Below are 55,840 nucleotides of genomic sequence, written 5' to 3'. Positions count from 1 at the left end.
GCGATGGTGTGTCAGTTGACACCAAACTAACTGAACCACCATCGCGAGCAAGCTCGCTCCTACAGAAAGCGGAAAGCGGAGAGCAGAAAGTCGGTTGGTTACAACGGCATCGTGTAGTGCAGCGAGTAACTTTCTACACCGTCGTTGCTACTGGCCATACCGGCGTTCGAATAATGCGTCGCACGAATACCGATTTCATGTCCGCCCGCAAAACGCGCACCAAAACCGAAACGGTCTTCGAACTGGAACGACTGGCCGATGTTGTTGTTTTCAAGTTCGGTATTGGAGAAAAACGCCACGCCAATCCCTGCCTCAACGTAAGGCTTGATGTTCTGACCGGCAAACTCATAAACAAACACCGGCGAGAACGAGAGGCTGTTGTTGCTGGAGGTCTTGTCACCTTCCCAGTAGGTGTAGGCACCACTCCAGTAACCGGTCAATCGACCGACGTCGCTCTGCAACCAGCTTTTGTCCCAATCGAATTGCATGCCCAACCGGTAGGTCATGGTCGAATCGCTGGTCTGACCGACCGCGAACTCCACGCCTGCTGCCTGTGCGGAAAAACTATGCCCCATCAATGCGGCCGCAATCGCGGCCAAGCAGAATAGTCGCTTCATTAGAAACATCCTTTTCCGAACAATTTTCGTGTGGTTTTTGTGTTGCTCAGCAAAACTAAAATTATAGAAGTCGACGCTTAATCAGAAGTTCACCCCAATTACCCGTGTTCCCCAAAAATTAATTTACTTGTTGAAGCTTCGCACAATGCCAGCCGTATTCCACAGGATCGGCAAGATATTTCTGAAATGTTCCGGATCGGCACTCGTCCAGAACTGCGCAGCGCGAACAGGTCCTTCGGCCAGCAATTCACGCTCGGCCAACAGCCGCTGAAGTTGCCGCGCTACAGCGGCACCGGTGTCAATCAAGCTGATGTCATCGGGGATCATCTGCTTTAGCAACGGCTTTAGGAAGGGATAATGGGTGCAGCCCAGAATTATCGTGTCGCACCCGGCGCCGAGCAGCGGTTCGACATACCGGGCCAGCAACTGGCGCAGGGCCGGGCTGTGCAAATCGCCGTTTTCAATCAACTCCACCAGGCCAGGGCACGGTTGAGTGATGACCTGAACATCGGTCGCGAATCGGTCGAGTAAGGCGGCGAACTTGGCGCTCTGCAACGTGCCGGTGGTGGCGAGCACGCCCACCACACCGCTCCGGGTCGCGGCAGCGGCCGGCTTGACCGCTGGCTCCATGCCGACGATGGGCCATGTTGGGTAGTCGCGCCGCAAGTCGGCAACGCCTGCGACCGTCGCCGTGTTGCAAGCCAGCACCAAGGCCTTGGCGCCCTGCTGCTGAAAAAATTCGGCCATCACGCTGCAGCGATGACGAATAAAGTCCGGGGCTTTCTCGCCGTAGGGAATGTTCCCGCAATCGGCGACGTACAGCAGCGACTCATTAGGCAGTAACCGCTGGATCTCGGCCAGCACCGAAAGTCCACCGACGCCGGAGTCAAACACGCCAACCGGCGCTTCACGCATGGGCCGTACCACAGACGCTGCAACCCGGATCACGCTTGACGCGCAACTCACGGAAGCGAGTGCCCAAGGCATCAATCAATAATAAGCGCCCTACCAGCGGCTCGCCGAACCCCGCCAACAGTTTCATCGCTTCCAGCGCCTGAAGACTGCCAACCAGCCCAACCAAAGGCCCGACGACGCCAGCTTCGCTGCAGGTCAGTTCGGCTTCGCTGCCGTGCCCGTATAAACAGTGGTAGCACGGGCTCTCCGGGCGACGCGGATCGAAGACCGACAATTGCCCTTCCAGGCGAATGGCCGCGCCGCTGACCAGCGGTTTTCGGGCCGCGACACACGCCGCGTTCACCGCTTCACGGGTGGAGAAATTGTCCGAGCAGTCCAGCACCAGATCCACCGCCGACACCGCAGCGGCCAGGGAATCTTCGTCCAGTGCCGCGCGATGGGCGATCAGTTGAATGTCCGGGTTGATCGCGCTCAAGCGACGGATCGCCGAGTCGACCTTGCTCACGCCGACGCTGTCGGTGTCGTGGATGATCTGGCGTTGCAGGTTGGTCAGGTCAACGGTATCGAAGTCCGCCAGGTGCAGTTCACCAACACCGGCAGCGGCCAGATAGAGCGCAACCGGAGAACCGAGGCCGCCGAGACCGACGATCAGCACACGGCTTTCCTTGAGTCGCAACTGACCGTCGATGTCGACGTGCTGCAACAAAATCTGCCGGCTGTAGCGCAACAATTCCTGATCATTCAGCACGGCAGGCGCCCCAGGCTGATACGTTCGTGACCGCCCAGATCGGTGCGGCTGTGGACTTCTTCAAACCCTTGGGTCAGGAGCAAATCGCGCACCGCTTCGGCCTGATCGTAACCGTGCTCCAGCATCAACCAGCCACCGGATTCAAGATGAGCCGGTGCCTGGGCCACGATCAATCGTAGGTCGTCGAGCCCGTCGATGCCGGCCACCAGCGCACTGGCTGGTTCGAAGCGGACGTCGCCTTCCACCAGATGCGGGTCGGCGGAAGCGATGTAGGGCGGGTTGCTGATGATCAACTGAAAGCGCTGACCGTCCAGGGCGCTGAACCAATGGCTGCTCAGTACCGTGGCGTTTTTCAGGTGCAGGCGCTGGCGATTGCGTTCGGCCAGGGCCACGGCTTCGAGCACGCGATCCACGGCAGTGACGCTCCAGGCCGGACGTTCGCTGGCCAACGCCAAGGCGATGGCGCCGCTGCCGGTGCCCAGGTCGAGGACCTTGGCGGGGGTGGCCGGCAACAATTCCAGCGCCGCTTCCACCAGCAGTTCGGTATCCGGGCGCGGGATCAAGGTGTGGGGCGCGACTTCCAGATCAAGTTTCCAGAAACCTTGCTGGCCCAGAATGTAGGCCACCGGCTCACCGCCGCGACGACGTTGCAGGTAGTCGGCAAATGTCAGCGCGGCGTCGCTCGGCACGATGCGCTCTGGCCAGGTGTGCAGAAAACTGCGGGACTTGCCCAACGCCGCCGCCAGCAGCAGTTCGGCGTCCAGACGCGCCGTCGGCGAGTCGGGCAAATCAGCGGCGCGCAACAAACTGGCAATGATCGTCATTTACTCACCTATCGCTGCCAATTGGTCGGCCTGGTACTCGGCCAGCAACGGCTCGATCACCGCATCGACACCGCCCGCGAGAATTTCGTCGAGGGAATACAGCGTCAAGTTGACCCGGTGGTCGGTGACTCGGCCCTGGGCAAAGTTGTAGGTACGGATCCGCTCGGAACGGTCACCGGAGCCCACCAGCAATTTACGCTCGCTGGCGATGGCATTGGCGGCGGCGCTGGTTTGCTGGTCGTTGAGCTTGGCCGACAGCCAGGACATCGCCCGGGCGCGGTTTTTGTGCTGGGAGCGTTCTTCCTGGCACTCGACCACGATACCGGACGGCAAGTGCGTAATGCGGATCGCCGAGTCGGTCTTGTTGACGTGCTGACCACCGGCACCGGAGGAGCGATAGGTATCGATCCGCAGGTCCGCCGGGTTGATCTCGATCGCTTCCTGCTCGTCCGGCTCGGGCAATACCGCCACGGTACAGGCCGAGGTGTGGATGCGCCCCTGGGATTCGGTGGCCGGAACCCGTTGCACGCGGTGCGCGCCGGATTCGAACTTCAGCTTGCCGTAGACGTTGTCGCCTTCGACCCGGGCGATGACTTCTTTATAGCCACCGTGCTCACCCTCGTTTTCCGAGAGAATTTCAACGCGCCAGCCACGACGCTCGGCGTAACGCGAGTACATGCGGAACAGGTCGCCGGAGAAAATCGCCGCCTCATCACCGCCGGTGCCGGCACGGATTTCGAGGAACACGTTGCGACCGTCGTTCGGGTCCTTGGGCAACAGCATGCGTTGCAGGCGGGCTTCGATTTCGATCAGTTGCTCTTTGGCTTCGCGGACTTCTTCCACGGCCATTTCGCGCATGTCCGGGTCGCTGTCCTTGAGCAGTGCCTGGGCGCCTTCGAGGTCGCTTTGCACTTTGAGCAACTGTTTATAGGCTTCGACAATCGGCTCGACTTCCGCGTATTCCTTAGAGTAGGCGCGGAATTTGTTCTGATCGGAAATGACTTCGCCGTCGCCAAGCAACGCGGTCAATTCCTCGAAACGGTCCTGGAGGATGTCCAGCTTATTGAGCAGTGACGCTTTCATTGCGGTTTTTTATCCGAAAAGCTATCCGATGAGCCCTCACCGAGGGCAAAGAGTTCCTGGGCCATGGCCAGTGCGTCGAGGCGACCTTCGGCTGAGAGCTTTTTCAACTGCACGCTCGGTGCGTGCAGGAGTTTGTTGGTCAAGCCCCGCGCCAGTTGCACCAGCACGTCTTCGGCGCTGCTGCCGTTGGCCAGCATACGCTGGGCCTTCTGCAATTCTTCGTCACGCATGCGCTCGCTTTGTTGGCGATAGGCCTTGAGCACATCCACCGCCGCCAGCTCCCGCAGGCGCACCATGAAATCTTCGGCGCCCACCGAGACCATTTCCTCTGCCGCTTGCGCCGCGCCTTGGCGGCTCTTGAGGTTTTCGGCGACCACTTCGTGGAGATCGTCGACGCTGTAGAGGTAAACGTCGTCCAACTCGCCGACTTCTGGCTCGATATCGCGCGGTACGGCGATGTCCACCATGAAAATCGGCTTGTGCTTGCGCAGCTTCAGGGCACTTTCGACGGCGCCTTTGCCGAGGATCGGCAGCTGGCTGGCGGTGGAGCTGATCACGATGTCGCTGCGCACCAGCTCTGCCGGGATGTCCGAGAGCAGCACCGCATGGGCGCCAAACTGCTCGGCCAGAATACTGGCGCGCTCCAGCGTGCGGTTGGCGACCACAATGCGTTTCACACCTAGTTCATGCAAATGGCGGGCGACCAGGGTGATGGTCTCGCCGGCGCCGATCAGCAAGGCCTGGCTGCGTTGCAAATCGCTGAAAATCTGCTTGGCCAGGCTGACCGCGGCAAATGCCACGGACACCGGGTTCTCGCCGATGGCGGTGTCGGTGCGCACTTGCTTGGCCGCATTGAACGTGGCCTGAAACAGGCGCCCGAGCAGCGGACCAATGGTGCCGGCCTCCCGGGCCACGGCGTAGCACGATTTCATCTGGCCGAGGATCTGCGGTTCGCCCAACACCAGCGAATCGAGCCCGGAGGCGACCCGCATCATGTGACGAACTGCCGCATCATCTTCGTGCACATAACTGCTCGCGCGCAGCTCATCGAGGCTCAAATGGTGATAATCGGCCAGCCAGCGCAGCACGATGTCAGCCGAAAGGTGATCCTGTTCTATATAAAGCTCGCTGCGATTGCAGGTCGAGAGGATCGCAGCTTCGCGGCTGTCGGTGAGTCGGCAGAGCTGCTGCAGGGCTTCCACCAGTTGCTCCGGGGTAAAAGCCACGCGCTCGCGGACGTCTACTGAAGCAGTCTTGTGGTTGATACCGAGTGCAAGGAAGGCCATTCAAAGTCGCTGATGGTGACGTGAAGCCGGCAATTGTCCTACTTCGACAGATTCAGAACAACTACTCGATATCTATTGATCCGGTAGGCAGCGCCCACGCTTGCAAGCGGTTCTCGTTTAGATGGGCGTACGCAACTCCTGTAGGAGCTGGCTTGCCTGCGATGAACTGACAGGCGCCGCGTTTTTTCGGTAAAAACGCGTCATCGTTCACGACCATCGCCAGCAAGCTGGCTCCTACAGAGGGCGGTGCATTCGGGAAAATGGTCGGCCGGTTATGTTTGGCCGAAGGCTTGTGTCATGATGATCCGACCGCAGGTTAGTCGTCCTCTTCCTATATGAATAGATCTTCCGCGTTGCTCCTTGCTTTTGTCTTCCTCAGCGGCTGCCAGGTCTTGGCACCCGTCTCGTCGGACGGTACGCCGCCGGCTGAAGACAGCACTCCGGCTCCTGAAAAGCCCAAGGTTTACAGCTCATTCAGTGAAGAAACCGTCTTCAGCCTGTTGAGCGCTGAACTGGCTGGCCAGCGCAATCGTTTCGACATTGCGCTGGACAACTATGTCACCCAGGCCATCAACACCCAGGACCCGGGCGTCTCCGAGCGCGCATTCCGTATCGCCGAATACCTGGGCGCCGACCAGGCCGCCCTGGACACCGCGCTGATCTGGGCGAAAAACGCTCCGGACGACCTTGAGGCGCAACGGGCCGCTGCCGTGCAACTGGCTCGCGCCGGGCGCTATGACGACTCCATGGTCTATATGGAGAAAGTCCTGCAAGGCAAGGGCGACACGCATTTCGACTTCCTCGCCCTGTCCGCGGCCGACACCGATCAGGACACGCGCAACGGCTTGATGAAAAGTTTTGATCGTTTGTTGCAGCGCCACCCGAACAACAGCCAGCTGATTTTCGGCAAGGCTCTGTTGATGCAACAGGACGGCGATGCGAAAGGCGCGCTGGCTCTGCTGGAAAGCAATCCGCCGGAAGACGGCGAAATCGCCCCGATCCTGCTGCGTGCGCGCCTGCTGCAAACGCTTAACCGTGGCGACGAAGCGCTGCCGCTGCTGCAAAAAAGCATCAAGAAATACCCGGACGACAAACGCCTGCGCCTGACTTATGCCCGCATGCTGGTTGAACAGGACCGCATGGACGACGCCAAGGCCGAGTTTTCAAGCCTGGTTCAGCAGTACCCGGACGACGACGAACTGCGTTATTCACTGGCTCTGGTCTGCCTGGAAGCCAAGGCCTGGAACGAGGCCAAGGGCTACCTGGAAGACTTGATTGCCCGGGAAAGCCACGTTGACTCGGCGCACCTCAACCTGGGCCGTATCGCTGAAGAGCGCAACGACCCGCAAGGCGCGCTGATCGAGTATGCCCAGGTCGGTCCGGGCAATGATTACCTGCCGGCACAATTGCGCCAGGCCGATATCCTGATGAACAACGGCAGGACCGTCGAAGCCCAAAGCCGCCTGGCGACGCAGCGCGACGAACAACCGGACTACGCGATTCAGCTGTACCTGATCGAAGCCGAAACGCTGTCCGCCAACAAGCAGCCCGACAAGGCCTGGAACGTCTTGCAGAAAGCGTTGCAGCAATACCCCGACGACCTGAATCTGCTTTACACCCGCGCCATGCAAGCGGAAAAACGCAATGACCTGGCGCAAATGGAAAAAGACCTGCGCCTGATCATCAAGCGCGATCCCGACAATGCCATGGCACTGAACGCCCTTGGGTACACTTTGTCGGACCGTACCACCCGTTACGCCGAAGCGAAGGCCTTGATCGAACAGGCGCATCAGCTCAATCCAGAAGACCCGGCCGTACTCGACAGCCTCGGCTGGGTGAACTACCGCCTGGGCAATCTCGATGAAGCCGAACGCCTGCTGCGCAAGGCCCTGGATCGCTTCCCCGACCAGGAAGTCGCCGCTCACCTGGGCGAAGTCCTGTGGGCCAACGGCAAACAACGCGAAGCCAGACAGATCTGGGGCAAATTCCTCAAGGAACAACCTGACAGCCCTACCCTGCGCGGCACCATCAAGCGCCTGACCGGATCAGAGACTCTTTAAGATTATGTTTTTGCGCCACATCATCGTTTTCAGTTTTATCGCCCTGCTCGCCGGTTGCGCGGGCTTCGGCGCCCGTGAATCGGTCGAGGGTCACGGTAACCCTGCCCAATGGCGCGAGCACAAACAGCAGCTGACGGGCCTTGATGGCTGGCAGATCAACGGCAAGATCGGCATTCGCGCTCCGAAAGACTCGGGGAGCGGCACCTTGTACTGGCTGCAGCGACAGGATTACTACGACATTCGCCTCTCCGGCCCCTTGGGTCGCGGCGCGGCACGCTTGACCGGTCGCCCGGGCAAAGTCTCGCTGGAGGTTGCCAACCAGGGTCGCTATGAAGCGCCCAATCCGGAAGTGCTGCTCGAAGAACAGCTCGGCTGGAAACTGCCGGTCTCCAACCTGGCCTGGTGGGTTCGCGGACTTCCGGCACCGGACAGCAAAAGCCGCCTGACCCTGGACGCCGACAGCCGCCTGGCCAACCTGGATCAGGATGGCTGGCAGGTTGAATACCTGAGTTATGCCGAGCAGAACGGCTATTGGCTGCCCGAGCGGATCAAACTGCATGGCACCGACCTTGATGTCACGCTGGTGATCAAGGAATGGCAACCTCGCAAGTTGGGGCAGTGAACATGACCGCTCCACGCTTGACGCTTCCCTCTCCAGCCAAACTCAATCTGATGCTGCACATCCTCGGTCGCCGTGAAGACGGTTATCACGAGTTGCAGACGATTTTTCAGTTTGTCGATTACGGCGATGAAATCACCTTTGCCGTGCGCGACGACGGCGTGATTCAACTGCACACCGAATTCGAAGGCGTTCCCCACGACAGCAACCTGATCGTCAAGGCTGCGAAAAAACTTCAGGAGCAATCCGGTTGTTCGCTGGGCATCGACATCTGGATCGATAAAATCCTGCCCATGGGCGGCGGTATCGGTGGCGGCAGCTCCAATGCGGCCACGACGTTGCTCGGCCTGAATCATCTCTGGCAACTGGGCTGGGATGAGGACCGGCTGGCTGTGCTGGGCCTGACGCTGGGCGCCGACGTCCCGGTTTTCGTGCGCGGCCACGCGGCTTTCGCCGAGGGCGTGGGGGAAAAACTCACCCCTGTAGACCCCGAAGAACCGTGGTATCTCGTGCTGGTGCCGCAAGTATCTGTAAGTACAGCAGAAATTTTTTCAGATCCGTTGTTGACACGTAACTCTTCTCCCATTAAAGTGCGCCCCGTTCCCAAGGGAAACAGTCGAAATGACTGCTTGCCGGTAGTAGCAAGGCGTTATCCAGAGGTACGTAACGCATTGAATTTGTTAGGTAAATTTACCGAAGCAAAACTCACCGGCACTGGAAGTTGTGTGTTTGGGGGCTTCCCAAGCAAAGCTGAAGCTGATAAAGTCTCGGCCCTTCTTACAGAGACCCTTACAGGGTTTGTAGCAAAGGGAAGCAACGTTTCGATGTTGCATCGCAAGCTGCAAAGTCTGCTCTAAAAGAACCGATTACTGGGTAATCGTTGCAACAGATACAGGGGCGTCGCCAAGCGGTAAGGCAGCAGGTTTTGATCCTGCCATGCGTTGGTTCGAATCCAGCCGCCCCTGCCATTTTCTATACTCATCCAGGTTACCCTCAGCCTCTAGGTACTGCGCGTGTCCAAGATGATGGTCTTTACGGGGAATGCTAACCCCGATCTGGCTCGGCGTGTCGTACGTCAGCTGCATATCCCTCTCGGTGACATCTCTGTCGGCAAGTTTTCCGACGGCGAAATTACAGCCGAGATCAATGAAAACGTCCGTGGTAAAGACGTCTTCATTATTCAGCCGACTTGCGCTCCGACCAACGATAACCTGATGGAACTGGTAGTGATGGCTGATGCCTTCCGCCGCTCCTCGGCTACTCGTATTACTGCTGTTATTCCTTACTTTGGTTATGCCCGTCAGGATCGCCGTCCGCGTTCCGCACGTGTGGCTATCAGCGCGAAAGTCGTTGCTGACATGCTTACCGTAGTCGGCATCGACCGTGTTCTCACGGTTGATCTGCATGCTGACCAAATCCAGGGTTTCTTCGATATTCCGGTAGATAACATCTACGGCTCCCCCGTTCTGGTGGATGACATCGAAGATCAGCGCTTCGAAAACCTGATGATCGTGTCCCCGGACATTGGCGGCGTCGTGCGTGCACGTGCTGTTGCCAAATCCCTGGGCGTGGATCTCGGGATCATCGACAAACGCCGTGAGAAAGCCAATCACTCTGAAGTGATGCATATCATCGGTGATGTCGAAGGGCGTACCTGTATTCTGGTCGATGACATGGTCGATACCGCCGGCACTCTGTGCCATGCGGCCAAGGCCCTGAAAGAGCATGGCGCTGCCAAGGTTTTCGCCTACTGCACACACCCTGTGCTGTCCGGTCGGGCGATCGAAAACATTGAAAATTCCATGCTGGACGAACTGGTGGTGACTAACACCATCCCGTTGTCCGCTGCTGCTCAAGCCTGCTCGCGTATCCGTCAACTGGATATCGCGCCGGTGGTTGCCGAGGCGGTCCGCCGCATCAGCAATGAAGAATCGATCAGCGCGATGTTCCGTTAAGGGCCCTGCCCTTCTCGACTGTCTCGTTGACGAAAAGCGCCCCGCCCCGGCATTCCTGCCGGGGCGGGGCTTTTTTGCCCATATCGCCTTTAGCGCTGGTCGCAAACGCTGGGGCGAATGTGGTTATTTTGGAGATACAACATGAACGATTTTACTCTGAATGCTGAAGTGCGTTCCGACCTGGGGAAAGGTGCGAGCCGCCGCCTGCGTCGTCTCGCAAGCCTGGTTCCAGCTGTAGTTTACGGTGGCGAAAAAGCCCCTGAATCCATCAGCATGCTGGCTAAAGAAGTTGCCAAACTGCTCGAAAACGAAGCGGCTTACAGCCACATCATCGAGCTGAACGTTGGCGGCACCAAGCAAAACGTAATCATCAAAGCTCTGCAACGTCACCCGGCCAAAGGCCACGTGATGCACGCTGACTTCGTACGCGTTGTAGCTGGCCAGAAACTGACCGCTATCGTGCCTGTACACTTTGTTGGTGAAGAAGCTCCGATCAAGAAAGGCGGCGAAGTTTCGCACGTTGTTTCGGAAATCGAAGTGACCTGCCTGCCAAAAGACCTGCCTGAATTCATCGAAGTCGATCTGGCTAACGCCGAAATCGGTTCGATCATTCACCTGTCTGACCTCAAAGCCCCTAAAGGCGTTGAGTTTGTTGCTCTGGCACACGGCGATGACAAGGCTGTTGCCAACGTCCACGCTCCACGTGTTGCTCCAGAAGCTACCGAAGAAGGCGCAGCAGAGTAATTTACTCTGTGATGCCGGAGTGACCCGGTAACATCGCGGACTGGAACGTAGCGAGAAAGCGGGCGAGAACGCGGAGTTTACATAATGGTAAATGAGCACTTGTCGTCCACTTTCGCCGCACACACCGATCGCGGCGATGTTAACCACCACTCCAAGGAAGGGCCCCTATCGTGACTGCCATCAAACTGATCGTTGGCCTGGGAAATCCAGGCGCTGAATACGAACAGACCCGGCATAACGCAGGGGCCCTTTTTGTTGAGCGCATCGCGAACGCGCAGGGTGTAAACCTTGTGGCCGATCGCAAATATTTCGGCCTGACCGGGCGCTTTTCGCATCAGGGTCAGGATGTTCGTCTGCTGATTCCCACCACGTACATGAACCGCAGCGGCCAGGCCGTCGCGGCACTTGCCGGCTTCTTTCGTATCAAGCCGGAAGAAATCCTCGTGGCGCATGACGAACTCGACCTGCCACCGGGCGTTGCCAAACTCAAACTGGGCGGCGGCCATGGCGGTCACAACGGGTTGCGCGACATCATTGCGCAACTGGGCAATCAGAATACCTTCTACCGCTTGCGGCTTGGCATTGGCCACCCGGGCGTTGCCAGTATGGTTTCAAATTTCGTCCTGGGTCGTGCGCCACGCGCCGAACAGGAAAAACTCGATGCCAGCATCGACTTTGCCCTCGGCGTGCTGCCGGATATCCTCGCCGGGGAATGGAACCGCGCGATGAAAAACCTGCACAGCCAGAAGGCCTGACTCTACTCCTCGGGGAAAACATCATGGGATTCAATTGCGGCATCGTCGGCCTGCCTAACGTCGGTAAGTCCACCCTGTTCAACGCCCTGACCAAATCCGGGATCGCGGCCGAGAACTTCCCCTTCTGCACCATCGAGCCGAACACCGGTATCGTGCCGATGCCGGATTCGCGCCTGGACGCCCTGGCGGCCATCGTCAATCCGAAGCGCATCCTGCCGACCACCATGGAATTCGTCGACATCGCAGGCCTGGTGGCCGGCGCCTCGAAAGGTGAAGGCCTGGGCAACAAGTTCCTCGCCAACATCCGCGAAACCGATGCCATCGCTCACGTGGTCCGCTGCTTCGAAGACGAGAACGTGATTCACGTCTCCAACAGCGTCGACCCGAAACGCGACATCGAGATCATCGACCTGGAACTGATCTTCGCCGACCTCGACAGCTGCGAGAAACAACTGCAGAAAGTCGCGCGCAACGCCAAGGGTGGAGATAAGGACGCCGTGGTCCAGAAGGGCCTGCTGGAGCAATTGATCGCTCACTTCACCCTCGGCAAGCCAGCGCGCAGCCTGATGAAGAACATGAGCACCGACGAAAAAGCAGTGATCAAGGGCTTCCACCTGCTGACCACCAAACCGGTCATGTACATCGCCAACGTGGCTGAAGACGGTTTCGAGAACAACCCGCACCTCGACGTTGTGAAAGCCATCGCCGAAGAAGAAGGCGCCATGGTCGTTCCGGTCTGCAACAAGATCGAAGCCGAAATCGCCGAACTGGAAGACGGTGAAGAGAAAGACATGTTCCTCGAAGCCCTGGGCCTTGAAGAACCTGGCCTGAACCGCGTAATCCGCGCTGGCTACGAAATGCTGCACCTGCAGACCTACTTCACTGCCGGTGTCGAAGAAGTCCGCGCCTGGACCGTCCGCGTCGGTGCCACCGCACCGCAAGCCGCTGGCGTGATCCACACCGACTTCGAAAAAGGCTTCATCCGCGCCGAAGTGATCGCCTACGACGACTTCATCCAGTACAAAGGCGAAGCCGGCACCAAAGAAGCCGGAAAATGGCGTCTGGAAGGCAAGGATTACATCGTCAAAGACGGCGACGTGATGCACTTCCGCTTCAACGTTTAATGGGCTCCGTGGATTTCCACGGAACGCCATAGACGCAAAAAACCCCCGGATCACTGGCTGATCCGGGGGTTTTTGCGTTTTGTGGTTAACGGCTTAAAAAGGGCGGCTGCCGGCCAGGCTGATACGCTTCATGCGCCGGGTCTGGTTGGACGGGAATGCGTTGCGCGCGTGCAAAGTGGCCTGGTTGTCCCAGTACACGATGTCGCCCACCTGCCACCGATGGGTATACGAGAAGCTCGGGTTCTGCAGGTGTTCGCGCAGGCGAGCGATCAGTGCTGCGCCGCGTACCGGGTCATACCCCGGGATTTCCACCTCGGTCCGCACGCTGAGGTAGAGCAGGCGTTCGCCCGTCTCTGGGTGAACACGTACCAGCGGGTGCTCCGTGCCCTGGATGGGTTCGATATCCGGTGTGCGGTAGCCGTGGAAAGGACCGTTGTAGCCACCGTTTTTAATCCGCACGAAGGGGTTGTAGTTGATCAGCTTCAAGTCGTCGATTTCGTTTTTGGTTTCGCTGTCCAGCGCACTGTAGGCAAGGGTCAGGTTGGTCCAGATCGTTTCGCCCCCCTCCTCTGGCACCTCCTGGGCATACAGCAGAGAGCCGGCGGACGGGGTTGGTGTCCACTGGTGGTCGGTGTGTGCTGGCAAGGCAATGTTGCTCAACTCGCCATCTTCGGTATTGGCCACTTTGACGATGTCCGGCGCTTTGCCGTCCTTCCCTGAAGACAATACGGCGAAGTCCGGATGTGGCTGAAATACCGAACCGAACCAGGAGGTAAAGCGCACAAACTGGGCATCTTCAAGGCTCTGGTTTTTGAACACCAGGATATGGTGATCGCGCAGGGCCTGTTTGAGCGCAAGGATCTGCTCAGCGCTCAAATCTTGACGGCCATCCAGCCCATGGACTTCCGCCCCCAGTGGCGCGGTCAGTGGAACTATACGAAAGCCTGCATCGGTTTCGGCCTGACGGAGTGCGCTGACGTTATTGCTCATGCGATTTTTCCTCAAGTTACGTATTGGAGTTCCGCCCGGGCCCTGCCTGGCGGTGGACTGGAGTTGCATCAGGAGCGCGACCGACCCGTTAGAAGTCGTAGCGCAGGGAAACGCCTGCCGTGCGCGGCTGCCCGACCGAAGCGGTGTACGCTCCGTTGATGTAGGCAAAGGCACTCAGGTAGTAATCGGTGTCGGTGGCGTTTTTGACCCACACCGAGGCGTCCAGCTGGCCTTGGCCGACGTCGGTACGCACGCCGGCCGCGAGGTTGACCAGGCCGTAGCCGTCGATCTTCGCCAGGTCAGAGTTGTCCAGCGTTCCCTCGGCGGCGGAGCGGTAGGAGTAACCCGCGTCGATGTAAGGCTTGATGCCGTTGTTGAGCTGCCAGGCGTACTCGCCGTACAGGTTGCCGATCCATTTCGAAGCGCCCACCACGTCTTCGCCGGTGAGGTCGCACGTAGCGCTTGGGGTGACCGTGCTGACCTCGCTTGGGCATGGCGCATTCTTGAAGCTCAGGTATTTCACATCGTTGTACGAGCCGTTGAAGTTGAGGGTCAGGCCGCGAGCCACCAGGGCCGTGGCTTCAAACTCCAGACCGCGAGAGCGCACGCTGCCGGCGTTGGCCAGTAGCGACACCGGCAAGGCGGAACCCGCTGGCGTGGCCAGCGTGGTGGCCTGATAGCCGTGGATGCCAGTCCAGAACACGTTGGCGTTCAACTGCAAACGGTTGTTCAGCAACGTACTCTTGAAGCCCAGCTCGGCATCGTTGGCGCGCTCCGGGCCCACCAACAGTGAATCGGCACCCAGGGTCGGCGCACTGGCCACCGCCAGGTTGACGCCACCGGATTTCTCGCCATGGGAGAGCGAGGCGTAGCCCAGGACCTGATCCGTAAACTTGTAGCTCAGGCTCAACAAGCCAGATGGCGCGGCGTTGTGCAGGCTGAGGTCACCGGTGTCATAGGCGCCCAGTTGAGCCCTGCGAGCCGCCAGTAACCCGCCCGAAAGCGCAGCACCACCCACCGGGTCGAAGCGTTCAACCTTGGCCTCTTTCTCCTCGTAAGTGCCGCGCACCCCGACCGTGAAATCGAGCTTGTCCGTCAGGTGCCAGGTCCCTTGGCTGAACAGCGCGAAGCTATCGGTTTCAACCTTGCCATTGGCCTTGCTGTACGTGTTGTTGAAAATGCCGGTGTTGGCACCGGTGAGAAACAGGTCCGCCTTCGGGCCGTAGTCGGTGAAGGTCCTGTTGCCCAGGTTCTGGTTGAAGAAATAAGCACCCAGCACATAGTCGAAGGCACCACCGGTAGGCGAAGCCAGGCGAATTTCCTGCGAGAACTGGCGGTCGTGCACTTCCACACCGGTGTTGTTCAGTGCCGAAACGTCCAGAGTTTCGTCGTTGGCCGGCGTGAAGTGCCAGTAGCGATACGCACTGATGGAGGTCAGCGTGAAGCCGCCATTGAGTTTCCAGTTGGCCTCTGCCGAAGTGCCGTTCTGGTGAACGCTGACGTTCTGCCGGCTATTGATGTTGACCTTCTTGTCGTCCGGATCGCGATGCGGCGAAGCGCCGACCAGCGCTGCACGTTGCCAGTAGCGGTCCGGCGCGCCGTACACCACCATGGTGCCCATGCTGGAGTTCTCTTCGTTGTAATCACCAATCAGGCGCAGGTTGAAGTCTTCATTCGGCTCGAACAACAACTGGCCACGCGCACCCTCGCGTTCGCCGCCATTTAGTTCATCGCCGTTGAAGGTATTTTTGATATAGCCATCGTCACGCGAACGGTAAGCCGAAAGGCGCCCGGCGAGCGTATCGGTCAAGCCACCGGAGACAGTGCCCTTCCCCTGGAAATAGCCGTCCTCACCGCCCGATACTTCCAGGCTGCGCTCGTTGGTAAAGGTCGGTTTGCGCGTACTGATGTTGAGCACGCCTGCCGTGGTGTTCTTGCCGAACAAGGTGCCTTGCGGACCGCGCAACAACTCCAACTGTTCGATGTCGAGCAAGTCGAATACGGCCATCCCCGGACGCCCCAGGTAGACGTTATCCAGATAGACCCCGGCGCTGCCCTCCAGGCCATCACTGGCCGGATTGTTGCCGATACCTCGCACGGCGATACTCGATTGCCGCGGATGGATAAACGCGACGTTGACGCTCGGCAACACCTGCTGCAGGTCCTGCACTTTGTAGATTTTTTGCTGTTCCAGAGTGGCACCGCTGAGGGTCGTGATCGGCGTCGGCACGTCCTGCGCATCTTCCTCGCGGCGACGCGCGGTGACGGTGACTTTTTCCAGCGCCACCTCCCCTTCAGCGGCAGTTTTGGCTTGCTCATCAGCCAACAGCGGCTCAGCACTCACCAGGCCACCCAGGGCCAGCGTCAGCGTCAGCATGCATTCGGGGGCTGCCAATCGCTGCAGGGCCGAAGGTCGTGGTGTTGCGGGCGACAGGCGCGTTCGAGTGCTCATATCAAGTTCCTTAAAGGCATACCCCGGCCCAAATCGCAGGCAACAGGGGGGCGCATCACGTAAAACGTGATGGGCTGGAATTCATTCGGTTTGACGGTGGCGGAACAGGTTTCCGCCTTGCGGGCTGTTACAGAGAGCGACGCATGGAGTGGCCCGACATGGCGCGTGATGGCTGACGACAGACTTGATTCATGCGGGTTTCTCCCCTTTGCAAAACGGTCATAACTATATTTTGTTTAGCTATATTAATTTTGTTTTTTAGCTTAATGACGAATAAGTGTTTGCACTTTAAAACGACTCTCGGAGGCACAGCAAATGCCTTCTTGTCATATTTTGAATGCGGGGAACGCATCAGGGATCTGCGCCAAATTTGCTGGTTCGGTGCCCTTCTCGAGCACCGAAATTTTATAAACGCAGCACGGCGCTTGGGCTGAAAAATTCAATCAGGCTGAAACGGCGACTCGCTCAAAATCACCCCGGTCTCATCCACATACCGCTGCCAGTGTTCGATCAATGCGCCCAGCTTCTCCGGCTCGCTCAGCGCCAGATCATGAATCTCTCCCGGGTCATTCCCCAGGTCGTAAAGCTGCCAGGTCGCCGGCCCTACCGGCCCGGGGATGTAAACCGCCTTCCACTGCCCCTGCCGAATCGCCCGGCGCCCGAATAACTCCCAGCCAGTGACCGTGTGCTCGTCATGCACCTGGGCCGTCTCGCCCGACAGAAACCCTAACCATGATTTCCCGCGAAGGGGCGCCACTTGCCGGCCTCGCCATTGCTTGCCCGGATGCCGCACGCCGGCGAGGTCGAGAATGGTCGGCGTGATGTCCATCACCGTGCCAAAGCCGTGGCTGATCTGCCCCTTGAGCGGTAGCTGCGGGTAATGCACCAGCGCCGGCACGCGAATCCCGCCTTCGGTGGTGAAGGCCTTGAACAGTCGTGAGGGGGCGGTCGCGGTCTGTGCCCAATTCGGGCCGTACCAGACGTATGAGTTGGCCCGGCCAATGTTGTCCAGGCTGTTGTCGTAATGCTGATTCAAATAGGTCATCAGCTCGGGGCCGAACTTCGGAAACGCCTCCAGCAGCGCGCCTTCCGCACCGTTATCCGACATGAACAGGATGAACGTATTGTCCAATTGCCCCTGATTGCGCAGGTAATCGACGACACGCCCGATGTTCCAGTCCATGCGCTCGACCATCGCCGCGTAGACCTCCATGGCCCGCGCGGAGATCTGCCGCTGCTCATCGCTCAACGCATCCCATTGCGCGCTCAGCTGGATCAGCGGATGGGGTTCCACGTCGGCATCGATCAGCCCCAAAGCCTTGAGTTTTTCCAGGCGCTCAAGTCGCAGCACCTCAGGGCCTGCGTCATAACGACCACGGTATTTCTCGACCACGTCTTCAGGCGCCTGGAGCGGCCAGTGCGGCGCGGAGAACGGAAGGTACGCGAAGAACGGCCGGGTCTGATCGCGCTCCTTGAGGTACTGCAGCAGCTTGTCGCCAAAGGCGTCGGAGGAATAGAAGTCCTTCGGCAACTCGTCGATGAACTGGTCGTCCTCGATGTACAACGCCGGAGTGGATTTGAGCAGGCCGGGCGTTTGTTCGTCATAGGTCGGCTCGAACCCATAGTGGTTCGCCGCACCGGGCAGCAGCGAAAACGAGCGCTCGAAACCCCGGGCATGTGGCGCCAGTTCTGCCGTCAGGCCCAGGTGCCATTTGCCGCTCATGAATGTCTGGTAACCAGCCTCGTGCAACAGCTCGGGCAACGCCACCACCCGGTCGTTCAGGTAGCCTTCGTAGCCAGGTTTGCCGATCAGGTCGGGGGTCAATGCTTCGGCCATGGTGCCGATGCCGGCGATGTGGTGGTCGGTGCCGGTCAGCAGCATCGAGCGGGTCGGCGAGCAGGTCGGTGCCGTGTGGAAGTCGGTCAGGCGCAGGCCATGGTTGGCCAGGGCGTCGAGGTTCGGCGTGGCGATCTCGCCACCAAAGGCACCGATATCGGAAAAGCCCAGGTCATCGGCCAGGATCACTAGAAAGTTGGGACGTTGCGGCATCGAAAATCTCCTGTTCAGCAGGCAATGAAGGACAGTGGCAAGTCACGGACCTGCACCGCAACGGGCGGTTGGTAGTGGTCGTCACTGGTGAGTTCGTGAAGCAGTTCTTCGCGCAGTCGATGGAAGTCGAAACTGCTGCGCTGGCGCGGATGAGGCAGGGCGATGTCCACCACTTGCTTGATCCTTCCGGGGCGCGGTTCCATGACCACCACGCGGTCAGCGAGGAAGATCGCTTCCTCGACATCGTGGGTCACCAGGATCGTGGTGATTTTGGCTCGCGCGCGAATCGCCAGCAGTTCGTCCTGCATCTGCTGGCGGGTCAGGGCATCGAGGGCGCCGAAGGGTTCGTCCAGAAGCAAAATGCGCGGGCTCGCCACCAGGCCCCGAGCGATGGCAACGCGCTGAGCCATGCCGCCGGAGAGCTGGTGCGGATAGGCTCGAGTGAATTCACTCAGGCCCACCAATTCAATGAAATCACTGATGCGTTTTTGTTTTTGTTCAGCGCTTAACGCTTCGTTGACCAGGCCCAAACCGATATTGTCGGCCACCGTCAGCCACGGAAATAAACGGTGTTCCTGAAACACAATGCCGCGCTCACCGCCGATGCCCACGACGGCTTTGCCATCCACGCAGATCTGCCCGCGAAACTGCGTATCGAGGCCGACCAACAGCCGTAGCAGCGTGGATTTGCCGCAACCGCTGGAGCCGACAATGGCGACGAATTCACCCTCGGCGATCTCCAGGTTGAATTCGCGGATGGCCTCCAGTTCAACGCCGTCGACGTCGAAGGATTTGCCCACCTGTTTGAAACTGACAATCGGTGCGTTCATGCGTGTCTCCAGCGGGTAACGCGGATTTCGAGGCGTTGGCCAATGAGGTTGAACAGCGCGCCGGTCAAGCCGACCAGCACCATGCCGGCCATGATCAAGTCCATGCGCAGCAGTTGCTGGGCGCCGATCATCTGGCTGCCGATGCCGCCGTTGGACGGCATGAAATACTCGGCGCCAATCGTGCCGAGCCAGGCGTAGATCAGGCTCAGTCGCAGGCCGGCGAATATGCCCGGCGCAGCGCCCGGTATGACCAGCCGACGCAGCCGTTGCACCAGGCTCAGGCGCAAGACTTGAGCGGCTTCATTGAGCAGTGGCGAGAGATTGGCGACGCTGCGCTGCGTGGCGATGAACAGTGGAAAAAATGCGGCGAGCCCGACGAACACCCACTTGGCCAATTCCCCCAAACCAAACCACGCGGTGAGCAGCGGCACCCACGCGAAGATCGCAATCTGGCGGAAGGCGGACAGGGTCGGGCCCAACACCCGTTCACTGGTGCGCGACAATCCCAGCAACAGCCCCAACGCCAATCCCAGGCTGCCCCCCAACAGCAAGCCGCCCAGCGCACGCCCCAGACTCAGGGCCATGCCGCTGCTCAACGTGCCATCGAGCAGACCGCTCCAGATGGCTTTGACGACCGCCCACGGGCTGACCAGAATATTGGCGTCGACCCAATGCTGATCAACCGCCCATTGCCACACCGCCAGCAGCACCAGTGGCAGCAGCCATGGCTGCAGGCGTTGCCAGCCTTGATAGCGTGGAGCGCGGCGGATTTCGGCGGTGGCCGGATGCGGCCAGTGCACCAGTTTTTTATCCAGCCAGCCGATGCCGCGATCCATCACCACGCCCGTCACGCCGATCACGACAATGCAGACGAAGACGATGTCGAGCATGAACAGCTGCCGTGCCCAGACCATCAGGTAACCGATGCCTTCGCTGGAGGCCAGCAGTTCGACGGCCAGCAAAGACATCCAGCCGGCGGACAACGCCAGCCGCACACCCGCCATAAACGCGGGCAGTGCAGCGGGCAGGACCAGACGCCGAATCAACAGTCGTGGCGGCAGGCGCAAGACCGCGGCGGCCTCCCGCAACTTGGGTTGTGCGTCACGCACGCCGACCAGCGTGTGCAGCGTCACCGGCACCACGATGGCCTTGATCAGCACCACCAGCTTGAGCATTTCGCCGATGCCAAAAAACACCATTAACAACGGAATCCACGCCAGGGTCGGGACTTGCGCCAACCCGGCGAATGTCGGGAACACCAGGCGCTCCAGACGCCGACTGAAACCCAGCCCCGCGCCCAGAACGGCACCGACGCTGATCCCGGCGAGCAAGCCCCAGAACAAGCGTTTCAGACTGATCCACAGGTGGCTCCCCAACTCACCCTGCGCCAATTCGACCGCGCTGCTCCAGACCAGCGAAGGCGCCGGCAGGATCTGCTCGCTCATCCAATGATTGCGGCTCGCCAGCCACCAAAGGACAAACAGGCTGAACGGTAACAGCCACGGCAGCAATCGCTGGCCAAGGTTGGGCCAGCGCCGCTTTTTTTTCAGCGACGGGGCCGCAAGCGGCAGGGTGAGTAGGGAAACACGGGCCATGGATAACCTCCGCTGGCTGATATGCAAATTCAATCTATAAAAACTTAATTAAGTTCTATTTAGAGATAAGAATCGCCATTTAGGGCCCACCGCCCCCCTGTTTCCAATGCATTCCACGAATATTTTCGATGCGGCTTAGGCATACGCGGCTGAGACGCCCGTAGTGACTCGCTTAGAACCAGAAGACATATAAATGTGAACTTATAGTATTTAATGACTGGACCGCACTCAGCCTACTTTCCGCTCCTCAACGCCCGTCGCCATCAGGAGCTGCCCCCATGAGTCTTCCTTTCAAACGTGTCATCAGCCTGTTCGCCGCACCGGCCCTGGCGGGGTTACTGGCATTCACCGCCAACGCCGCCGAGCTGAAGGAAATCCGTATCGCGGTGCCCGACGTCAGCCTCGGGACTCAACACAGTGGCGGCGGCGTCGTGGACGTGTTGCGCACTCAAGAGATCTTCGAAAAGGCCTTCGCCGATCAAGGCATCACGATTCAATGGAATTTCTTCAAGGGCGCCGGCCCCGTGATCAACGAGGCGTTCGCCAACGGTCAGGTCGATCTCGCCTACCTGGGCGATCTGGCGGCGATCATCGGCAAGTCGAACGGCCTGGACACACGACTGCTCAGCGCCACCGCCCGTGGATTCAAGCTGTACCTGGGCGTGTTGCCGGGCTCGGGGATCAAAACCCTGCACGACCTCAAAGGCAAAAACGTGGCGATCTTCCGCGGTACCGCCATCCAGTTGTCTTTCGATGCCGCATTGGCCAGCCAGGGCTTGAGCGAGAAAGACGTGAAGGTCATTAACCTGGACATGAACTCTGCCGTTGCAGCACTGGCGGCGAAGCAGATCGATGCGACCTGGGGCCTCGCCGGTCTGTCGGTGTTGCAGGCCAAGGGCTTAGCCGAGATTCCGCTCACCACCAAGGATCTCGGTGGTGCGGGCAGTGTCCAGAGCGTGTTGGTCGGGGCTGGAAAGTTTGTCGACGAGCACCCGGAGGTGGTGGCGAAACTGCTTAAGGCGCAGCAGCAGGCGGTGGATTGGCTGACTCAGGACAGCAACAAGGAGGCCTACATTCAATTGGCGTCGCAGCTGGGGAGTTCACCCGTGGGAATTCTCACGCAGGACTTGAATGACCAGAAGTTAAGCGAGCTGTTCCCTTCGACGCTGGACCCGGTATTCCTTGGCAAATTGCAGGATTCGGTGGATCTGGCTTCGCAGCAGAAACTGATCCGCAAGCCGTTCAAGGTCAGTGAATGGGTGGCGCCGCCGCTGGCCGCAGCCAAGCTCTGAGCAAAGGTTGGAGCTCTTCCGCACCCTGACGCTCGCCGCGTTCAGGGTGCGAGAGAGCCCCGCAATTATTACCCTGCCTTGCGCTTTTCATGCTCGCCCTTATCGACTGCCACCAACGTTTCGATCATCGCCCTTGCTGCGGGCGACAACCTGGCCCCTGTCAGACTCACAATCCCGCACTGCGCGTGCATGTTCTCCACGTTGCGTGGCCAGTTACGCCACTGCAGAACCACCAGCGTTCCCTTGGCGATCTCCTCGGCAAACCCCTCCTCCGTGCCGATGCCGATCGCGTTTGATTGCATCACCACTTTCACCAGCGCTGGAAAATGATCGGTTTCGATGGTCGGTTGTGAAAAGTCCAGACGCCCGGTGATGTTGGCAAGCAGCTTGCGAATGCCCGGTGGCAGCAGCGTGGTCGCCAGTGGATAGTCGAACATGTCGTTGGTTGTCAGGCTTTCCCTGGCCAGCAGCGGATGCCCCGGCCGGCAGAAAAACACCCCGCGCTTGGGGGTCAGGGCTTGGGTCTGAAAGTGCGGATCCGTTTCGAACTGACGCGTGTCGGCGATGAAGAATTCGATCTCTTCACGCTTGAGGGCCCGGCCCAGTTTTTCCCAGTTATCCACCTGAAAACAGGTGCGCACTTTCGGGTGGGCATTGACGAATTGCGCCACGGCATCCGGCACCAGATTCATCGCCGGAGCAGGGCCGCAACCGAAGTGCAGTTCGCCGGCGTCGAGCTTGGTCATCTGCATCACTTCGGCGTTGAGCAATGCCGCCCCCTGCACCAGTGTCAGGGCATGCTCCAACACCACCTGGCCTTCAGGCGTCGGGCGCAAATCCTTATTGCCACGGTCCACCAGCATGCAACCGAACTCCTGCTCCAGCCCCTGGATGCTGCGGCTGAACGCCGGTTGAGTGATGCCCATGGCGTCCGCCGCACGGACAAAACTGCGGTGTTCGTTGAGGGCGATGAAGTAGCGCAACTGGCGAAGATCCATATGCTTTTCCGGCATCCTAAAAATAGCTCGAAGGCATTTGCGACGAGGATTGCTTACGGTTTTAAATGCAATCTCTTATTCCGTCAACGAAGCATGCATATATCTAATAGATCGAAATTGAATATAGATAGAGCATAGTTTCGCTGCCGCCAACCGTAAGCAGTCCGATGAGGGTCCACCCATGAGCAACGCCGCTTTAGCTGAAAAACCCGCGGTTCACGCACTTGAAATCCACCCGGTTGCCGGCCGCATCGGCGCTGAAATTCGTGGCGTGACACTGTCCGGCGAGCTGGACGCCAGCACCGTCGAAGCCATCCAGCAGGCGCTGGTGCAGTACAAAGTGATTTTCTTCCGTGACCAGACTCATCTCGACGATCAGCGCCAGGAAGCCTTCGCTCACTTGCTCGGCGAACCGGTAGCGCACCCGACTGTTCCCGTGCGTGATGGCACCCGTTACCTGCTGGAACTCGATGGTGCGCAAGGCCAGCGCGCCAACTCCTGGCACACCGACGTGACCTTCGTCGATGCCTACCCGAAAGCGTCGATCCTGCGCTCGGTGGTTGCGCCGGCATTCGGCGGCGACACGGTATGGGCCAACACGGCCACCGCCTACAACGAACTGGCGCCGGAGCTGCGCGAACTGGCAGACAAACTCGTCGCCGTGCACAGCAACGAATACGACTACGCCGGCGCCAAGCCAGACATTTCGGCGGAGAAACTGGAGAACTACCGCAAAATCTTCACCTCGACCGTTTACGAAACCGAGCATCCGGTGGTGCGCGTGCACCCGATCAGCGGCGAGAAAAGTTTGCTGCTGGGACATTTCGTGAAGCGCATCAAAGGCTATTCACCCGCAGATTCGGCGCACTTGTTCGGGCTGCTGCAAGATCATGTGATCCGTCAGGAAAACCTCGTGCGCTGGCGTTGGAAGGCGGGTGACGTTGCGATCTGGGACAACCGCTCTACACAGCATTACGCCGTGGATGACTATGGGACCCAGGATCGAGTGGTTCGGCGTGTGACGCTGAAGGGCGAAGTGCCGGTTGGGGTCGCGGGGCAACGGAGTGTGACTATTCGGGGCGTTTGAAATCCCGGAGTTTTTCGGTGATTGGGGCCTGCTCGCGATAGCAATCAGTCAATCGCGAGCAGGCCCTACGGGAAAATGGTGTGGGCTCAGGCCTTTTTGGTTCTAGGCAGGAAGATTGCCAACACACCAAACAACGGCAGGAACGAGCACAGGAAGTACACGTATTCGATGCCGCGAATGTCCGCCAGATGCCCCAGCAACGCTGCGCCAATCCCGCCGAAACCGAACATCAGGCCGAAGAACACCCCGGCAATCATCCCGACATTCCCCGGCACCAGTTCCTGCGCATAAACCACGATGGCCGAGAACGCCGAGGCGAGGATGAAGCCGATCACAACGCTGAGGATGCTGGTCCAGAACAGGTCGACGTGGGGCAGGATCAAGGTGAACGGCGCCACGCCAAGAATCGAAAACCAGATCACTGCCTTACGCCCGATCTTGTCGCCAATCGGCCCACCGAAGAACGTCCCCGCCGCTACCGCACCCAGGAACAGGAACAGATGCAGCTGTGAACTGGCCACCGACAGGTCGAACTTCTCGATCAGGTAGAAGGTGAAGTAGCTGGTGAAACTGGCCATGTAGAAATACTTGGAGAACACCAGCAACCCCAGCACCACCAGCGCGCTGATCACGCGGTTTTTCGACAAACCGTGGGTCGCCGCCTGGCCCGCTTTGAGCTTGAACAGGTTCAAATGGTTGGCGTACCAGCGGCTGATCCGATAGAGCACAAACAGCGCAAACACCGCGAACAAACCGAACCAGGCGACATGACCCTGACCGAACGGAATGATGATCGCCGCAGCCAGCAGCGGGCCGAACGCCGAACCCGCATTGCCGCCGACCTGGAAGGTCGATTGCGCCAGGCCAAAACGCCCGCCGGAGGCCAGTCGCGCCACGCGAGAGGCTTCCGGGTGGAAGGTCGACGAGCCGATACCAATCAACCCCGCCGCGAGCAGAATCAACGGGAAGGTACCGACCACCGACATCATCAGAATGCCGATCAATGTGCAGACCGTTCCGGCGGGCAGCAGCCAGGGTTTAGGGTGACGGTCGGTGTAGTAGCCGACCCAGGGTTGCAGCAGCGAGGCGGTCAGCTGGAACGTCAGGGTAATCAATCCGACCTGGATAAAGGTCAGGCCATAGTTGGCCTTGAGCATCGGATAAATCGACGGCAAGACCGACTGAATCAAATCGTTGATCAAATGCGCCAGCGCCACCGCGCCGATGATGCGCATGACCAATGGGCTGCTTTGTGGAGTCGCGGACGCCGGCGCGGTGCCGGTCTGGGCATTGCTGATAGCCATGAGGTTTTCCATACAGCGGATGGGTGCGCACTTGCAGGTGCGTCAATGTGCCATTTTTCAGTGCAGCAGCGCCATCCCCTTAGCCTGCTAACGACCTCGATTTTCATCGCCGAAAAGGTGATAGCGCAACGCCATGGTCTGAATCTTGCCTTGTATCTCCGCTTCAACGCGGACCCTTACAAAGGGGACCGAGAATGGGAAGTTTCGTCACAGAGTCGGCCTACAGAGCTGGCGAGGGTGAACTTTCGAGGCCTTTAAAGAGGGCACAAGCCGTGGTCGCAACGACCTCGGCGCACGCCAATGGTGCGTGGTGTCCAGGGGAGTCATGGGGCATGCAGGCTTTTTTATCACCGGGGATCGGACTGCTGGGGCGTTTCGGTTTCGCCCGCAAATTCCAGTTGTTATTTCTGCTGTTTATTCTGCCGCTGGCGGGCAGCCTGTTAATGATCGGTCAGGACTATCGCGAGAAACTGAGCCTGATCGCCGGCGAACGTGCCGGCGTGAAGCAACTGCTCGCCCTCGATGCACTCGATGACCTGCTCACCGCCCAGCGCGACCGCGCCGCCCGCTGGCGCGCCACGGAAACCAATCGCCAGCCGACGCCCGCCACACTCGCTGCGATGGCCGCGTTCGATGCGGTGCAGCCCGCCGTCACCCAAGCCATCTCGGATTTGGGTAACGCGCTGACAACCGAAGGGGCCGAGGGCGAAACCCTGGCTCGTTACCAAACCCTGCAAGCGGCGCTCAACAGCCTGGACTCAAAGAGCCTGAGCAGCGTCGGCTGGTGGCCGGACGGTTACGATCGTTTCACCCATGCGTTGAGCGCCCTGCAAGCCTTGCGCGAACAGATCGCAATGGACAATCGCCTGACCCTCGCGCCGTGGCTGGAAACCTATTTGCTGACCCAGATTTCCACGCAGCACGCCCCGGACCTGATCGAACGGGTTGGCCGTCTCGCCAGCGTCGGCCAGGCGTCCGTGGTGTCCGGGCAATTCACCCTGCAAAGCCGCCTGCAACTGCGCGACCTGCGCGGGCGTATCGGTGACGCGCGCGAGCAACTGGTGAAAACCGCCAGCCTGCTGGAAGCGCGTTTGCCCAGTGTCCTGCAAACCTGGGCCGGGCAATACCATGACAGCCTCAAGCATCTGGATGCCGGGTTGAAAGTGCTGGATGACGGTGTGTTTGGCAGCAGCATCACCCTCAAGCCGGACGACTTCGAGCGCAGCCTGGACGCCCTGCTCACCGACCTCGCCTCGCTGCGTCAGCAATCGTTGGTGTCGCTGGATCAGCGCCTGGATTACTACCACGGCTCGGCGATTCGTCAGTTCATTGTGGTGGCGGTAGTCTTTGGCTGCCTGCTCCTGGCTGCGCTGTATCTGTTTATCTGCTTGCAGGCTTCGATCCGGCGCAGCGCCAGCGGTATTACCCTGCTGGCCGAAGCTTTGCGCGACGGCAACCTGAGTTTGCAGGTTCCGGTTGAAGGCCGCGACGAACTGGCGGCGATCAGCACGGCGCTCAACGTTGCCGTGGTGCAACTGCGCACCAGCTTGCTGGGGGTCGATCACGAAACCTTGCAGTTGAGCAACGCGGTGCGCACGCTCAATCACCATTCCAGTGGTGCCTTGGGAGAGGTCGAAGCCCAGCAATTGCAGATCAGCCAGATCGCCGCTGCCGCCACGCAACTGGCCGCGACCTCTTTGGGTGTCGCACAAAGTTGCGAACAAGCGTCCGGCAGCGCCCAGCACACCCAACGCATCGCCGCCGACAGCAGCCGTGACAGCCAACGCACCACGGCGAGCATTCAGCAACTCAATCAGCGCTTGAACGACACGGCGGCGGCACTCGGTCGGGTCAGCGAGCAGGGCCAGCAGATTCAGCTGGTGGTGGACACCATTCGTGGCGTCGCCGAACAGACCAACCTGCTCGCGCTCAACGCTGCCATCGAGGCGGCCCGGGCCGGCGAGCAAGGTCGTGGATTTGCGGTCGTGGCCGATGAAGTGCGCAGCCTGTCGCAACGGACGCAGTCTTCAACGGCGCAGATTGCCGGCACGGTCGACAGTTTGCGCAATACGGTCAATGAAGCCGTCAGCCTGATGGAAGCTGCCTGCGGCCAGGCGCAAACCGATGCGCAAGCCGTCACCGGCCTCGGCGAACGACTGGGGGAAATCGCCAGCGCCGTGCAGAGCGTCACCGACACCCTGGCGCAGATCGCTACGGCGGTCGACGAGCAGGCGACCACCGCCGATGAAGTCAGCGGCAACATCCAGCAGGTCGATCAGGCCGCTGTACGTCTGCTCGAAGGCGCGCGCGCGGTGAACCTGGCGGCGGATACCTTGAGTCATGGCAGCAAGGCCCTGAGTGCCAATACCGGGAGATTCCAGCTCGGTTGATGCCCTCCCCCGGTCCGGTTTTTCGGCTCAGGTGGATAAGCGGTTGAAAGCGTAGAGAAATATTTTATATTTACGCTTGACGCATCTGCATTACCGGTGAATAATGCGCGCCACTTGGCTACATAGCTCAGTTGGTTAGAGCATAGCATTCATAATGCTGGGGTCCGGGGTTCAAGTCCCTGTGTAGCCACCAAGTACTAAAAACGGCTTACCGAAAGGTAGGCCGTTTTTTTATGCCTCGAGAAAAGTGCCTCCCTGCGAAAACCTGTGGCGAGGGAGCTTGCTCCCGCTTGAGTGCGTAGCACTCACAAAAAATTGCAGTGCTGCTCGATTTTTGGGGCTGCTACGCAACCCAGCGGGAGCAAGCTCCCTCGCCACAAATGGGGGGCTCTTTGCGTCTCAGACGCGAACCGTCGGCAGCGCCGCCAACGCCCGCTCCCAGATCTGCCACGTACGCAGCCAGACCATCGCCTGCCAGTCGCTGTCGGCGGGATAGAACTGCTCAAGCAGGTTCAACTTGATCTCGCGCCCCACCCCATCACTCGGGTTGCCATGCAGGTGCAGCCATTGGTCATCACGCAGATGCCGGTGAACGTCTGGCCCTGGGTAGGTCCCGCACTCAATCACGAAGGGCATCAAACGCACGTGCGGCACGGCATTGATCAACGCCTGCGAGGTGTAGCCGGTAGCGGTGGCCGCCACACCGGTTTCACTCAGCGTGTCGGCGCCGGTGTGCAAGGTGTAGAGCCATGGGCCATAAATCGCCTGCGCATCGGCCAGCGCGGGATAGGCCTGTTCGGTGATGGTCAGCAACATCGGATGCCCGTACTCCCCGGCGCCCGTGTGCAAGTCGAAACACATGGCGACGTCGGAGTGAGACAGGTGCTTCTGAACAATCTGCTGCAGCGTGCGGTTCGACCAGCTCGGCGCTCGCCCGCCATAAAACAATCCATCGGGGTGGCTGTGCTGCCCTCCCTCGACAATCGACATCACCGCCGGCCAGCCATGCTCGTTGATCTGCGCATTTAGCAAGGCGTCGGCATGATCGCGCGCGGGGCCTTTCAATTCGGTGCAGGCATAGATCTCATGCAGCGCCGCGTAGGCCTGATTGTCCGGCAGCGGCCCGGCGAAGTTCAGGTGATTGCGGTTCAAGTCGATGTTGTCTTCGTTGACCCGCCGCAGCCACGCCGTCCCCCAAGGATTGATCAAGTGGATCATCACTACCGCGACATCCGCCGGCAGCGAGCGCTTGCCCAATTCCTGCAACCACTTGATCTGGCAGCCCGAGCCATAAAAACCTTCGACACCGTGGGTGCCACTGAGCGCAACGAGCAGGCGTTTGGCGGTCGGATCGCCCAGTACCGCCACATCGGTGCTCAACGACTCACCAAATGGCCCTTGAAGCGGATGCGGATACTCAGTCAGCGTTGCGCCTGCCGCGGCCGCTGTTGCCAAAAACAGTTCACGCTGGGCACGGTAGCTGGGCTGGGTGGGAAATTCGTTTTGCATGTCTGCCTCTTGTGATTCTTCTGGCGAGTCGGATGCCCTCGACACTACAGAAAATCCGCCGGCTGATGAAGGACGAAGGCGACTTAACGGTAGGTCTTGGTTTGCGTCGCCTCCTGTCGGTGGTTAGAGTCCACGCATCTTCCTACTGACGGAGTGCCCCGCGTGTTCTCAGCCCTGCACTTGAACCGCTACCGCCTGTCAGCACTTTCGCTGATCGCCGCCGCGTTGACCCTTGCCGCGTGCAACGCCCCACCCTCCTCGACCCTGCCCGTCGCGCCGGAAGCCGCCTCGGGTTTTCGCACCGACCTGCAAACCCGGCACGCCTCGAAACACATGGCGGCCGCGGCAAATCCTCTGGCGGCCGAAGCCGGACGGGCGATGCTGCGTCAGGGCGGTTCGGCGATTGATGCCGCCATCGCGATGCAAGCGGTATTGACCCTGGTCGAACCGCAATCTTCCGGCATCGGGGGTGGCGCGTTGATCGTGCTGTGGGATGGCCATTCCGTACGCACTTACGATGGCCGCGAAACCGCACCGGCCGGTGCCAGCGAAACGCTGTTCCTGCAGCCCGACGGCCAACCGATGCCGTTCACCCAGGCACAGATCGGGGGTCGCTCGGTGGGGACGCCGGGCGTGCTGCGAGCCCTTGAACTGGCCCATCAGAAACACGGTCGGCTGCCCTGGGCGAAGCTGTTCGAACCGGCCATCAAACTGGCGGATGAAGGCTTCGCGATCTCGCCGCGCCTGCATCAGCTTATCACCTCGGATGCGTCCATGAAGCGCTCGCCCGACATGATGGCTTACTTCCGCAATGCGGATGGCAGCCCGAAAGCCGTCGGCGCGCTGCTCAAAAATCCGGCGTTGGCCCTGGCGTTGAAACGCATCGCCCAGGAAGGGCCCGATGCGTTCTACACAGGCGCCATTGCGCAAGAGATCGTCACCAAGGTTCAGGGCCACGCCAACCCCGGCAGCCTGTCGCTCAACGATCTCAAAGGCTACAGCGCCAAAGAGCGTGTGCCGCTGTGCACGGATTACAAACGCTGGCAGGTCTGCGGGATGCCTCCGCCCTCGTCCGGCGGGATCGCCGTGGCGCAGATCCTCGGCACGTTGCAAGCGCTGGAGGCTCGCGACAAGCGCTATGCCCTGGCACCGCTCAAACCGCTCAAGACCGACACGTCAGCGGGCATCGAACCGCCCGCTGAAGCCGTGCACCTGATCTCCGAAGCCGAGCGCCTGGCCTACGCCGATCGCGCGCAGTACGTCGCCGATACGGACTTCGTGCCCGTCCCCGTCAAAGGCCTGGTAGACCCGACGTACCTGGCCAGCCGCGCCGCCTTGATCGGTGATCGCAGCATGGGCACGGCCAGGCCCGGCACGCCTGCGGGCATCCAGGTCGCCTACGCACCCGACCGCTCACCGCTACGAATCTCCACCTCACAAGTGGTGGCGGTCGATGACGAGGGCGGCGCCGTGTCCATGACCACCACCGTCGAATCGGCATTCGGCTCGCACTTGATGGTCCAGGGCTTTATGCTCAACAACCAACTGACCGACTTCTCGTTCATCCCCGAAGAAAACGGGCAAAAAGTCGCCAACCGCGTCGAGCCCGGCAAACGCCCGCGTTCGTCCATGGCCCCGACCCTGATCTTCGACCGCCAGAACGGCGAATTCCTCGCCACCCTCGGCTCCCCGGGAGGCTCGCAAATCATCGAGTACGTCGCCAAATCCACCATAGGCCTGCTCGACTGGAACCTCGACCCGCAAACCGCCATCCGCCTGCCCAACTTCGGCAGCCGCAACGGCCCGACGGAACTGGAAGAGGGGCAGTTCAGCCCGGGATTGATTCAGGCGTTGAAGGACAAGGGGCACAGCGTGAGCGAGATCGACATGACCAGCGGGACCCAGGCGATTGTCCGGGTCAAGGATGCGCAGGGGAAAGCCTCGCTGGCAGGCGGGGCTGATCCGCGACGTGAGGGGGAAGCGTTGGGGGATTGAGTCGTAGTCAGCATGGAAAAGGCTTACCGAGAGTTAGACCTTTTTTCATGATTTTTTACTGTTTGTTGAAAAACTCAACGCCTCCCAGCGTTTACGCTGGGACACCATTATTTCCATTCAGCTTTCGACTTAGTGCAACCAGAAAATAGAGATAATTATTATCTCCATGTCGAAAATAGCCTCTTAAATAGGGCCTATTGAGGGCATCATTAGAGATAATCCTCCGTGGCCTAGAGAAAAATTCCCCATGCCTGAATTTTCCCACCATGACCTCCATCTCCTTAATCCGACTTTCGACTCCCCGTTAGTGGACGTGTTGAGCGAACTGGAACACCTGCGACGGCTACGGCTCGAAGGAGATACACCCGCCCCGGTGTTTTTCCAACTCAAGGATATCTTCCATACCTTGGAAAGCCTGGGTTCAGCTCGAATAGAAGGTAACCACACAACCCTGGCCGACTATCTGGATAACAAAATCGAGGGCAAGGCCGCTGATAGCGACCAATTGCGTGAAGTGGCCAACATCGAAAAAGCCATGAGTTACATCGAAGAAATCATGCGCCCGGGCGAACCGCTGACAGAGCGGATCATCCGCGAAATCCATGCTATGACTGTCGAAGAATTAGAGCGCGAAGGCGATAAAACTCCAGGTGCCTACCGTCAAACCCCTGTGCGAATAGCGCAATCGGAACACCTTCCACCAGAGGCTGTTCAGGTAGCAGGATACATGCAGGAACTGGTGGCCTTCATAAATCAGGATGACCTGCCGAAGTACGACTTGATGAAAGTTGCCTTGGCGCATCACAGATTTGGATGGATTCACCCATTCGGGAACGGAAATGGTCGAGTAGTTCGCCTCCTCACCTACGCACTTCTGATGAAATACGGGTTTAACGTAAACACGGGCGGCCGAGTTCTGAATCCCACCGCCGTTTTCTGCAATGATCGCGAACGCTATTACGCAATGCTCGGCGTTGCTGACACGGGGACAAAAACAGGTCTCGAAACCTGGTGCATCTATGTGCTTAGAGGGGTGAAGGAAGAGATCGCCAAGGTGGACCGACTCACCCACTACACCTACCTCAAGCACTCGATTCTTTTGCCTGCGGTGGCGTTCGCTCGTCAACGCGAATGGATTACCAAAACTGAAGAGGCGGTTCTGGAAACGGCAATCACGGAAGGGATTGTTAAATCTGCAAGTCTGACGAGCAGACTGCCGGGCCTAACTGCCAGTCAACGCACTTATCTGATCAAAAAACTGGTTGGCCAAGGGATGCTCCTTCCGATCAATGAAGGAGCAAGGCAATACACCATTGGGTTCTCAAATAACTATCTGATCAGAGGCGTAATCAAGGGACTTAGAGAGCAAGGATTTATCCCTGCTCCACTGGAAAACCCTTGAAGGTTTATCAAGCCGGCACACCCAAAATAATATGCGACGCCTTGATCACCGCCGTCGCGCTCACGCCCGGTGCCAGCCCCAGTTCTGCCACCGCCTGGCGCGTCACGATCGAGTAGACCTCAGTACCGCCGTCGAGCTGGATGACAACTTCGGCGTTCACTGAGCCGTCGATGACGCTGGTGACTTTGCCTTCCAGGCAGTTGCGGGCCGAGAGGCGAATGTCGCTGGATTCGGTCATCAACATGACCCACGGCGCCTTGACCAGCGCGACCGCTTCCTTGCCGACCGCCAGGCCCAGGTTCTTCACGCTTTCCATGGTCACCACGGCCACCAGTTCATTACCACCCGGCAGCTTCAGCGAGACTTCGGCGTTGACGGCGCCTGGCTGCAATTGACTGATGGTGCCCTTGAAGACGTTGCGTGCGCTGACTTTCATGACGTTACAGCCTCGAATGATTATTGTTGGAATACGTTTAGCGAGAGATCTTCAGCGCCTGCCGCGCCTTGTGTTTCTCCAGCGCCAGATCGATCAAGCGGCTGACGAGGTCGCTGTAACTCATGCCGGCGGCCTGCCACAACTTGGGGTACATGCTGATGCGGGTGAAACCGGGTAGCGAGTTGATTTCGTTGATCAGCACTTCACCGCTGTCGGTCAGGAATACATCGACCCGCGCCAGCCCGGAACAGCCCAGGACGTGAAACGCGTCGACGGCCATGGCGCGAATGCGCTCGCTCGCTTCGACGCTGATATTAGCCGGGACCACGACTTCTGCCGCTTGAGCATCAATGTATTTGCTGTCGTAAGAATAGAACCCGCTACGCACAACGATCTCGCCACAACCGCTGGCAACGGTGTCCTCGTTGCCGAGTACCGCGCATTCAATTTCGCGGCCGCTGACGGCGGATTCGACCAGCACTTTTTCATCGAACCCCAGGGCCAGCTCGACCGCCGCCGCGTATTCAGCTTCGTCAGTCACCTTGCTCACACCCACGGAAGAGCCTTGGTTCGCCGGTTTGACGAACAGCGGCAGGCCCAGCTTGCCCTGCACCTCGGCAAAGCCGATTCGTGTTGCCGTGGCGCGGGTCAAGGTCACGAACGGCGTGACCGCCAACCCGGCATCGCGCAGCAGGCGTTTGCTGATGTCCTTGTCCATGCAGACCGCCGAGCCCAGCACATCGGAGCCGACAAACGGCAGATCGGCCATGCGCAGCAAGCCTTGCAGGCAACCGTCCTCACCCAGGGTGCCGTGGACAATCGGGAAAATCACATCGACGTGCCCCAACAGTTCCTGGCCAGAGGTTTCTACCAGTTGCTGGCTGGCCTTGCCCGGCACGACGGCCAGTTCGCGGTTGGATCGGTTAAGGGCGATCAACGCCGGGTTTTCCTGGTTGAGCAGAAAATTCGAAGGGTCGTTGAGGTGCCAGTGCCCGTGTTTGTCGATGCCGATCAACACCGGCTCGAAGCGTGAGCGATCCAGTGCATCGACAATATTTTTCGCCGATTGCAGCGACACCTCGTGCTCAGCCGAACGCCCGCCAAAAATGATCCCCACCCGCAGCTTGCTCATCAAAACTCCTCAACGATTGGTCACCAGATGCGCACCGAACAACAAGTAGCAACTGCCGGCAAAACGATCCAGCCATTGGCGTGAACGGCTGTAAACGCGAGCCATCCGCCGGCTGGAAAAGATCAGCGCCACGCTGCAATACCAACTGAACGACAACGTCGCCATCGTCAGCACGGCCAGCGCCAGCAGCGTCGGAGGCACGGTCGCGGGCATGGCCGTGGCGAAGATGGTCGCGACGAACAGCGCTGCCTTGGGATTGGTCATATTGCCCAGAAAGCCCTGGCCATACACCGACAGCAAGGTGCGACGGCCTTCTTCGCCAACCGCGCCGCTAACGTCAGCTACCAATGGCGGTTTGCGTTTGAACTGCTTCAAGCCCAGGTAGATGAGGTAACAGCCACCCGCAATTTTGAAGCTCAGGTAGAGCGTCGGCGCCGCGCTGAACAACGACTTGATGCCCAGCCCTCCCGCCAGCCCCCAGAGGACAGTGCCGGTGGCCACGCCCAGCGAGGCCACCACGCCGTGGCGCTTGGAATGATTGGCCGCCAATTGTGCGACGTTGAAAAAGTTCGGTCCCGGCGTCACCACCGCAACCGTCCACAATAGCGCCAGCGACAACAATGGCGCGGCATAGCTCAAGTGAGAGATGTCCATGGTTCAGATCGCAGTGGCTTCAGAGATGTGCACCACATTGCAACATTCCCTCTCGGTTTTCCACCCGCCCGGGGCCTTCCGTCAGTCAGAAGACAGGCGGCGGGTCACTGGGTTAACGTGTTCGGCATCAGGTTCAAGACAACGACACCATGGCCAAGCAAACGCCTCCCCTCGACTGGTTCTACCGCGCGCCCGACATGGGTGGTTTGCAGCGCTTCGAGGCGTTTTTTGCGGGCCACGGCTATGACCTTCACCGCCACGACACCTATGCCATCGGCCGCACCCTGGCCGGCGTGCAGCGTTTCCAGTACCGCGGCGGCTGGCGTCACAGCCTGCCTGGCGGAACGATGGTGCTGCACCCGGACGAAGTCCATGATGGCGAGGCCGGCACCGAGGTCGGGTTCAAATACCGAATGATGTACATCCAGCCGGCGCTGATCCAGCAGATGCTCGGCGGTCAGCCGCTGCCGTTTATCAAAAACGGGCTGTCGACCGACCCTCGATTGTTCGCTGCGACCGACGTGCTGCTGCGAAGCCTCGACGCCCCACTTGATCCACTGGAAGAACAGGACGCGCTGTTCGATCTGGCGCAAGCCTTGAACAGCGCCAGTGGCGTCACCACGGCCCGCACCGGCTTCGACTATGTGGCAGCGGAGCGCGCGCGGGAGTTTATTCACAGTGCCCTGGACCGTACCGTAACGCTTGAAGAACTGGCGCATCACAGCGGTCGGGACCGCTGGAGTCTGTCACGGGATTTTCGCCTGTTATTTGGCACCAGTCCTTACCGCTACCTGACGATGCGCCGACTCGATCTGGTCCGTTCGTTGCTGACTCAGGGCGAGTCGCTGGTCAGTGCAGCGCTGATCGCCGGCTTCACCGATCAGAGCCACATGTCCCGGCAATTCAGCAAGACCTACGGCCTGTCGCCAGCCCGCTGGATGAAAATGCATCGCCGCTGAGCCACGCACAATCGTACAAGAAGCGCACCTTGGCACTGACTATCGTGGTGACACGATCAATCACGAGCGCCGCGTCATGAAAATCTACGACAGCCTGAATTTCGCTGAAAAAATCTCCCGGATCGACTCACACTGGACGCCTCGCGTCATCGCCGAAATGAACGACTACCAGTTCAAGGTGGTGAAGCTGCTCGGGGATTTCATCTGGCACGACCACCTGGACACCGACGAAACCTTCATCGTTCTCGAAGGCCAGTTGCGCATCGACTTTCGCGATGGCCACGTGCTGGTGAACGCCGGCGAAATGTATGTGGTGCCCAAGGGCGTCGAGCACAAACCCTCCGCTGAGCACGAGGTGAAACTGCTGCTGATCGAACCCCGAGGCGTGTTGAACACCGGTGCCAAGGGCGGCGAGCTTACGGCCGAGAACGACATCTGGGTGTGAAGCTTTACGGCTGCAGTTCCTTGCCGTCCACCGGGTCGCCAATCTTCAGGAAATGACCGCCCGCCACGTGATGCAAGGTGCGCAATGCATCTTGCCCCTCGAAGTGCCAGCGACCGTCGCTGAACACACGTTCGTCGGCCTGGGCGGCAATCACTTCGGCGAGGAACAGATCGTACTGCTGGTGATTACCGGGCTCAGGCAGCAACCGGCATTCCAGCCAGGCGACGCACCCTTCGAGCATCGGTGCGTCGACCAGCTCCGCGGCGAAGGTTTGCAAACCATAGACCTGAAACTTGTCCCGGCCTTGGTCCCGATTCAGTTCAAGGCCGGACGTCGAGCCGACGGTCTGGACAATGTCGGCCTGAACCGCGCAAGGCACGTTCAAGACGAACGTGCCTGAGGCTTCCAGCAATTGGCGGGTCCAGGTGGATTTGTCCAGCACCACGGCAATTTTCGGAGGTTCGAAATCCAGCGGCATCGCCCAGGCGGCAGCCATGATATTGCGCTGGCCGTCATGGGCCGCGCTGACCAGCACGGTCGGCCCATGATTGAGCAGGCGATACGCCTTGGACAACGGAACCGGGCGGCGGTGGGAAACGCTCATGATGGCTGCTCCTGGAAAAGAGCCGATTGTAGCGATATCCGCCCGGTTGGCATCAAGTCGATAGCTGATTGGCAAACTGCCCGACCGCGTTCACCACTTTCTTCGCCCCGTCCTGAATCTCGACGATCACGGTCCCCGCCTCGGCCGCCAGCGCCAGGCCCTGTTCCGCCTGAAGCTTGCCATCGGTAATCAGGGCCACGGCGTTGCGGGCCATGTCCTGGTTCTGACGCACCACGCCGACAATTTCATCGGTGGCCTGGCTGGTGCGCGAAGCCAGTTGGCGAACCTCGTCAGCCACCACGGCAAAACCACGCCCTTGTTCGCCTGCCCGGGCCGCTTCGATAGCAGCGTTGAGCGCCAGCAAGTTGGTCTGTTCGGCAATGCCACTGATGGTTTTGACGATGGTGCCGATCACCAGCGATTGCTCGTTCAGGGCTTCGATACCATCGCCAGCGGTTTGCATGTGCTTGGCCAGGTCACGCAACACATTCACCGCTTGTGTTACCACGGCATTGCCGCGCTGGGCACTGTTGTCGGTTTGCTGGGAAGTGCTGTAGGCAATGTTGGCCGCATCAGCCACGGCCTGCTCCTGATTGACCTGATCGGTAATCACCGTGGCGAACTTCACCACTTTGTAGAGTTTGTTATTGGCATCCACCACCGGGTTGTAGGAAGCCTCCAACCAGACTGTGCGACCGTGGCTGTCGACACGTTTGAATCGGTCGGCGACATACTCGCCGGTGTTCAAACGGCGCCAGAAATTCTGATACTCGGCGCTGTTGTAATCCTCCGGCAGGCAGAAGGTACGGTGATGTTTGCCCTTGATTTGCGCGAGGCTGTAACCCATACCGCTGAGGAACCGATCGTTGGCTGTCAACACGCAGCCATTGAGATCGAACTCGATCACAGCCGTCGAACGCACCAGCGCGCCGATCAGGTTTTCGTGTTCGCGGGAGGCTTCGATGGTGCGCGTCAGGTCGCTGGAATAGATCGAGAATCTCTGGATGCGGCCACCTGCGCTGCGTATCGGCTGCACTATCGAGCGCAACCAGGCTTCCTGGCCATTGCCGCGCAACAAGCGCACCGCACCGGCGAAGTGCTCGCCACGGGTCAATGCAACCTTGAAGCGGTGGTGAAAATCATCGGACTTCACGTGGGCCGGGACGAAGTCTTCGATGTGTTGGCCGACCAGTTCGCTGCTCTTGTAGAACATCTCACCGAGAAAGTTTTGGTTGGCCGATAGCACCCGTCCTTCGTCATCGAGGGTCAGGACCAGCATCTCGCTTTCCAGACTTTCCTTCACTTGCTGAAGGCAGGAGAGTTCTTCGCGAAGAGCCGACAACTCTTCCTTCAAGCGTTTGTTGAACATGGGAAAGCACCGATGGACAGGGATAGAAAGCGGAATGCAGCCTAGCCATCGGCTTTGGAAATATTTTCTGAAGTGCTTTTACGGTTTGTCCTACAAAAAAGTGGCGGCGAGCAGGTTGCCGCCTTGACTCAGATCGCGCCTGCGGCCGGGCAATGTCCCGTTCTGGGCAGGCGCGCGCCAAAATACGCGGCGCTGCTTACGCCGACCGCGCCCATCACCGCGCAAAACATCACGCAGATCCACGGGCTCCACGGCATCAGACCGATCAGCAACAGCGGCGTGAGACTGGCCCACGTGGCGTAGGCAATGTTGTAGGTGAATGAAATGCCCGAGACGCGAATCCGCGCCGGGAACAGGCTGACCATCACCGACGGCACCGCGCCGACGACCCCGCACCCCAGGCCCGCCACCGCGTACGCCAGGCCAACCCATTCACCACCGCCAATCAGGCAGCTGTAGAGCACGCCAATCCCCAGCGGCAGCAACAGGCTGTACACCATGACCGTCCGCCAGGCGCCGATGCGGTCGACCAGCAGTCCGGCGAGCACGCAGCCAATGTTCAAAAAAACGATACCGAGGGCGCTGAGGGCAAAGGTATGGCCGGCGGTCATGCCGAAGGTTTTCTGCATCATGGTCGGTGTGATGACCACGAACACCACCACCGCCGACGTCAGCACGCAGGTGAGGATAAGCGCCGGCAATATGGCCAGGCGATGTTCACGCAGGACGGTGCGCAGCGGCAGTTCGACCGCCGCCTCGCGCTGCGCCTGCAGGGCCATGAACACCGGTGTTTCGCTGAGCCAGCGGCGCAGCCAGACACCGATCACTCCGAACACGCCGCCCAGCAGGAACGGGTAACGCCAGGCGTAATCGAGGATTTCGGCGGGCGTGAACGCCTGTGCCAGGAACGTCGCCGTCAATGCGCCGATCAAGTAGCCAAAGGTCAGCCCGGCCTGCAAAAAACCCAGGGCATAGCCGCGATGGCCGACCGGTGCATGCTCGGCAACGAACACCCAGGCACTGGGCACTTCGCCACCGACCGCCGCGCCCTGGAGGATGCGCAAGGCCAACAGCAGCAGCGGCGCGAAATAGCCGATCTGGGCGTAGGTCGGCATGATGCCGATCAGCAGGCACGGTAGCGCCATCAGCAAAATGCTCAGGCTGAACACCTTCTTGCGCCCCAGTCTGTCGGCGAAGTGCGCCATCAGAATCCCGCCCAATGGCCGCGCGAGGTAGCCGGTGGCAAAGATCCCGAAGCTTTGCAGCAGGCGCAGCCATTCGGGCATTTCCGGCGGAAAGAACAGCTGACTGAGGGTCAGGGCGAAAAATACGAAAATAATGAAGTCGTAAATTTCCAGCGCGCCGCCGAGGGCCGCGAGCCCCAGGGTTTTGTAGTCCGAGCGACTGAACGGCGTCGGGCGCGAGTCGGTGTTGGCAGTCATGAAGAGAACTCTGGCATAGGCAAAAAACCAAGGCGCCCATGGTCTACGCAAACGCGCCCACGGACAACCCGTTAGACCATAGTCCCATACGCCTGAAACAGCGCCGCAAAAAGCCTCCTATTGTTTTACTGTGGGCGCCTGTCCAAACGGGCCTTTGCCGCCCTGAAGACCACAACAAACATAAAAATTCGAGGTACTCCCGTGGCCGCTGATATCGAAGATAGCCGCTATGCCCGCTTTGCCCTGCGCTGTTCAAGTTTTGCCGAAAAGTGGTTCCCCGATTCCTGGGTGTTTGCTGCGCTGGCGGTGATTATTGTCGCCGTGGCGACCATGGCCATGGGCGCCAAGCCCACCGATGCGGCCATGGCGTTTGGTGACGGGTTCTGGAGCCTGATCCCGTTCACCATGCAAATGGCGTTCGTGGTCATTGGTGGTTATGTGGTGGCCAGCTCGCCACCGGCGGTAAAACTGATCGATCGTCTGGCGCGCATTCCGAAAAACGGCCGTTCCGCCGTGGCCTGGGTCGCGCTGATTTCCATGGTCGCGTCGCTGTTGAACTGGGGTCTGTCGCTGGTGTTTGGCGGTTTGCTGGTCCGCGCCCTCGCCCGCCGTACCGATCTGAAAATGGACTACCGCGCCGCCGGCGCTGCGGCCTACCTCGGTCTCGGTGCCGTGTGGGCCCTGGGCCTGTCGTCGTCGGCCGCGCAATTGCAGGCCAACCCGGCCAGCCTGCCACCGTCGATTCTGTCGATCACTGGCGTGATCCCCTTCACTCAAACCATTTTTCTCTGGCAGTCCGGCGTGATGTTGCTGGCCTTGATCGTTATTTCGCTGATCATTGCCTACGCCACCGCCCCCGGCCCGAACACGGCGCGTGATGCCAAGGCGTGTGGCATCGACCCAAGCTTCAACCTGCCGCCGCTGCAACCGCGCACCCGCCCCGGCGAATGGCTGGAACACAGCCCGCTGTTGACGATCCTGCTGGTGCTGCTGGCCGCTGGCTGGCTGTTCCATGAGTTTTCGACCAAACCGGCCATCAGCGCCATCTCGGGCCTGAACACCTACAACTTCCTGTTCCTGATGCTCGGCGCCCTGCTGCACTGGCGCCCGCGCAGCTTCCTCGACGCCGTGGCCCGTGCGGTGCCGACCACCACGGGCGTGCTGATCCAGTTTCCGCTGTACGGCTCGATCGCGGCGCTGATGACCACGGTCAAGGGCTCAGACGCCCAGACCCTGGCGCACCACATCTCGACGTTCTTCGTCAGCATCGCGTCCCACGACACTTATGCGCTGCTGATGGGGGTGTACTCGGCCATCCTTGGCTTCTTCATCCCGTCCGGCGGCGGCAAGTGGATCATCGAAGCGCCGTACGTCATGCAAGTGGCCACCGACCTGAATTACCACCTGGGCTGGGCCGTGCAGATCTACAACGCCGCCGAGGCCCTGCCGAACCTGATCAACCCGTTCTACATGCTGCCACTGCTGGGCGTGCTGGGACTGAAGGCTCGGGACCTTATCGGATTTTCGTTCGTGCAATTGCTGGTGCACACGCCGCTGGTGCTGTTTTTGCTGTGGGCGTTGGGGACGACGCTGACGTATACGGCGCCGGTGATGCCGTAAAAAGAGTTGATTGCACCTGCTCTGAAGCGGGTGCAATCAGGCTTGATCGGTGGGTAACACCTTCAGAAGCTCAGGCAACGCCGTCTGAACGGTGTCCCACACTACTTCCAAATTGATATCGAAGTAGCCATGGGCAATGCGATTACGCATCCCCCTCATACTGCGCCATGGCACCTGGGTATTCTGGGCAGCGTACTCGGCGTAGCGATCCATGATCTTGGTCGCGGCCTCTCCAATAATGATGAGACTCATGATGACGGCTTGCTGTGTACGTTTATCGTCGAAGAACTCTTCTTTACTCAAACCTTCGACAAACACCAGAGCATCGCCTGCGGCCTGACGCATATGATCCAGGTAGTCGGCGAGTCGGTTATCGGTCATACGGGGCGAGCCTGTTCAAGCACTTTCTGGCGAAACTTCAAAGGAAGATCTGCCGGCGTCAGCAGATCAACGCTGACCCCGAGTAAATCTTCGAGCTCTACTTGAAGCCCGCCCAAGTCGAAAAGCGTGGCACCAGGAAGAGCATCTACCAGTAAATCCAGGTCACTGCCCTCTCTATCCGTGCCGAGTAATGCGGAGCCGAACACTCGTGGATTGGAGGTGCGAAATCTTCCGACGACTTCGCGGACGGCTGCTCGTTTTAGATCCAGTGCAATAGACGGTTTCATAATTGGCCTTTGCCAAGTCCGGTATTGCGCCAGTCTAGCAGTGCTTGGGCAGGGTAAACACCGCACAACCTGTAACCCCTCTGTCACATCCCGCTGCTAGCGTCCCGCCGAAACATGTTGCAACAAACTCGGCAAAAGGGATTCGGCATGAACGACGAAAAAGACGGCAGCGACGTACCTTCCCCTGAATCCGACAATCCCGCCGACACCAGTCGCCGACGTTTCCTCGGTGGTGTCGCAGTCCTTGGCGTGGGCGCGACGCTTTCTGCCTGCGGTAGCCCGAATGATGAATCAGGCAAACCGGTCGAACGTCCTTTATCCCCGGCGGAGCTGGATAAAGCCCTGCACGATCAGGTGAAAACCGTGGTCGTGATCTACGCCGAGAACCGCAGTTTCAACAACCTGTTCGGCGACTTCCCCGGCGTCGAGAAACCGTTGTCCGCCCTCAAGCCGGCGGACTATCAACAACGTGATCGCGACGGCAGCCTGTTGCAGACCTTGCCGCCGGTGTGGGGCGGCGTGCTGCAGATTGGCCCGCAAACCCTGGATGGCGTCACGTACCCGAGTGAAACCCAGTTTCAGGAAAATCTGCCCAACGCACCGTTCGCCCTCAAGGGCCCGAACGCCGAGGACTTGCCGTTTGGTCTGGTGACGCGTGACCTGTGGCATGTGTTCTACCAGAACCAGATGCAGATCAACGGCGGCAAGAATGACGGCTTCGTCGCCTGGGCCGACTCAGGCGGGCTAACCATGGGCCACTACGCGCAGAGCCGCTATTCCCTGCGACTGTGGGACGTTGCCCAGGAGTTCGTGCTCTGCGATAACTTTTTCCAGGGAGCGTTCGGTGGCTCGTTTCTCAACCACCAGTACCTGATCAGCGCGACCGCACCCTTCTACCCTGACGTCGCCAACTCGGTGGCCAAGTCGATGATTGCGGCATTGCAAAGCGCCGATCCGGCAGACCCACGCCTCAAGCCGCTGGAGAAATCCCCGGCCAGCGCCATGACCGGGCCACCGCAATTCGGCCCCAGCGCGCTGACGCCGGATGGCTACGGCGTCAATACGCTCGCCCCACCCTACTGGCCGACGTGGATTCGCGACCCGGAACGCCCCGAGTACTCCAAGCCTGACTTGCCGAACGTCATGGTTCCACAAACCCACGAGCACATCGGCGACAAGCTCTCGAAAAAGAACATCGATTGGGCTTGGTACGCCGGTGCCTGGCAGGCGACGCTGGACCAATACAAGGATTCGGGCGGCATTCCGAAAATCCCGAACTTCCAGTACCACCACCAGCCGTTCAACTACTTCAAGCAGCAAGGCCCGGAGAACCCGGCGGAGCGCAACAAACGTCTGCGGGATGCGGGGCTGGGCGACGAATCGAGCAGCAACAAATTCTTCGCCGATGCCGAGGCCGGCAAGCTGCCGGCGGTGAGTTTCTACAAACCCCAGGGCAACCTGAACATGCACGCCGGTTACGCCGATGTGGCCTCCGGCGACCGGCACATTGTCCGCGCCCTGAAAGTGCTGCGCGAAAGCCCGCAGTGGAAAAACATGGTGGTGGTGGTCACGGTCGACGAGAACGGTGGCTGGTGGGATCACGTCACGCCGCCCAAGGGCGATCGCTGGGGGCCGGGCTCGCGGGTGCCGGCGCTCGTGGTGTCGCCGTTCGCGCGCAAAGGCACGGTGGACCATACGGTATATGACACGGCGTCGATTCTGCGCTTGATTACCCGGGTATTCGGTCTGGAGAAACTCGACGGGCTCAAGCAACGCGATGAAGCGATGATCGCTCGCGGGCAGAAGGCGATGGGGGATTTGACCAACGCCCTGCATTTTACGGGCTGAATGAATTAATTCGGCTTTGTTCCCTGCAAAAAGGCCAATCCCGGCAACTGGATTGGTCTTACAAACAGCTTCGGTTTTGCCTGACACAACACCAGGCAAGGTCCTATCTCCAATGCAGAGATCACCACGCTAGACTTCGACGGAGCAACACAACTTCTAAAACCGCGTTAACCAAGGACGGAAAAGAAAATGCCTTTAACATCGAAATCGCTGGAAGAAATGATCAATGAAATTTACCAGGATGGCAGAGTTTCATTCGTAGAATATAAAGCCTTGCGCGATGATGCCGACAGACGCATGGAGGCTGTCATTCGTGAGTTCGGGCAGCACAACACTGTGACGGCGTTTCAAAAAGCCATGGATGTCGCCATGCAGTTATTGCAGCTGGCAATTATCGATGCAAAGAAAGCCAAACTGACCGACACCGGCGAAGCCATCGTTAAAGATGCCGTTGTCGCTCAAGTAGAATATTTGCGCGTCGGAAGTGATTTAGCTCTGCATCTGTTGTAACACCACGCTCATGCGTTGGCCCGCCGCTAAAGAGCGGCGGGCCCATGCAGGGCGGCTCTTCGATTCCTGCACCCGGGCTGTACAACCAGAGCGCTTTACAACGGCTGGAACGGACGCAAGCGGTACTGCGGCGGCAATTGCTCAAAACCGCTGATGGTCGTGTTCAGGCTTTTCCAGCGGCCGTCCTTGATGCCGTAGATGCAACCATGGATCGACAGCTTCTGCCCGCGATGCCACGCGTTTTGCACGATGCTGGTGTGGCCGACGTTCGCCACCTGCTGGATCACGTTGAGTTCACAGAGGCGGTCGACCTGTTCTTCTTCGGTCGGCAACCCCGCCAGCTCTTCACGCTTCTCATAGTAGAGATCACGAATCGAGCGCAACCAGCCGTCGATCAGGCCCAGCTGGCGATCCTGCATGGAGGCCCGTACGCCACCGCAACCGTAGTGCCCGGTAACCAGGATGTGTTTGACCTTGAGCACGTCCACCGCGTACTGAATCACCGACAGGCAATTGAGGTCGGTGTGCAGTACCACGTTGGCCACGTTGCGATGCACAAACAGGTCGCCGGGCAGCATGCCAACGATCTCATTGGCCGGTACGCGGGCGTCGGAGCAGCCGATCCACAGGTATTCCGGCGTTTGCTGACGGGCCAGCTTGGCGAAGAAGTCAGGATCTTCTTTGGTGATCGCGTCTGCCCAGCGTTCGTTGTTATCAATCAGATCTTGTAATTCGTTCATGCAATGAAGCCTCGTGAATAATGCGCTGGTTTGACAATCGACCGTCTGTCGGGGTCACGCGTCAGATGCAAATTGCCAGTGCTCCATGCCGGCGGAATTCTCGGCAGCCCAGTGGGTCCACCCTAGTAAGGCCCACAGTATGAGGAATTGCCATGAATGATTCACGACGTCCGTTCGATGCAACGCAGCCCGAGCCGATTGACGACAACGAAGACCGCATGGGTTCGATTCATGAGCTGGATTTTGACGAGGAAGAACCCAGCGCCAAAATCGGCGACGAGCTGCCGGAAGCCGAACGCGAACAGCTTATGCCCAGGGAACGCGTGCGGGAAGCGGGCATGACAGGTGCCTCGACCGCTGACCATGAACCCACTGATGACGACATGAGCCCGGAAACGTTGATCCTTGAGGACGGGGCGCGAGATGCCCATGAGACGGGTGATGGTGGTCAGGCCGATTGGGATTTGAGCATTGTCGATGAAGACGACATTGGCGGGGGTAATGGGTTGGATGAAGAGGAGTTGGCGCGGCGCGATCCGATGGATGGTCAACGGTAATCTTCGTTGCCCGTTATGCCGCCATCGCGAGCAGGCTCGCTCCCACAGGTTTTATGTTCGACACAAATCCAGTGTGGGAGCGAGCCTGCTCGCGATGCTTTTACACAGGTTCAGTCAACCAACGTGCAGGCCATGACCACGGCATCTTCCCTGCCGCCCACCGCCGGATAGTAATCCCGACGCCGCCCGATCTCGTTGAATCCATACCGCTCATACAACCGGAACGCCGACCGGTTGCTGTCGCGCACTTCAAGGAAACACTCCCGCGCCTCAGCCTTGTAGGCAATCGACATCAGGTGCTCCAGCAGCGTCAACCCCAGGCCACGGCCCTGGTTTTCCGGCTTGACGGTGATGTTCAGCAGATGGGCTTCATCAAGAATGATCTGCACCACACCATGGCCCACCTGCTGCTGGCCTTCGAACATCAGCCAGATCTGGTACTTGCCCAGCCCATCCAGAAAAATCCCGCGAGTCCAGGGATGGCTGTAGGCCGCGAATTCAATTTTCAGTACAGCGTCCAGGTCTGCCTCGGTCATCGGGCGAAACGATACAGCGTCACTCATTCGATTCTTTCCAGCGCGCCATCAGCCGACGCATGGCTTGCCAGACATCAGCCTTACGCTGTGGCTCTTCCATTAATAATTCCAGGCCCGGCAGGGCCCAGACCGAGCCCAAGCCTTCGACCTGGAGTTCGCGATTGAAGGATTCGGCGTTCGCCTCACCGGCAAACCGCACCGCCGGCAGGCCGATCAGCCACACGCAGACACAAGGCGCGTCTTCCAGTCGGGCCGAAAGAAAACCTTGTACGAAGTCGCGGGCCGCGTCCGGACCTTGATCCATGGTGCCGCGAGCCAACAGTGGCCAGCGCACCGGCTCGCCGACGATCTGCGGGCTGTCCGGCAGACCGGCGGCACGCAACATATCCTTGAGCAGCAGATACGCGGGGTCGCGGGTCTGGAACGCTTCGCCTGTGGGTAACTCCACCAGCAGCAGGCAGCGACCGGCGCGCAGCAATTGCAGGGCGAAGCGCGGCGGTGGCACGACCGGCGCCTTGACCGCGACCGGGGCCTCCTCCTCTTCAACCTTGGCGTTGGTGCGGGTACTGGCCAAGGATGGCCGAGGCACCTCGATTTTCACCCGTTCGGCCGGTTTGACCACGGGCTCCACCGGCGCATCAGCCACAGTCGCACGCGCAACCGGGGCGACGACCAGCGGTTCGGGCATCTCCAGCAGCTCGGGCCTGGAAGGCGCGGCGAAGGGCAATTCGGTGCGCGGCAGCCAGTTGACCACCTGCATGGCGGTCAAATAGGCGCGGCGACGGGACTCGATAAGCAAAGGTCGGCCACTTGTGGATAACTAAAGTGCGGTGATTCTACCGCCCTTCGCTCAAGATCGCCCGCGCTTGATCGATACTCTTTCCCTTAGAAACAGCTACAGCCCGTCCCGAGAGTGAATCGCATCGGCCCCGATGCAGTACAATCGCCGCTTTTAATCGCCAACCAGCCGGCCATTCCGATGATCGAACCCAAGCGCGTCTTGCGCGCCCTCGCTGAACACTGGGCACTTCTGGAGCCACTGTGCGAGCACTTCGACCAAGGCACCTTGAGCCTCAACGAACTGCGCACGCAACTGGCCGCCCAGCAACTCGACAGTACGCCGCAGGACATCACCAGCCTGCTGGACGTGTGGATCCGCCTCGACATTCTGGTTCCCGTGGCGAAAAGCCCGAACCGTTTCGAGCTCAACGCGCAGATCCACGACTTCCTCGCGTACCTGCGCCGTGAGCACCGTCTGGGCCTGTGCCTGGAAATCGAAGCCTACTTGCGCCACCTCGAGCGCCTGGCTGGTTACATTCAGGATGCGTTCGACATTCGCGATGGCAACGACTTGGCGCGCCAATTGCGCCTGCTCGACATGCGCGTGCGCGATGTGTTGAAAAAGCTCGCCAACGACGAACAGGCGCTGGTGGCCGTCGCCGAACGCGCCAAGACCAGCGACCGGCAGATTCCGCTACGTCAGCGCTACGCCGAAGTGCTGGCGACCTGGGATGAATACGTCGAGCCGATGATCCAGTTGGTCAACGCCGACGGCGCCTTCGAACAAGGTGTGCGCAAGGTCGAAAACGTCCTGCTGAAAATGCTCACCGAGCAACAACGCCTCGGGCATCTGGTCGATGACGACATGCTGTTGCGCACCCATGCGCGCATCCTCGAAATGCAGACCAGCGCCCAGTTGACCCTGCGTCATGCCCGTGAATTGCTGTTGCCGCTGCGTGAAGAGGCCCGTCGCCACAACGCCGTGACCCGAGGCGCCGCGCTGGCGTTGGCGGCCATCCGTCGCAAAGGCATCGATGCAGTACCGCAAGCGGCGATGCCAATGTTTACCCGTCCGCAAAGCACGTTCCTGGGCAGCGCCAGTCAGGTCGAAGCCTACGTGTATGCCTTGGCCCGATTCGAGCCGAAACCGGCCCGTTTTCCCAAGGCCCACAAGACCCAGAAAGGCGAAGCACCGCGCGCGCCACGCACGGTTCGGGAAATGCTCGAACGTTGCGAAGACGCCCTGCCGATGCCGGACCTGATGACCTGGCTGCTGGAGCAGGAGCCGAACGGCGCCACCGACGAATTGCTGTATTGGTTCTCGCGCCTGTCGCGAGAAAAACGCTTCAAACGCGAGCGTCTGGAACGCCGCGATTACCACACTCACGAGCACCAGGTCAGCCTGCGCTCCTTCGCCCTGCTCTCGGCCGGCGACACCGCCGCCGAGGATTCTGCGAGCATCCCCCATGCATCTTGATCTATCCGAACTGTCCCAGCTGGCGCCGATCTTTCGCGAGCTGTTCAAGGGCTACCACGTCAGCCGCCGCGATCCGGAGCTTTACGCACAGCTGTCGAACTTCCAGGACCAGTACCGCACCCTGTTCAGGGCGCTGGGTTTCGAACTGGTTTGCGACACCCGTGGTTTCTACTATTTCGTGCCGGACCTCGCCGCAGCGGCGGTGAACAAGACCGCGCAACGCCTGGCGCTGTTCACCTTCATCCTCGTCGAACACCTGGCCGATCAGGGCCGTGACCCGGTCGCCGTGCTGGATGGCGGTAGTCTTGGGCGTGATGAATTGCCGTCGCTGTTGGAGAAGTATCGCGACCTGTTCATCCAGGCCGAAGTGCAGACCGTCGAAGAACTCGAAGAAAAGATCATGCGCCGCATGACCCAGCTCGGTTTCGCCGGCGAAGAAAACGGCATCTACCGTTTCCTGCCGCCGATGCACCGCTTCCTCGACGTCTGCCTGTCAGTCCAGCAGGACCGCGATCTGGCGGCCAGCCTGCACAGCGTGTTGCCGCTGCCGGTACCGGTGTTGATCGACGACGACAGCGACGAAAAACTGCTGCAAACCGATGATCCGCTGGACCTCAGTGACTTCGAAGAAGAAAGCGAAGAAGACGCCATGGCCCGCGCCATCGCCGAAGAACAGGAGACCGACGCATGAGCAAGGAACGCTACGGCATTCGCCGCTTCGCCCTTTTGAACACGGCCGGTTACAGCCTTGGCCTGTTTCCGTTGGAAGAACCGTTGTCGGTCTACGGCGCGAACAACCTCGGTAAATCCGCCTCGATCAACGCCTTGCAGTTCCCGATTCTGGCGCGCATGTCGGACATGAGTTTCGGCAAGTACAGCCTGGAACAATCCCGTCGTTTTTACTTTGCCTCGGACACCAGTTACATCCTGGTTGAAGTCTCGCTGCCCCACGGCCCACATGTGATCGGCGTGGTTGGCCGTGGCCCGGGCGGTGGTTTCGGCCACCAGTTCTTCGCCTACGCCGGCAAACTCGACCTGGCTCACTATCAGAAAAACGACACCTGCCTGCGCCAGAAAGAATTGTTCACCAACCTTGAACGCGAAGGCCTGAAAGCCTACGAGCTGAAGCCTGATGAACTGCGGCGCTTGCTGGTCGGCGGTCACACCTCGATCCCGCTGGACCTGACGCTGATCCCGCTACGCTCCACCAGCGAGCAGAGCCTGAAGACCTTCCGCGCGTTGTTCATCAACTTGCTGCACATGCGTGAAATCACCGCGGCCAAGCTCAAACAGCTGTTCCTCGATGCGTTCGAACACAGCCTGCGTTCCGGCAGTGTCGATTACATCGCCGCGTGCGAAGAAGCCTTCCGCGATGTACGACGCATGGAGCAGGACTACAACTCGCTGGTCACCGCCGGCCCATTGGTCGAAGCCCTCGCGGCGGGCGTGACTCAGCGCAATATCCTGCGCGGCAAACTGCACCGGATCTCGCCACTGCTCGACTCCCTGCTCGGCACCTGGTCGGACTACGCCAGTGCGCGCAAGGAAGAGCTGACGATTCAGGCCGAGCATTACCGCAACGAGCAGGACGCACTGCAAAACGATCAACGCGGCGGCACCCAGGAGCTGATGCGTCTGGAGCGGGAAATCACCGGCATCCAGCGCTGGCTTGGCGAATTGTCGGTGCTCAAGCATCGCTTCGCGCTGGTCGATGACGTCAAAGTGCTCGAGCAGCAACTGCTCGCGGCCAAGGATGCTCACGATGAACTGGCCGGTGCGCTGGCCCAGTCGCGGCAGTTCAGCGCCGAGGACCTGGAAGAGCGTCTGCGGGACCTGGAAAAACGCCTGAAGTCGGTAAAGCAGCAACTCGATCACGCCGACAACAACAGCTACGCCCGTCTGCGCGAGGAGTTCTCGCAGCAGGACGTCGAACGCTTGATGCGTCTGTTCAACAGCGCGCTGTTCAGCCTGCCGCTCGGTGAGCATGGCATTACGCTGGACGAGGACGGTCAGTGGGTCAAATCCATGGAGCTGATTCTCGACGGCTTCAAAGGCGAGCGTTTCGAAGTGCCAGGGCTGTCCATCGACATCTCGCACATCGAGCCGCCGGCCCTGCAAGCCCTGGCCGACCGTGCAGCATTGCGCGATCAGAAGGAGCGCCTGGAGAAAGAACTCAAGCAGCTGAAAACCCAGGCCGCCGTGGCCGCCGACCGCGCCGCGAGCAAGACCCAGACCGAAGCGCTGTACCAGCAAGTTCTGGATGCGCAGAAAGCCCTGGAAGACTTCCGTCGCGCGCAAACCCTGAGCGCCGAGGAAGACGACAAGCTTGAGCAACTGGCGCAGATGGAAGCCGCGCAGGAAGAATTGAAGCGTTCCAGCGACGCCTTCACCGAGCGCGTCCAGCAACTGTCGGCCAAGCTGCAATTGGTCGGCCGTCAGATCGGCGACATGGAAGCCAAGCAACGTACCCTCGACGATGCACTGCGTCGCCGTCAGCTGCTGCCGGCAGACCTGCCGTTCGGCACCCCGTTCATGGACCCGATCGACGACTCCATGGACAATCTGCTGCCGCTGCTCAATGACTATCAGGACAGCTGGCAGGGTTTGCAGCGCAGCGACGGTCAGATCGAAGCGCTGTACGCTCAGGTGCGCCTCAAAGGCGTGGCCAAGTTCGACAGCGAAGATGATATGGAGCGTCGCCTGCAACTGCTGATCAATGCGTACGCGCACCGCACCGATGAAGCGCTCACCCTCGGCAAGGCGCGTCGTGCAGCGGTGACCGACATCGCCCGGACCCTGCGCAACATCCGCAGCGACTACGACAGCCTCGAGCACCAACTGGCGCTGTTCAACCGCGAGATCAACAAGCGTCAGGTCTCCAACCTGCAAAGCTTCCGCATCGTGCTCGCGCCGAACAAGGAAGCCCTCAAGCACATCGACCAGATCATCCACAGCGCCGGCCAGTACGAGGAAGGCGAAACCCTGTCCGTGTTCGACCTGAGCCAAAGCGCCGATCAGGACAACAAAAACGAAGAGGCCAAGGAATATTTGGCACGTCTGGTGGCGGCGAACCACAACCAGCTCGGCCTCAAGGACTTGTTCGAATTGGCGTTCGAGATCACCAAGGTCAACGGTCAGCCGGTGATCCACACCGATATCGACGGCGCGGCATCCAACGGCACCACCATGACCATCAAGGCGCTGACCAACATGTACTTGTTGCTGCACTTGATGGACCGCGACCAGGCCGGTCGTGTGCGCCTGCCGTACTACCTCGATGAGGCGGCGGACATCGACGAGAAGAACCAGGCCGCGCTGCTGGAAACCAGTCTGCAACTGGGTTTCGTGCCGATCCTGGCGAGTGTGAAGCCGCAGGTGTGCGCCAGTGTCGCGATTGACCTGGAAGGCGGCAGCGGCCCGAACGGGATCTACATCGATGAGGCGGACTGGAAGTACATTCGTCGCCACGATGAGGTGAAGGCTGTGGTTAATGTTGAGGCGGATGAGCCTGAGCTGGATGCAGTTTGAGGTAAATCGTCAGGTATGAAAAAGGCCGCGATCCATTGGATCACGGCCTTTTTTGTGGGCTTTCGTTTGTATCTTTGGCGGCAGCGCGGCCGCCAATCAACTACTTGCCGAGCGAAATCTTCGGCGCCCAGGTCAGCCACTCATCCTCAAACTTGTCGAACAACGGGAACGTCTGCTCCGCCCGTGCAGGGCTGCCCATGCGGTCACCGTCCGGTGTGGCAAAGGCGATACCGCCCTGAATCAACGTTTCCAGCGATTCAGTGCGCACTGTCGCACCTTTGAACAAGCCATAGTCGAAACCGAAACCGCTGGTGTTCCAGAAACGCGTACCGCTGCGCACGAGCGGCGCGTACTTGGGCTCGATCAGAATGTGCACCAACACACGGTCAGCGGTCTGACCCAGCTCATAGCCCGTCACTTTGCCGACAGTCACTTCACGATAGGTCACCGGCACACCGGTTTTCAGCGAACCACGGCGGGCAGCACTCAGCACCAGACTCAGACCGGCTTCCTGAGTGACCGTTTCCGGTGGATTGGCCAGGGCCACGAAATTCTTCTGTGGGCCGAGGTTCTTCGCTGCAGGCTGAACTTCGATGTATTGCCCGGTTACCAACGTCTCCAGGTTGGACGTCTTGATCAACCCCAGCTCAGGCTTGACCACCCAGAACTGACTGCCAACCCGAGCAATACGCTCAGGCACTTCGGTGATCCGCGCGGTGAGCATTACCGATTGCAGGTCATCAGAGAGGTCGACGTCTTCGATCTTGCCGACGTCCAGGCCTTTGAATCGCACAGGAGTGCCGGTGCGCAAACCATCGGCGCGATCAACCTTGATCGTGACCACGGCGCCTTTCTGGTTGGCGTCGTCATGGCTGGCGAACAGACGGAAACGCGGAATCCGTTTCTGCAACGGAGCCTTGGCTTGCGGAGTCTCGAAGGCGATACCGCCGGCCATCAGGCTTTGCAGCGATTCACTTTTGACCTGGATTCCACCGGTCAAGCCGCCCGTGAGCGTAATGCCGCTGGCGTTCCAGAAACGGGTCGAGGCGTTGACCAGCCCTTCATACTCCTTCTCGATGTGGACACCGATGACCAATTGTTGCTTGGTCTTGGAGAACTGATAGCTCTGGACCGAACCGACCTTGACCTGCTTGTAGAGAATCGGGCTGCCGACTTCCAGCGAACCCAGGTTCTCCGTGAACAACACCAGGTGCAATCCCGGCGAACGAAGGTCCAGTGGCGGCGCCTTGGGGCGCGCCACGAACTCGCGCTGGGGCGCCGAGCCTTTGTCGCCAGGGCGGATGGCGATGTAGTTACCTTTGACCAGCGCCTCGAGCCCCGTGATACCCGCAAGAGAGATCGACGGTTTGACCACCCAGAACTGCGTGCCGGTAACCAGGTAGTCCTCGGCCAGCGGATCGAGGGTCAATTCGGCTGTCGCAGCGGACAGGTCTGGATCGATCTTCAGTGCTTTCAGGTTCCCGACCTGAATGCCCTTGTACATCACGGGCGTGCGGCCAGCCTGAAGGCCTTCGAAGTCGCTGAGTTTTACCTTGACCCGGATACCGGCAGCGGCTGCATCGAAGTCCTCATACAGACGGAATGGAAGACTCGGATCGGTGGGCGGACTGTCTTTGCGGTTTTCGGGTGTGGCGAACGCGATGCCGCCGGCGACGATGCTGGCCAGTGATTCGCTACGCACTTTCACGCCGGAGAGATTGGCATCGATGCTGATGCCACTGGCATTCCAGAAACGCGTGTGTTTGCGCACAAGTTTTGCGTAGGTGGGTTCAATGAAGACTTTGAGCTCAACAGTGCTTTGGTCTTCGGACAGCAGGTAACTTTTAATCTGGCCGACTTTGATTTGCTTGTAGAACACCGGGCTGCCACGGTTCAGTGATCCCAGGCGGTCGGCCTTGATGGTCAGGTGAAGACCGGGCTTGGCATCCGACAGCGGCGGCTCTTCAGCCAGTGCCTTGAACTTGCGCGTGGGCTCGCCTTCACCGGGGCTAACGGCGACGTAGTTGCCGGACACCAGGGTTTCCAGGCCAGTAATACCGGCCAGGGTCACGCTCGGCTTGACCAGCCAGAAACGGGTGCTGGTTCTGAGATAGGGCTCCACGTCCTTGTTCATTTCGATGGTTGCGATCACGCCTTTGGCGGCACCTTCGTCATCCAGCTTGAGGGTTTTCACCTTGCCGACCGACATGCCTTTGTAGACGACTTCAGTCTTGTTGGCCTGAATGCCTTCACCGCTTTCGAAACGAACCTGAATCTCGATACCGGTCTCGGTGTAGGCACGCCAGCCAAGCCAGCCGCCGATGATCAGGGCAATCAGGGGCAACACCCAAATGGCAGACCAGTTCGAAGCCGGTCGGGTTTTAGCGGTAGGCAAATCAGTCATAGTCGTCGTCCGACTCCGTGTTATCCCAAATCAGTCGGGGATCGAAAGTAACTGCGGCAAGCATCGTCAGAATCACCACACTGGCGAAGGCGATGGCGCCAAGATTGGCTTCGACGCTGGCAAGCCGTCCAAAATTCACGACCGCCACCAGGATCGCGATCACAAAGATATCCAGCATTGACCAGCGGCCGATGAACTCGATGAAGCGGTACATCCAGATACGTTGACGAGCCGAGAGCGGCTGGCGGCGCTGCACCGAGAACAACAGCAAGGCGATACCGACCAATTTGAATGTCGGGACCAGGATGCTGGCGATGAACACCACGGCCGCGATTGGAATCATGCCGTGCTGAACCAGTTGAATGACGCCGGACATGATCGTACTGGGATCGCCCTGGCCCAAGGAGCTGACCGTCATGATCGGCAACACATTTGCCGGGATGTAGAGAATGGCGGCGGTGATCAGCAGTGCCCAGGTGCGCGCCAGACTGTTCGGGCGCCGGGCGTGCACCAGCGCACCGCAACGGGTGCAGGTCTGTTCATCGCTATCAGCATCCTGCTTGTTCAATTCGTGACATTCGGTGCAAATCAGAATGCCTGCATCAATCGCCCGCATGGGCATCCTCTCCTGATAAAGCCTGCCAGATCTGATGGGGCGACATCACCACCTCCAACCAGACCTGGACCAACAACAAACTGATAAAACACGCCAGGCCGAGGCCTACGGTAATCGCTGCCATATCTGCCAGCTTTACGATCGCTACCAGCACGCCCATGAGGTAGACCTCAAGCATCCCCCAGTCTCGCAGATGGTGATAAATGCGGTAGAGCAGAAGGCCATAGCTACGCCCGATATCAAAACGGATGCTCAACAGCACGACCAGTTGGCAGAGCAGCTTGAGCAGCGGAATCCCCATGCTGCAGAGAAACACCACGACCGCAACGCCTTGCATCCCGGTATGGAACAGGCCGACAACGCCGCTCCAGACAGTGTCATGTGACGATTGCCCGAGTAGATGGAGCTGCATGATGGGTAAAAAGTTCGCCGGGATGTACAACAATAACGCGGCGATGACCAAGGCAAGACTGCGCTGCACAACGTTGTATCGATGCGCGTAGAGCTCGTAGCCACAGCGCGGGCATAGGGCTTTCTCGCCATGAGCGAGCGTGGGCTTGCGCATCAGCAAGTCGCACTCATGACAGGCTACCAAGTCGTCCAGCGGTAATTCTGACAGCCCAGGGGCGTCAACCGGATCTGGCATAAGGGCTCTGGCTCCGAAGAAAGGTGGACCTATTCTAGTGTCCAGAATCGAAAATAACTGTGTAAATTTACGCAGTAACCCGATCGTGCTTTTATTCCGGGCAAAACAAAACCCCAATTGCTTGCGCAATTGGGGTTTCGGAATTTAATCTTGACGATGACCTACTCTCACATGGGGAAACCCCACACTACCATCGGCGATGCATCGTTTCACTGCTGAGTTCGGGATGGGATCAGGTGGTTCCA

General features: G+C 59.6%; 48 protein-coding genes, 2 tRNA genes, 1 rRNA gene and 2 pseudogenes. 23 read left to right on the top strand and 30 right to left on the bottom strand.

Going from position 1 to position 55,840, the window contains the following annotated elements; genetic code table 11:
• Positions 1–98: 98 nt before the first annotated feature.
• The 6 genes from EJA72_RS00450 to hemA form a co-directional block, all read right to left on the bottom strand.
• On the bottom strand, positions 99–617 hold the full coding sequence (locus tag EJA72_RS00450) for an acyloxyacyl hydrolase (protein WP_157709591.1): 519 nt from the start codon (positions 615–617) through the stop codon (positions 99–101).
• Positions 618–740: 123 nt separating this feature from the next.
• Positions 741–1,532 (bottom strand): glutamate racemase, encoded by a 792-nt coding sequence (gene murI / locus EJA72_RS00445; RefSeq protein WP_157709590.1) that lies wholly within the window; start codon positions 1,530–1,532, stop codon positions 741–743.
• Positions 1,525–2,280, bottom strand: a complete 756-nt coding sequence (locus EJA72_RS00440; RefSeq protein WP_178128949.1) for a molybdopterin-synthase adenylyltransferase MoeB — start codon at positions 2,278–2,280, stop codon at positions 1,525–1,527. Before EJA72_RS00440 ends, murI begins: the two co-directional genes overlap by 8 nt.
• Positions 2,274–3,104 (bottom strand): peptide chain release factor N(5)-glutamine methyltransferase, encoded by an 831-nt coding sequence (gene prmC / locus EJA72_RS00435; RefSeq protein WP_157709589.1) that lies wholly within the window; start codon positions 3,102–3,104, stop codon positions 2,274–2,276. The genes EJA72_RS00440 and prmC overlap by 7 nt, the downstream gene beginning before the upstream one ends.
• Positions 3,105–4,187 (bottom strand): peptide chain release factor 1, encoded by a 1,083-nt coding sequence (prfA, locus tag EJA72_RS00430; RefSeq protein ID WP_157709588.1) that lies wholly within the window; start codon positions 4,185–4,187, stop codon positions 3,105–3,107.
• On the bottom strand, positions 4,184–5,473 hold the full coding sequence (hemA, locus tag EJA72_RS00425; RefSeq protein WP_157709587.1) for a glutamyl-tRNA reductase: 1,290 nt from the start codon (positions 5,471–5,473) through the stop codon (positions 4,184–4,186). Before hemA ends, prfA begins: the two co-directional genes overlap by 4 nt.
• Before the next feature lie 335 nt (positions 5,474–5,808).
• On the opposite strand from hemA, the gene EJA72_RS00420 reads away from it, so the two are divergent.
• The 8 genes from EJA72_RS00420 (at position 5,809) to ychF (ending at position 12,730) form a co-directional block, all read left to right on the top strand.
• Entirely contained in the window at positions 5,809–7,533 is a 1,725-nt protein-coding gene (locus EJA72_RS00420; RefSeq protein ID WP_157709586.1) for a tetratricopeptide repeat protein, read from the top strand.
• Positions 7,534–7,537: 4 nt separating this feature from the next.
• A complete protein-coding gene (lolB, locus tag EJA72_RS00415; protein WP_157709585.1) occupies positions 7,538–8,155 on the top strand; it encodes a lipoprotein insertase outer membrane protein LolB in 618 nt (205 codons plus the stop codon).
• 2 nt (positions 8,156–8,157) lie between these two features.
• Positions 8,158–9,009, top strand: coding sequence for a 4-(cytidine 5'-diphospho)-2-C-methyl-D-erythritol kinase (ispE, locus tag EJA72_RS00410; protein WP_157709584.1), 852 nt, complete (start codon positions 8,158–8,160; stop codon positions 9,007–9,009).
• Between the two features lie 36 nt (positions 9,010–9,045).
• Positions 9,046–9,120: transfer RNA gene (locus tag EJA72_RS00405), tRNA-Gln, on the top strand.
• 45 nt (positions 9,121–9,165) lie between these two features.
• Positions 9,166–10,107 carry a ribose-phosphate pyrophosphokinase gene (locus tag EJA72_RS00400; protein WP_003208392.1) on the top strand — a complete coding sequence of 314 codons (942 nt, stop codon included), beginning with the start codon at positions 9,166–9,168 and terminating at the stop codon, positions 10,105–10,107.
• 141 nt (positions 10,108–10,248) lie between these two features.
• Positions 10,249–10,851, top strand: coding sequence for a 50S ribosomal protein L25/general stress protein Ctc (locus EJA72_RS00395; protein ID WP_150713983.1), 603 nt, complete (start codon positions 10,249–10,251; stop codon positions 10,849–10,851).
• Between the two features lie 170 nt (positions 10,852–11,021).
• Positions 11,022–11,606, top strand: coding sequence for an aminoacyl-tRNA hydrolase (gene pth, locus EJA72_RS00390; RefSeq protein WP_178128948.1), 585 nt, complete (start codon positions 11,022–11,024; stop codon positions 11,604–11,606).
• Between the two features lie 23 nt (positions 11,607–11,629).
• Positions 11,630–12,730 carry a redox-regulated ATPase YchF gene (gene ychF / locus EJA72_RS00385; protein ID WP_157709583.1) on the top strand — a complete coding sequence of 367 codons (1,101 nt, stop codon included), beginning with the start codon at positions 11,630–11,632 and terminating at the stop codon, positions 12,728–12,730.
• Positions 12,731–12,823: 93 nt separating this feature from the next.
• Here ychF and EJA72_RS00380 read toward each other — a convergent pair whose 3' ends face one another.
• The 5 genes from EJA72_RS00380 to EJA72_RS00360 form a co-directional block, all read right to left on the bottom strand.
• Entirely contained in the window at positions 12,824–13,720 is an 897-nt protein-coding gene (locus EJA72_RS00380) for a TauD/TfdA family dioxygenase (protein WP_157709582.1), read from the bottom strand.
• 88 nt (positions 13,721–13,808) lie between these two features.
• A complete protein-coding gene (locus EJA72_RS00375) occupies positions 13,809–16,097 on the bottom strand; it encodes a TonB-dependent receptor (RefSeq protein WP_372240658.1) in 2,289 nt (762 codons plus the stop codon).
• A gap of 514 nt (positions 16,098–16,611) precedes the next feature.
• Positions 16,612–18,222 (bottom strand): arylsulfatase, encoded by a 1,611-nt coding sequence (locus EJA72_RS00370; RefSeq protein ID WP_157709580.1) that lies wholly within the window; start codon positions 18,220–18,222, stop codon positions 16,612–16,614.
• Positions 18,223–18,236: 14 nt separating this feature from the next.
• The gene (locus EJA72_RS00365) at positions 18,237–19,052 is read right to left on the bottom strand and encodes an ABC transporter ATP-binding protein (protein ID WP_157709579.1); all 816 of its coding nucleotides are present in this window, start codon (positions 19,050–19,052) and stop codon (positions 18,237–18,239) included.
• A complete protein-coding gene (locus EJA72_RS00360) occupies positions 19,049–20,647 on the bottom strand; it encodes an ABC transporter permease (protein ID WP_157709578.1) in 1,599 nt (532 codons plus the stop codon). Before EJA72_RS00360 ends, EJA72_RS00365 begins: the two co-directional genes overlap by 4 nt.
• Before the next feature lie 278 nt (positions 20,648–20,925).
• Here EJA72_RS00360 and EJA72_RS00355 point away from each other — a divergent pair, with 278 nt between their 5' ends.
• Positions 20,926–21,939, top strand: a complete 1,014-nt coding sequence (locus EJA72_RS00355; RefSeq protein ID WP_157709577.1) for an ABC transporter substrate-binding protein — start codon at positions 20,926–20,928, stop codon at positions 21,937–21,939.
• Positions 21,940–22,007: 68 nt separating this feature from the next.
• Here EJA72_RS00355 and EJA72_RS00350 read toward each other — a convergent pair whose 3' ends face one another.
• Positions 22,008–22,937, bottom strand: a complete 930-nt coding sequence (locus EJA72_RS00350; RefSeq protein ID WP_157709576.1) for a LysR family transcriptional regulator — start codon at positions 22,935–22,937, stop codon at positions 22,008–22,010.
• Positions 22,938–23,118: 181 nt separating this feature from the next.
• Here EJA72_RS00350 and EJA72_RS00345 point away from each other — a divergent pair, with 181 nt between their 5' ends.
• Entirely contained in the window at positions 23,119–24,024 is a 906-nt protein-coding gene (locus tag EJA72_RS00345; protein ID WP_157709575.1) for a TauD/TfdA family dioxygenase, read from the top strand.
• An 86-nt stretch (positions 24,025–24,110) separates the two neighbouring features.
• Here the strand turns inward: EJA72_RS00345 and EJA72_RS00340 are convergent, their stop codons facing one another.
• Positions 24,111–25,328, bottom strand: a complete 1,218-nt coding sequence (locus EJA72_RS00340; protein WP_157709574.1) for an MFS transporter — start codon at positions 25,326–25,328, stop codon at positions 24,111–24,113.
• A 332-nt stretch (positions 25,329–25,660) separates the two neighbouring features.
• Between EJA72_RS00340 and EJA72_RS00335 the strand changes: the two genes are divergently transcribed.
• Positions 25,661–27,718, top strand: a complete 2,058-nt coding sequence (locus EJA72_RS00335; protein ID WP_157709573.1) for a methyl-accepting chemotaxis protein — start codon at positions 25,661–25,663, stop codon at positions 27,716–27,718.
• Between the two features lie 116 nt (positions 27,719–27,834).
• Positions 27,835–27,911 (top strand) — tRNA-Met (locus tag EJA72_RS00330).
• Positions 27,912–28,117: 206 nt separating this feature from the next.
• On the opposite strand, the gene EJA72_RS00325 is transcribed toward EJA72_RS00330, so the two are convergent.
• Positions 28,118–29,227 (bottom strand): DUF2817 domain-containing protein, encoded by a 1,110-nt coding sequence (locus EJA72_RS00325; protein WP_157709572.1) that lies wholly within the window; start codon positions 29,225–29,227, stop codon positions 28,118–28,120.
• A gap of 162 nt (positions 29,228–29,389) precedes the next feature.
• Between EJA72_RS00325 and ggt the strand changes: the two genes are divergently transcribed.
• Both ggt and EJA72_RS00315 read left to right on the top strand, forming a co-directional pair.
• Positions 29,390–31,222 carry a gamma-glutamyltransferase gene (gene ggt / locus EJA72_RS00320; protein ID WP_178128947.1) on the top strand — a complete coding sequence of 611 codons (1,833 nt, stop codon included), beginning with the start codon at positions 29,390–29,392 and terminating at the stop codon, positions 31,220–31,222.
• Between the two features lie 247 nt (positions 31,223–31,469).
• Positions 31,470–32,624, top strand: coding sequence for a Fic family protein (locus EJA72_RS00315; RefSeq protein WP_157709571.1), 1,155 nt, complete (start codon positions 31,470–31,472; stop codon positions 32,622–32,624).
• 7 nt (positions 32,625–32,631) lie between these two features.
• On the opposite strand, the gene EJA72_RS00310 is transcribed toward EJA72_RS00315, so the two are convergent.
• The 3 genes from EJA72_RS00310 to EJA72_RS00300 are packed head-to-tail and all read right to left on the bottom strand — an operon-like array spanning position 32,632 to position 34,846.
• A complete protein-coding gene (locus tag EJA72_RS00310) occupies positions 32,632–33,060 on the bottom strand; it encodes a molybdopterin-binding protein (RefSeq protein ID WP_157709570.1) in 429 nt (142 codons plus the stop codon).
• 37 nt (positions 33,061–33,097) lie between these two features.
• Entirely contained in the window at positions 33,098–34,192 is a 1,095-nt protein-coding gene (gene ddlA, locus EJA72_RS00305) for a D-alanine--D-alanine ligase (protein WP_157709569.1), read from the bottom strand.
• 9 nt (positions 34,193–34,201) lie between these two features.
• Positions 34,202–34,846: a LysE family translocator gene (locus tag EJA72_RS00300; protein WP_157709568.1), complete on the bottom strand. Its 645-nt coding sequence runs from the start codon at positions 34,844–34,846 to the stop codon at positions 34,202–34,204.
• 149 nt (positions 34,847–34,995) lie between these two features.
• On the opposite strand from EJA72_RS00300, the gene EJA72_RS00295 reads away from it, so the two are divergent.
• Complete coding sequence (locus EJA72_RS00295; protein WP_157709567.1) at positions 34,996–35,805, top strand: AraC family transcriptional regulator; 810 nt, start codon at positions 34,996–34,998, stop codon at positions 35,803–35,805.
• Positions 35,806–35,881: 76 nt separating this feature from the next.
• The gene (locus EJA72_RS00290; RefSeq protein ID WP_157709566.1) at positions 35,882–36,250 is read left to right on the top strand and encodes a cupin domain-containing protein; all 369 of its coding nucleotides are present in this window, start codon (positions 35,882–35,884) and stop codon (positions 36,248–36,250) included.
• Positions 36,251–36,254: 4 nt separating this feature from the next.
• On the opposite strand, the gene EJA72_RS00285 is transcribed toward EJA72_RS00290, so the two are convergent.
• From EJA72_RS00285 to EJA72_RS00275, 4 genes and pseudogenes are all read right to left on the bottom strand, one after another.
• Positions 36,255–36,854 carry a flavin reductase family protein gene (locus tag EJA72_RS00285; RefSeq protein WP_157709565.1) on the bottom strand — a complete coding sequence of 200 codons (600 nt, stop codon included), beginning with the start codon at positions 36,852–36,854 and terminating at the stop codon, positions 36,255–36,257.
• A 52-nt stretch (positions 36,855–36,906) separates the two neighbouring features.
• Positions 36,907–37,344: pseudogene (locus EJA72_RS29575) on the bottom strand (methyl-accepting chemotaxis protein); the annotation flags it as partial.
• A gap of 150 nt (positions 37,345–37,494) precedes the next feature.
• Positions 37,495–38,133: pseudogene (locus EJA72_RS29570) on the bottom strand (PAS domain-containing protein); the annotation flags it as partial.
• A 218-nt stretch (positions 38,134–38,351) separates the two neighbouring features.
• Entirely contained in the window at positions 38,352–39,665 is a 1,314-nt protein-coding gene (locus EJA72_RS00275) for an MFS transporter (RefSeq protein ID WP_157709563.1), read from the bottom strand.
• 201 nt (positions 39,666–39,866) lie between these two features.
• Between EJA72_RS00275 and EJA72_RS00270 the strand changes: the two genes are divergently transcribed.
• On the top strand, positions 39,867–41,285 hold the full coding sequence (locus EJA72_RS00270; RefSeq protein WP_178128946.1) for a TIGR00366 family protein: 1,419 nt from the start codon (positions 39,867–39,869) through the stop codon (positions 41,283–41,285).
• A gap of 36 nt (positions 41,286–41,321) precedes the next feature.
• Here EJA72_RS00270 and EJA72_RS00265 read toward each other — a convergent pair whose 3' ends face one another.
• A complete protein-coding gene (locus EJA72_RS00265) occupies positions 41,322–41,666 on the bottom strand; it encodes a DUF86 domain-containing protein (RefSeq protein WP_157709562.1) in 345 nt (114 codons plus the stop codon).
• Positions 41,663–41,953 carry a nucleotidyltransferase family protein gene (locus EJA72_RS00260; RefSeq protein ID WP_157709561.1) on the bottom strand — a complete coding sequence of 97 codons (291 nt, stop codon included), beginning with the start codon at positions 41,951–41,953 and terminating at the stop codon, positions 41,663–41,665. The genes EJA72_RS00265 and EJA72_RS00260 overlap by 4 nt, the downstream gene beginning before the upstream one ends.
• Positions 41,954–42,100: 147 nt before the next feature.
• Here EJA72_RS00260 and EJA72_RS00255 point away from each other — a divergent pair, with 147 nt between their 5' ends.
• On the top strand, positions 42,101–43,801 hold the full coding sequence (locus tag EJA72_RS00255) for an acid phosphatase (RefSeq protein ID WP_157709560.1): 1,701 nt from the start codon (positions 42,101–42,103) through the stop codon (positions 43,799–43,801).
• A 189-nt stretch (positions 43,802–43,990) separates the two neighbouring features.
• The gene (locus EJA72_RS00250) at positions 43,991–44,311 is read left to right on the top strand and encodes a hypothetical protein (RefSeq protein ID WP_157709559.1); all 321 of its coding nucleotides are present in this window, start codon (positions 43,991–43,993) and stop codon (positions 44,309–44,311) included.
• Positions 44,312–44,406: 95 nt separating this feature from the next.
• Here the strand turns inward: EJA72_RS00250 and can are convergent, their stop codons facing one another.
• Complete coding sequence (gene can / locus EJA72_RS00245; protein WP_157709558.1) at positions 44,407–45,051, bottom strand: carbonate dehydratase; 645 nt, start codon at positions 45,049–45,051, stop codon at positions 44,407–44,409.
• A gap of 152 nt (positions 45,052–45,203) precedes the next feature.
• Between can and EJA72_RS00240 the strand changes: the two genes are divergently transcribed.
• Entirely contained in the window at positions 45,204–45,608 is a 405-nt protein-coding gene (locus tag EJA72_RS00240) for a serine kinase/phosphatase (RefSeq protein WP_157709557.1), read from the top strand.
• Between the two features lie 110 nt (positions 45,609–45,718).
• On the opposite strand, the gene rimI is transcribed toward EJA72_RS00240, so the two are convergent.
• Together rimI and EJA72_RS00230 are read right to left on the bottom strand one after the other, a co-directional pair.
• Positions 45,719–46,171, bottom strand: coding sequence for a ribosomal protein S18-alanine N-acetyltransferase (gene rimI, locus EJA72_RS00235; protein ID WP_157709556.1), 453 nt, complete (start codon positions 46,169–46,171; stop codon positions 45,719–45,721).
• Positions 46,164–46,904 (bottom strand): energy transducer TonB, encoded by a 741-nt coding sequence (locus tag EJA72_RS00230; RefSeq protein ID WP_157709592.1) that lies wholly within the window; start codon positions 46,902–46,904, stop codon positions 46,164–46,166. Before EJA72_RS00230 ends, rimI begins: the two co-directional genes overlap by 8 nt.
• A 219-nt stretch (positions 46,905–47,123) precedes the next feature.
• Between EJA72_RS00230 and mksB the strand changes: the two genes are divergently transcribed.
• Genes mksB through mksF form a run of 3 tightly spaced genes read left to right on the top strand, consistent with a single transcriptional unit; the run spans position 47,124 to position 51,929 of the window.
• The gene (mksB, locus tag EJA72_RS00225; protein ID WP_178128945.1) at positions 47,124–48,401 is read left to right on the top strand and encodes an Mks condensin complex protein MksB; all 1,278 of its coding nucleotides are present in this window, start codon (positions 47,124–47,126) and stop codon (positions 48,399–48,401) included.
• A complete protein-coding gene (gene mksE / locus EJA72_RS00220) occupies positions 48,391–49,092 on the top strand; it encodes an Mks condensin complex protein MksE (protein WP_157709555.1) in 702 nt (233 codons plus the stop codon). Before mksB ends, mksE begins: the two co-directional genes overlap by 11 nt.
• On the top strand, positions 49,089–51,929 hold the full coding sequence (gene mksF / locus EJA72_RS00215) for an Mks condensin complex protein MksF (RefSeq protein WP_157709554.1): 2,841 nt from the start codon (positions 49,089–49,091) through the stop codon (positions 51,927–51,929). Before mksE ends, mksF begins: the two co-directional genes overlap by 4 nt.
• A gap of 100 nt (positions 51,930–52,029) precedes the next feature.
• On the opposite strand, the gene EJA72_RS00210 is transcribed toward mksF, so the two are convergent.
• The 4 genes from EJA72_RS00210 to rrf form a co-directional block, all read right to left on the bottom strand.
• Entirely contained in the window at positions 52,030–54,333 is a 2,304-nt protein-coding gene (locus EJA72_RS00210; RefSeq protein ID WP_157709553.1) for an intermembrane transport protein PqiB, read from the bottom strand.
• Positions 54,326–54,949, bottom strand: coding sequence for a paraquat-inducible protein A (locus EJA72_RS00205; RefSeq protein WP_157709552.1), 624 nt, complete (start codon positions 54,947–54,949; stop codon positions 54,326–54,328). The genes EJA72_RS00210 and EJA72_RS00205 overlap by 8 nt, the downstream gene beginning before the upstream one ends.
• Complete coding sequence (locus EJA72_RS00200; RefSeq protein ID WP_157709551.1) at positions 54,936–55,595, bottom strand: paraquat-inducible protein A; 660 nt, start codon at positions 55,593–55,595, stop codon at positions 54,936–54,938. The genes EJA72_RS00205 and EJA72_RS00200 overlap by 14 nt, the downstream gene beginning before the upstream one ends.
• Before the next feature lie 148 nt (positions 55,596–55,743).
• Positions 55,744–55,840: ribosomal RNA gene (gene rrf / locus EJA72_RS00195) — 5S ribosomal RNA — on the bottom strand; the annotation flags it as partial.

The sequence above is a fragment of the Pseudomonas sp. PB120 genome (genome assembly GCF_009761815.1).
Lineage (GTDB): Bacteria > Pseudomonadota > Gammaproteobacteria > Pseudomonadales > Pseudomonadaceae > Aquipseudomonas.
This window is presented reverse-complemented; position numbering and strand designations above follow the sequence as displayed.

What these genes read in the sequence shown, in the direction of transcription:
- EJA72_RS00450 (WP_157709591.1), bottom strand. Translation starts at nt 617, where the DNA reads ATGAAGCGACTATTCTGCTTGGCCGCGATTGCGGCCGCATTGATGGGG.
- murI (WP_157709590.1), bottom strand. Translation starts at nt 1,532, where the DNA reads ATGCGTGAAGCGCCGGTTGGCGTGTTTGACTCCGGCGTCGGTGGACTT.
- prmC (WP_157709589.1), bottom strand. Translation starts at nt 3,104, where the DNA reads ATGACGATCATTGCCAGTTTGTTGCGCGCCGCTGATTTGCCCGACTCG.
- prfA (WP_157709588.1), bottom strand. Translation starts at nt 4,187, where the DNA reads ATGAAAGCGTCACTGCTCAATAAGCTGGACATCCTCCAGGACCGTTTC.
- hemA (WP_157709587.1), bottom strand. Translation starts at nt 5,473, where the DNA reads ATGGCCTTCCTTGCACTCGGTATCAACCACAAGACTGCTTCAGTAGAC.
- EJA72_RS00420 (WP_157709586.1), top strand. Translation starts at nt 5,809, where the DNA reads ATGAATAGATCTTCCGCGTTGCTCCTTGCTTTTGTCTTCCTCAGCGGC.
- lolB (WP_157709585.1), top strand. Translation starts at nt 7,538, where the DNA reads ATGTTTTTGCGCCACATCATCGTTTTCAGTTTTATCGCCCTGCTCGCC.
- ispE (WP_157709584.1), top strand. Translation starts at nt 8,158, where the DNA reads ATGACCGCTCCACGCTTGACGCTTCCCTCTCCAGCCAAACTCAATCTG.
- EJA72_RS00395 (WP_150713983.1), top strand. Translation starts at nt 10,249, where the DNA reads ATGAACGATTTTACTCTGAATGCTGAAGTGCGTTCCGACCTGGGGAAA.
- ychF (WP_157709583.1), top strand. Translation starts at nt 11,630, where the DNA reads ATGGGATTCAATTGCGGCATCGTCGGCCTGCCTAACGTCGGTAAGTCC.
- EJA72_RS00380 (WP_157709582.1), bottom strand. Translation starts at nt 13,720, where the DNA reads ATGAGCAATAACGTCAGCGCACTCCGTCAGGCCGAAACCGATGCAGGC.
- EJA72_RS00375 (WP_372240658.1), bottom strand. Translation starts at nt 16,097, where the DNA reads ATGCTGACGCTGACGCTGGCCCTGGGTGGCCTGGTGAGTGCTGAGCCG.
- EJA72_RS00370 (WP_157709580.1), bottom strand. Translation starts at nt 18,222, where the DNA reads ATGCCGCAACGTCCCAACTTTCTAGTGATCCTGGCCGATGACCTGGGC.
- EJA72_RS00365 (WP_157709579.1), bottom strand. Translation starts at nt 19,052, where the DNA reads ATGAACGCACCGATTGTCAGTTTCAAACAGGTGGGCAAATCCTTCGAC.
- EJA72_RS00360 (WP_157709578.1), bottom strand. Translation starts at nt 20,647, where the DNA reads ATGGCCCGTGTTTCCCTACTCACCCTGCCGCTTGCGGCCCCGTCGCTG.
- EJA72_RS00355 (WP_157709577.1), top strand. Translation starts at nt 20,926, where the DNA reads ATGAGTCTTCCTTTCAAACGTGTCATCAGCCTGTTCGCCGCACCGGCC.
- EJA72_RS00350 (WP_157709576.1), bottom strand. Translation starts at nt 22,937, where the DNA reads ATGGATCTTCGCCAGTTGCGCTACTTCATCGCCCTCAACGAACACCGC.
- EJA72_RS00345 (WP_157709575.1), top strand. Translation starts at nt 23,119, where the DNA reads ATGAGCAACGCCGCTTTAGCTGAAAAACCCGCGGTTCACGCACTTGAA.
- EJA72_RS00340 (WP_157709574.1), bottom strand. Translation starts at nt 25,328, where the DNA reads ATGGCTATCAGCAATGCCCAGACCGGCACCGCGCCGGCGTCCGCGACT.
- EJA72_RS00335 (WP_157709573.1), top strand. Translation starts at nt 25,661, where the DNA reads ATGCAGGCTTTTTTATCACCGGGGATCGGACTGCTGGGGCGTTTCGGT.
- EJA72_RS00325 (WP_157709572.1), bottom strand. Translation starts at nt 29,227, where the DNA reads ATGCAAAACGAATTTCCCACCCAGCCCAGCTACCGTGCCCAGCGTGAA.
- EJA72_RS00315 (WP_157709571.1), top strand. Translation starts at nt 31,470, where the DNA reads ATGCCTGAATTTTCCCACCATGACCTCCATCTCCTTAATCCGACTTTC.
- EJA72_RS00310 (WP_157709570.1), bottom strand. Translation starts at nt 33,060, where the DNA reads ATGAAAGTCAGCGCACGCAACGTCTTCAAGGGCACCATCAGTCAATTG.
- ddlA (WP_157709569.1), bottom strand. Translation starts at nt 34,192, where the DNA reads ATGAGCAAGCTGCGGGTGGGGATCATTTTTGGCGGGCGTTCGGCTGAG.
- EJA72_RS00300 (WP_157709568.1), bottom strand. Translation starts at nt 34,846, where the DNA reads ATGGACATCTCTCACTTGAGCTATGCCGCGCCATTGTTGTCGCTGGCG.
- EJA72_RS00295 (WP_157709567.1), top strand. Translation starts at nt 34,996, where the DNA reads ATGGCCAAGCAAACGCCTCCCCTCGACTGGTTCTACCGCGCGCCCGAC.
- EJA72_RS00290 (WP_157709566.1), top strand. Translation starts at nt 35,882, where the DNA reads ATGAAAATCTACGACAGCCTGAATTTCGCTGAAAAAATCTCCCGGATC.
- EJA72_RS00285 (WP_157709565.1), bottom strand. Translation starts at nt 36,854, where the DNA reads ATGAGCGTTTCCCACCGCCGCCCGGTTCCGTTGTCCAAGGCGTATCGC.
- EJA72_RS00275 (WP_157709563.1), bottom strand. Translation starts at nt 39,665, where the DNA reads ATGACTGCCAACACCGACTCGCGCCCGACGCCGTTCAGTCGCTCGGAC.
- EJA72_RS00265 (WP_157709562.1), bottom strand. Translation starts at nt 41,666, where the DNA reads ATGACCGATAACCGACTCGCCGACTACCTGGATCATATGCGTCAGGCC.
- EJA72_RS00260 (WP_157709561.1), bottom strand. Translation starts at nt 41,953, where the DNA reads ATGAAACCGTCTATTGCACTGGATCTAAAACGAGCAGCCGTCCGCGAA.
- EJA72_RS00255 (WP_157709560.1), top strand. Translation starts at nt 42,101, where the DNA reads ATGAACGACGAAAAAGACGGCAGCGACGTACCTTCCCCTGAATCCGAC.
- EJA72_RS00250 (WP_157709559.1), top strand. Translation starts at nt 43,991, where the DNA reads ATGCCTTTAACATCGAAATCGCTGGAAGAAATGATCAATGAAATTTAC.
- can (WP_157709558.1), bottom strand. Translation starts at nt 45,051, where the DNA reads ATGAACGAATTACAAGATCTGATTGATAACAACGAACGCTGGGCAGAC.
- EJA72_RS00240 (WP_157709557.1), top strand. Translation starts at nt 45,204, where the DNA reads ATGAATGATTCACGACGTCCGTTCGATGCAACGCAGCCCGAGCCGATT.
- rimI (WP_157709556.1), bottom strand. Translation starts at nt 46,171, where the DNA reads ATGAGTGACGCTGTATCGTTTCGCCCGATGACCGAGGCAGACCTGGAC.
- EJA72_RS00230 (WP_157709592.1), bottom strand. Translation starts at nt 46,904, where the DNA reads ATGCAGGTGGTCAACTGGCTGCCGCGCACCGAATTGCCCTTCGCCGCG.
- mksB (WP_178128945.1), top strand. Translation starts at nt 47,124, where the DNA reads ATGATCGAACCCAAGCGCGTCTTGCGCGCCCTCGCTGAACACTGGGCA.
- mksE (WP_157709555.1), top strand. Translation starts at nt 48,391, where the DNA reads ATGCATCTTGATCTATCCGAACTGTCCCAGCTGGCGCCGATCTTTCGC.
- mksF (WP_157709554.1), top strand. Translation starts at nt 49,089, where the DNA reads ATGAGCAAGGAACGCTACGGCATTCGCCGCTTCGCCCTTTTGAACACG.
- EJA72_RS00210 (WP_157709553.1), bottom strand. Translation starts at nt 54,333, where the DNA reads ATGACTGATTTGCCTACCGCTAAAACCCGACCGGCTTCGAACTGGTCT.
- EJA72_RS00205 (WP_157709552.1), bottom strand. Translation starts at nt 54,949, where the DNA reads ATGCGGGCGATTGATGCAGGCATTCTGATTTGCACCGAATGTCACGAA.
- EJA72_RS00200 (WP_157709551.1), bottom strand. Translation starts at nt 55,595, where the DNA reads ATGCCAGATCCGGTTGACGCCCCTGGGCTGTCAGAATTACCGCTGGAC.